Raw genomic sequence first — 57671 nt, 5'->3', positions numbered from 1 at the left:
CACAAATTCAAATCCGATTACAATGCTACTTTTTCTGTTGGAAACGCAAAGTTCGTCGGTACTTCAAGCATCACTCTCGATAACATTCACATTATTCCTTTCGAAAAAGATACGCTACTTTCCGTTGAAAAAATTACGACAGAAATCAGTCTCTTACAAATGGTTACGGGTGATGTACAGTTGAAAAATCTTGAAATGAAAAACGGTTTTATTCAATTGGTGAAAAACGAAAACGGAAGAAATTTTGATGCGTTTTTAAAGAAAGACAAAAACGAACAAACGACTACAGAGAAACGTAATTATGCCCAAATAGCCAATCGCATTTTAAGCAAATTACTTAATCTGATTCCATCAGAAATGAATTTGGATAATCTTTCGCTTCGTGTGAATGACATGGGAAAGAAAGTGAATTTTCACATGAACCATTTGCAATTGGTTGATGAACAACTCAACACCAACATACACGTGACCACCAATACTTTTGCACAAGATTGGAATATAAAAGGCTACGCGAATCCGAGAGATAAAAAGGCTGACATTACTTTTGCATCGGCGGATACTACCAAAATTCAAATCCCTTATATCGATGAAAAATTTGGACTAAAATCGAGTTTTGACAAGATTAGAGTCCAATTGGATCGCATCGAAATGGGATTTAGTGAATTGCATATTGACGGCATCGTATCGGTAGAAAATTTAACGGTAAATCATCCCAAAATCGCCAAAAAAGATGTGGTGGTACAACAAGCCCAATTTGATTATAAATTTTTATTAGGAAGCGATTTTATAGCCCTCGACCACACGTCTTCAGCCCAATTGAATAAAATAAAAATTGAACCTTATTTAGAATACAACACCGAAGAAGACACCCTTTACAAATTGAAGTTAAATATCAACAAAATGAAGGCGCAAGATTTTATCGAATCCTTGCCGAATGGTTTGTTCACTCATTTTGAAGGCATGCAAGCGGAAGGCGAATTTGATTATAATTTGGATTTCGAATTCAACAAAAACAAACCCAACCAACTGATTTTTGAAAGCAAATTCAACAAAAACAACTTGAAAATTTTGAAATACGGCGAGGCCAACTTAGAGAAATTAAACACCGAGTTTAGTTATGCTGCTATCGAAAATGGAAGAGCACAACGTTCTATTTTTGTCGGAAAATCCAATCCAAATTTTACACCGCTAGATTCAATTTCACCCTATTTAAAACATGCCGTTTTAACCAATGAAGATCCTTCTTTTATGCATCATAGAGGTTTTATTTCGGAAGCTTTTAAACAATCGATTGCCAAAAACATCCGAACCAAAAAGTTTGCACGTGGTGCCAGTACCATAAGTATGCAATTGGTTAAAAATGTCTTTCTTACAAGAGAAAAAACTTTGTCTAGAAAATTAGAAGAGATTTTATTGGTGTACATCCTTGAAAACAATCGAATTGCTTCCAAAGAACGTATGCTAGAAGTGTATTTCAATGTCATTGAATTTGGTCCAGATGTGTATGGAATTGGCGAAGCCTCGAAATTTTATTTTCAAAAAACCCCAAGAAATCTAAATCTCAATGAATGCTTATTTTTAGCTTCCATTGTTCCGAAACCTAAAAAATTCATGTACCAGTTTAACGAAGAAGGTTTGCAAAAATCATACGCCGTAAAACAGCAAAAATTCATCAAAAACTTAATGCTTCGTCGTGCTTTAATCACTCCTGAAGACACTATTGGACAATCGGTTCCGATTACTGTTTCGGGAAGAGCCCGTTCATTTTTAAAGTTAAAAGTAGTGCAGGATTCTATTCCCTCTGATACACTTTTAGTGCCAGAAAGCGAATTTTTTAATTAAGCTTTGACCTATCGGGTTTATTATGGCGCGGGATTCGGATGCAACTCCTGAATTCTATCTATAGCAGCAATCACTTCATCGGTTAAGCGAACTTCAAATGCATTGATGTTTTCTTCCAATTGATCTAAAGTAGTGGCGCCAATAATGGTCGAGGTGACAAATGGTTGATGGTGTACGAAAGCAATGGCTAATTCCGTTACTGTCAAACCTAAACTGTGTGCTAATTCTTGGTATAATTGGGTGACTTTGTAGCAATTTTCATTGGTATAGCGCACAAAATTGGGAAACGTTCCCATTCTTGAATTGGGTGGTGTGCTGTTTAGGTATTTCCCAGTTAAAAACCCGAAACCTAAAGGGGAATATGCCAATAAACCCACATTTTCACGCATACAGATTTCTGAAAGTCCTACTTCAAACAAGCGATTTAATAACGAAAATGGATTTTGAATGGTTGCAATTCGTGGTAAATTATGTTTTTCAGCTTCGTTGAGAAACTTCATCACGCCCCATGGATTTTCATTCGAAAGGCCGATATGTTTTATTTTTCCTTCTTTGATCAATCCATCAAAAACAGTCAAAACTTCGAGAACATTGTCTTGCCATTGCGTATCGGTTTCGGTAAGTCCACGTTTACCAAACATATTCATAACGCGTTCTGGCCAGTGCGTTTGGTACAAATCGATATAATCGGTTTGAAGGTTTTTCAAACTTAAATCGACAGCTTCGTGCAAACTTTTCTTTGAAAAATCTAAAGGCTGACGAATATAGCCCATACCGCGATTGGGTCCAGCAATTTTAGTAGCAACCACCAGTTTCTCCCTTTTGTGTTGGTTTTTAGCCAACCAAGTGCCGATATAACGTTCGGTACTTCCAAAAATATGTTCGTTCCCACCAATCGGGTACATTTCGGCGGTATCTATAAAATTGATGCCGCGTTCAAAAGCATAGTCAAGTTGTTGATGTGCTTCGGCTTCTGTATTTTGATTGCCAAAAGTCATGGTGCCCAAGCAAATTTCGCTGACTTCTAGTGATGAATTGGGTAGGAAGTTGTATTTCATTTTTGAAAAATAATTGTACAAAGATAAAAAAGTGCGTTCTGGAATTGCAATAAAAAAGGTCCAGAATTTCTGAACCTTTTTTAAACCTACTATCTTCTTTTACAAATCGTTTAACGCTTTGCTTAATTCGTCTAATTTTGGCGTAAGAATAAATTCAATACGTCTGTTTTTCGCTTTTCCATCAGGAGTATCATTCCCTACCAATGGAAAATATTCGCCACGTCCTGCAGCCGTTAAATTCTCCTTTTTCACTTTTGCATTGGCCGATAAGATATTCACAATGGCTGTAGCTCTTTTGGTCGATAAATCCCAGTTATTTTCAATTCCACCACCAATAGTTCCGGTTATTTTGTCGTTATCGGTATGGCCTTCAATTAATACGGAAATATCAGGATTATCGCCCAGCACTTTACCCACTAAATCCACAGCTTTTTTACCTTCAGCACCAACGGTCCAGCTACCTGATTCGAAAAGTAATTTGTTTTCCATAGAAACGTATACTTTCCCGTCTTTTTGCTGTACGGTAAGCCCTTTTCCTTCGAATGCTTTTAGTGATTTCGAAAGTGTTTCTTTTAGTTTTTTCATCGACGCTTCTTTCGCTGCAATTAAACTTTCCAGTTCATTGACTCTATCCGAACGGTCTTTAAAATCTTTGCTTAGTTTTTCCAAACGTGATTTTTCGGCTGCTAGGGCTTTTTCCTTTGCTTCCAATTGCGCCAAAAGCTCACGGTTTTTATCCATATTCGCTTTTAAGGCTTCGTCGCTGTTTTTTTCTAAAGCACTGTACGAGTTTTGTAAGTTTTTCAAATTATTACTCGATGCCGTATAATCGGCAGCTAACTTATCGCGATCCAAGCGAAGTTTATCCAAATCATTTTTCGCTTTTTCTAATTCTGCTTTTGCCGATGCTAGATCATTTTCCAACTGTGTTTTTCCCGTTTTTAAGGATTCGTTTTCATCCGAAAGGGCATTACGTTCTTTTTTTAATTCGGCAAATTTATTTTCTAAATCGGCGTATATTTTTTTAGAAACACATGAGGTGTTCAAGGCTAAAACCAGTAGGCCTAGTGACATTTTTTTTATCATGATTGTGGTATTTTTGGGTTATTCAATTTCTACTAAAACGGGACAATGGTCAGAATGTTTTGCTTCGGGTAAAATTAAAGCACGTTTCATTCGTTCTTTTAAGGGTTCGGAAACCAAATTATAATCGATTCTCCAACCTTTGTTATTGCCACGAGCACCAGCGCGGTAACTCCACCAACTGTAATGATGTGGTTCTTTGTTAAAATGACGGAAACTATCGACAAATCCAGACTTCATAAAAGCATCTAACCAAGCGCGTTCTTCCGGTAAAAATCCTGATGTTTTGGCATTTTGCGCCGGATTATGAATGTCAATCGCCTCGTGACAAATGTTGTAATCGCCACAAATGATAAGATTGGGCACTTCCTTTTTTAATTCGTTAATGTACGCTTGAAAATCATCCATGTACATGAATTTATGGCTCAATCTATCGTCGTTTGTCCCCGAAGGCAAATACAAACTCATTACAGAAAAGTCGTCAAAATCAACACGAAGATTACGTCCTTCAAAATCCATGTGTGGGATTCCAGTTCCAAAAACGACATTTTTAGGTGCCACTTTAGAAAGAATGGCTACGCCACTGTATCCTTTTTTCTCTGCTGGAAAATAATATTGAAACGGGTAACCTGCCAATTCAATTTCCATCACCGGAATTTGATCTTGTGTGGCTTTGATTTCTTGAAGGCAAATTACGTCTGGATTTGCAGCTTGCAACCAGTCTAAAAAACCTTTAGTTATGGCTGCACGAATGCCGTTAACATTATAGGAAATGATTTTCATTATAAATTCTGAATTTCTTCAAAAATAGCCAAAAAAGCTTCAACAAAAAACAAATTTCACATAGTTTTATAAACAACTTATTATCAGACTTTTCAAGTTAAAATTTTAAAATATTTGGATTTTAAAAAGGGTTTTACTTCCCTTTTACCACAACTTTTGCTATATTTGTAACTTGCATTAATTAGAAAACGTAAATGGGTTTAGTTACCGCCAAAGAAGTTGCCAAAGCAATTAACGCCGATAAATATGGAGTTCTAGGAACTTTTTCGGGTTGGTTATTGATGAAAGTGCTTCAAATTTCTACGCTTAATAAGATTTACGACAGGAATAAACATTTGAAAGATGTAGAATTCCTGAATGCTATATTGGATGAATTTCAAATTAAGTTTGAAATCCACGAAGAAGATTTAAAAAGACTCCCGAAAGAAGGTCCATACATTACCATTTCCAACCATCCGCTTGGAGGAATTGACGGGATTTTATTGTTGAAATTGATGTTGGAACGTGAACCCAATTTCAAAATCATTGCTAATTTTTTATTGCATCGAATCGAACCTTTAAAACCGTATATTATGCCGGTTAATCCTTTTGAAACGCACAAGGATTCCAAATCGAGTGTTATTGGTTTAAAAGAAACGTTTCGTCATTTAAGCGACGGAAAACCTTTGGGAATGTTTCCTGCTGGCGAAGTTTCAACCTACAAAGATGAAAAATTAGTTGTGGATAAAGCTTGGGAAGAAGGCGCGATAAAAGTGATTCGAAAAGCCCAAGTTCCAGTAGTTCCTATTTATTTTCACGCGAATAACAGTAAATTATTTTACTTTTTATCGAAAATAAGCGGCACATTACGCACGGCTAAATTGCCTTCGGAATTACTAACCCAAAAAGACCGAGTTATTAAAGTTCGTATTGGAAAACCGATTTCGGTTGCCGAACAAAACGAACACCAAACCATAGAAGAATACACCGAATTTTTACGCAAAAAAACCTATATGTTGGCTAATGCGTATGAAAAAGATTCGAAGCTCTTAACCACTCCGACTATTTTAAAAGCGCCTGCTAAACCTGCCAAACAAATTGTTACAGGTGCCAATCAGGAAAAAATGATTGCCGAAGTGGAAAAACTTCGCAGCATGGATGCTCGATTACTACAAAGCAAAAATTACGAAGTCTATCTGACCAAAGCGGACGATATTCCGAATATTTTGCATGAAATTGGTCGTTTGCGCGAAATCACGTTTAGAGCTGTAGGAGAAGGTACCAACGAATCCATCGATTTAGATAAATTTGACGATTATTACCACCACATGTTCCTTTGGGATGACGACACCAAAGAAATTGCAGGAGCTTACCGAATGGGATTGGGCTCTCAAATTTTTGCCGAACATGGTATTAATGGTTTTTATCTACAAGATTTATTCCGTTTTGAGCCTGAATTATACGATATGATGAGTAAATCTATCGAAATGGGACGTGCTTTCGTCAAAGCCGAATACCAGCAAAAACCAATGCCTTTGTTCTTATTATGGAAAGGTATTGTTCACACTACTTTACGTTACCCAGAACATAAATTCTTAATTGGAGGAGTAAGTATTAGTAATCAGTTTTCAGAATTCTCAAAATCCTTGATGATTGAATTCATGAAATCGCATTTTTACGATCCGTATGTAGCACAATACATCCATCCTAAAAAAGAATACCGTGTGAAACTGAAAGATGCGGACAAAGATTTCGTTTTTAACGAAGCGGAAGCCGATTTGAATAAGTTTGACAAAATTATTGATGAAGTAGAGCCAGGCAGTTTACGTTTGCCTGTTTTAATCAAAAAGTACATTAAACAAAATGCGCGTGTCGTAGCATTTAATGTCGATCCTTTATTTAATAATGCGGTAGATGGTTTGATGTACATCCGAATTTCCGACTTACCAGACAGCACGGTAAAACCTGTTATGGAAGAATTTCAAGCGGAATTGGAAAGAAAACACTCCGAAAGAGAAGAGAACGAGAAGAATTAAAAATCAAAAAGTTGCTTTACTTCTATTTGAAGAGAGATAGCTATTAATCTAATGTTATCTAAAGAAGTGTTTACCACACCCCTTTCTATTCTACTTATTACCGAAACATCAAAATCACAATCAATTGCTAACTGGGCTTGTGTAACATTCTTAGACTCCCTAATCATTTTCAAGTTAGACCCAAATTTTTCTAAAAATATTTTATCAACTTTTTTTCGCACACACAAAAGTGGCTTTGTTGATAAAATTTACTATAGGAGTTATTGTCCTATATTGATTTGTTTCATTAGTTTTACCACAAACAAACTAAGTTAAATTACATGAAACAAAAACTCAAGACAATCTATTTACTAACAACGATGCTTTTGGTAGGAATAACATTGTTTAGTTGTTCCTTACAAGAAGAAGAACTACAACAATTTGACCATAACAAAGATTTATTAATTACACGTAAAAAGGTTACTAAATTATTTAAAGAAAAACGATTCATTTCAAGTTATCAAAAACTACCTAAAAGAAAATTTACTGTAGTAAATACTTTTGGAAGAACCGTAATGGAAGAACAATATGGGTTTACCATTACAAGTGAATATGCAAATGAAGTATTAAGTGATTCTATCACTTCCTACACGTTATCCATAAAAAGAGACACTATAACTCCAACCAATAACATAGAAAACCTGGTTATTCAAGTAAATAATTATACGGAAGAAACAAAGGCCTTTATTTTAAAATACAAAAGTGAAACACCAATTATCAGCTTTTCTACTTTTACAGGAAAGGCTCAAATCATTCCTATTGTTTACAATAACAGACCATATACATCAGCCACGAGTCGAGTATTGATTTGTTGGAATATTTTAATGCCATGTACAAATCCAAATACCGAATCGCACCAAGCTGGTACAGATAGCTGTGCCGGTGCAACTTCCTCTCAATATTGTTTTGTCTTTTCAGAAGGGACAGGTGGTACGGATAATGACCCCAATACTGATTTAGGAGATGTTATAATGACTCCTACCTCAGAAGAAAACACAGGAAGTAGTGGCTCAACCACAAGTCCTACAGAAACAACTAATACAACCACTGCAACAGAAAATCACAACACAGAGATTCTGACGGTTCCAGCCATGTCTGATGCGGAGCAACCCGATCCTTGTAATTCCTTAAAAAAGAAATTTGCTAACCCTTTACAAGCAGACATAAAAAACAGAACCAATGCATTGAATACGCCTACTATTTTAAATAAAACTCACGAAAGTGGTTTTGGTGTGACTATAGACCCTAATGATCAACTAAATCCGGTTAAATATCCAATATTACTTCCAGATGGACGAAATGCGGTAAATATTCAAGGTGTAGGTGCTTATTTTAGTGTACATGCTCATAATAACGATTACACAGATCCAATAACAGGTGAACTTGTACATACTATTAAAATACCCTCCCCAGGTGATTTTACAGGCCTAATAAAAGATCACGCGAGAAATGCAACAAATTTAGGCTTACCTTTGAGCGAAGTTGGCGTAATAATTGTTACTAGTCAGGGAACTTATGCCTTGATGTTAGAAAATTTTGATACTGCTTCTTTTAATGCAATTTTTGGTCCAAATGCTAGTCCCATAAAGTTAGCTGAATTTAAAAGCAAATATTTGAAAGATGTAGATGAAAAAAAAGAAGATGGTGTTTTAACAGCAACATTTCTTGAAAAAATGCTGTTAAATAATATGAAAAAATCTAATATAACAGGTAGGGTAGGATTATACAAAGCAACAAATGGTGATCATACTGCTTGGGCAAAATTATCCATTGACAATAGAACAAATCAAGTAATTCCAACACCTTGTAACTAAAAAACAACAAAGAATATGAAAAAAAGAATTTTTTTAATTTTAATGTTAATAAATATCCTTGCTTGTAAAGCGCAAGAAGGCAGGATTGAAGAATTAGGCACAGTGTACAGATATGAAATAACCAGTGGTACCTATTTAAAAGATATGAACAATAGGATGTCTTATTATACAGGTATATGGAAAGGTGAATATGAAGGCAAATACATATTTTTATTAATTACAAAATCAACAAAAAACAAGCATACAAATGGTGATGGTAGCTACTGGTATGAAGATGAAATGTTTGGAAGGTATGAGTTGTATAGTGGCAATCCAGAAATGCCAAGTACCACAATTATTGCAAGCTCTATGAATAGCCCACTACCAGCACCTATATTTAGCGTAGGAACTGGCATAAACAATCAATTTAAATTTGCCTATTCAGACCCTCAATTTTGCAATGCTGAAGGGGAATTAATTTTAAGAAGAAACTTAAGTAACCCAAACCAGCTAACTTATCTTTTTTCACCACGTGGTCATTTTGTTTTTGATCCTGATTGCCCCTATAATGGCACCATACCCGTACCTCTACCAAATGCAGTAATTACACTTACAAAGGTAAATTAAAAAACTACAAAAACTTTGTTGATACTTTAAAAACCCTCTATAAAGGGGGTTTTTATTAAGTGTAAATTTAAAAAAACTATTTTTTCAGCTTTTCTTTTATTTCCTTCATTAACTCAGCCCCACCATTTTCTAAAATTTCTTTGGCACAATGAAATCCTAATTTTTTCCATTCGGAAATAGCAAATGAGCGCTTGATTTCAAGTTTTTGTTGTCCGTCAATCGAAAACAAAGCCCCATTAAAATCAATTTCATCCGTCTTTTCATTATAGGTAGCCAAAGCTCCAATAGGCGCAGTACAACCACCTTCTAAGGTTCTTAAAAACTGGCGTTCGATATAGGTGCAAATCTCGGTTTCAATATGATTGAGTTGCGACAACGCATCTAACGCAAAGGTATCTTCTGCCATAGCGACCACCATCATGGCCCCTTGAGCGGGCGCAGGAATCATCCAATCTAAATCAATAAAGGTATTGGGCTTCAAATTCAATCGCTCCAAACCGGCAGCAGCGAAAATGGCTCCTCCCCAAGTGCTTTCGTGTAATTTTTGAAGTCGTGTGTTCACGTTACCGCGCAAATCGACTGTTTGATGCTGTGGGTATTTGTGCAACCATTGCGCTTGACGACGCAAACTTCCGGTGGCGATTGTGCTTTCCGTTTCAAAAAAAGACAAATCCCCTTTGTGCACCAAAATATCATTTACATTGGCACGCTCTAGTACTGCAGCTTGTACGATTCCTTGAGGCAACGCGGTGGGCACATCTTTCATCGAATGCACCGCGATATCCACCTGACCCGAAATCATGGCCACATCTAGTGTTTTGGTAAAAATTCCTGTGATTCCTAATTCGTATAAAGGCTTATCTAGAATAATGTCTCCTTGCGATTTTACGGCAATAATTTCGGTTGTATAACCCAAATCGTTGAGTTGTTTTTCAACCGTATGGGCTTGCCAAAGCGCTAATTCGCTATCGCGAGTTCCTATTTTTATCGTTTTTTGCTTCAAGGTAAAATTTTAAAGTTGAAAAACACGTTGGATCCAATCGACACTTTCGTCTACCGACGTATTTTCGTCTTTCAAATGATTGGCAAAATGATTGGTAATTTTTTGAATGATTTTATCACTAATCAAATCGACTTGTTCTTCATCAAAATTAGCCATCTTCTTGCGATGCGTTTGCATTTCCTTTTCCTTAATCGCATTGAGTTTTGCTTTTAAGGCATGAATGGTTGGCGCATATTTTCTGCCTTTTGTCCAAGTAATGAATTCATTGATGATTTCTTCATTAATTTCCTCGGCTTGTGGGATGAATTTCTTTCTATTTTCAAGCGTTTCATCTGTAATTTGAGACAAATGATCCATGTGCACCAAAGTAACACCCTCGATATCTTGAACGTTTTCGTTTACATTTTTCGGAATCGATAAATCCAAAATAAGTAATGGTCGCTTTAAATTTAAAATGGTCTTATCAACGGTTGGGTTTTGAGCTCCAGTGGCCACCACCAATACATCTGCTTTTTGAATTTCCACTTGCAAATCGATATAATCTTTTACGACTACATTCAATTTTTTAGCCAAACGTTCTGCTTTGTCTTTGGTTCGGTTAATCAAAGTAATTTGATCGTGTTTGGTATGCTTGACCAAATTTTCACAAGTATTTCTTCCAATTTTTCCGGTTCCGAAAAGTAATATGTTTTTTTCCGAAATATCCGGAACTGTTTTAAAAATATACTGCACTGAGGCAAAAGAAACAGAAGTCGCTCCAGAAGAAATTTCTGTTTCATTTTTCACACGCTTGCTGGCTTGAATCACCGCATTCACCAAACGTTCCATATAGGTATTGGCTAAGCCTACTGCTTTGGACTGGGAAAAACTACTCTTGATTTGGGCAATGATTTCAAAATCACCTAAAATCTGACTGTCTAAACCTGTTCCAACGCGGAATAAATGCGTGATGGCTTCTCTACTTTTGTAAACATAAGCCACTTTTTGAAAATCTTCAACGGTTCCCTGGCTGTTGTCGCAAAGCAATTTTATAAGTTGAAAGGGGTGTTGTGCAAAACCATAAATTTCGGTTCTGTTACAAGTAGAGGTAACGATTAGACTTTCTACACCCTCATTTTTAGCCTGCTGTAACAAATTTTCTTTCGCTTTTTCATCCAAGCTAAATTTACCTCTCATCTCGGCATCCGCTTTTAAATAGCTTAGCCCAATTGCATAGAACGAAGTTGTTTTTACAGGTATATTTTGAGTCATGTAATTCTAAACCTTATGATGATACAAAAGTAGCGTTGATATTTTTACAAAAACAACGCTACAAGGACTATTTGTGTCGCTATAAGTTATTTTGATTGTAAAAAGTATTTTTAGCGATATTTATCTTATTTTTACACTAAAATCAAGTCCTCTGAAGTTAATTAAATAGAATGATTCTAAATAAATTAATTCGCTATTGCGATTTGACCCCGTTTCAGCATAAAAAAAGTATCGCTATGAGTGCTATAGAAGAAATAAAAATTGACGATGAATTTATTTTGTTACGCTTTCAAAACAATGAAAATGAACAAGTAAAATATGAACGTCAGGTTAAAACTGGATTGATTCAGTTTCATTTTGGATTAAAAGGAAAAGCCAAATTCATCTTCAATCAAGGGAATTATACTGTAGATTTGGATGAAGAAAAATCATTGTTGTTTTACAATCCAGAAAAAGAATTACCACTTCATTTAGAAATTGAACCGAAAACGTGGATTATTTCCATTTTAATTTCAATAAAAAAATTCCATGGTTTGTTTACTACCGAAGCCGATCACATTCCTTTTTTGAGCGAACAAAACAAAGACAAAAAATACTACGGAGAAGAAAACATCACACCTTCAATGGCGATTGTTTTAAATCAAATGTTTCATTATAACTTAAATCAGAACATCAAAAACCTTTATTACAAAGGCAAAGGATATGAACTTTTGAGTCTGTTTTTTAACAAAAGTGAAGATCCTAATATAGAGCAATGTCCGTTTTTAATCGATGAAGAAAACGTTCAAAAAATCAAAAAAGCCAAAGAACTTATTATTGCCAACATGGCTGAACCACCAGGACTTCAAGAATTATCAGACCAAGTGGGATTGAATTTAAAAAAACTAAAAATTGGGTTCAAGCAAATCTATGGCGATACAGTTTACGGTTTTTTATTCGACTATAAAATGGAATATGCACGTAATCTGCTCGATTCTGGGTCCTATAACGTGAACGAAGCCGGTTTAAAAATTGGCTATAGTACGGGCAGTCATTTTATTGCAGCGTTTAAAAAGAAATTTGGTACAACCCCTAAAAAGTACATCTTAGAAAAAAGTCTATAAAAAAGGGAAGCCTAGTAGGACTTCCCTTTTCACTTTTGTGGAATAACTTCATTAATTATAATAGTGCGCAATTACTTGTACTTCATCATTACCTGTACCCAAAAACATTTGAACAGCACCTGTACCAGAGGTATTTCCTACGGCTAATTGCGCTGCAAACATCGGACGATATCTTCCTGGCCCCAATTTCACATAATCTGTTCCAGTATTATGAAAGCCTTGATAAGCCCCTTCATCCGCCGCACCCCCACCATCAGCACCATTGGTATAAAATTGTCCATTTATACCTAAGGGATAGGTAAACGCAGGATCACCACTAACAGGGTTGCCATCAATGTCAAATTGAACCAAACCTGCACCGGGAGCATCTTCCTTTATCAAATATAAAAAAGTTTGTACAATTCGCGCATGTTGATCGTTTACGGGAATATTGGATTTTTCAATATTCCAAGACACCGAATAATTGATTTCTATAATGGCATTTCGTGTCAACGTAAAATTGGAAGATCCAGCACCTACAACTCTTGGCCAACCCGCTATAGTATACCCCGAACCCGTCCCGGTTTGATTGATTACATTAGCATCAGCACCTCCTGTATCTTCGGCGTCGGAAAGATAATTATCAGGGCTAAAAAGCACTTCAACATCGCTTGTAGCGGTACCTAAAACCAAATCTCCTTCGGCATCCGCATACACTCTAGAAGAACTACCAGTACCCATATTTGAAGGGTTATTAGGGGCGTTTAAACCCTCAATTCGAACTCCTGAAGTGGCACCAGCTACATGCAGTTTTTCCAACGGAGTATTAGTACCAATTCCAATTTGCGCACTTATTAGTGTTGGAATTAAACTGAATATACTAAGAATATACGTTTTCATTTGCTACTGTTTTTAATTAAAAATTCTAATTTTTAAAAAATCTTGCGCTCCACCAAACCCAGCACTAGTATATAAGTTTGTACCATCGTTCGTCTCTGCGAAAAATTTTAGAGAATGATTCCCAGCGGGAATATTCGCATAGCCATGACTGTTCATGTAAGGATATCCAATAATTCCTTGATTAAAAGAGGCATAGCTTTGTCCTTTCACCCCATATTTTTTAGACAACTCGGCAGCATCCAAGCCATCGTTGTTCAAATCTATATGAAAATAAACCTTAAAATTTCGAGCAGAAATATCAGCAAAGGCCGAAGGCCCAACATTGATATCAACATCCGACAACAATACAGTAACCCCATATTTGACTTCAATTAAGGCACTTTGTGGAGCTGTAAAAGGCACTGTTTGAATAAGGCCGCTAGCATTAGTAACTCCTAAACCATTATTAAGTACTACGCCATACCCCAAAGCACCATCTGGAATAAAATTTTGCAAAGTAATTAAGAAATTCAAAGGAGCTCCAGGAACAGCTGGAGGTCCTGCTGTTGTATAATTGGGAGGTGTTAACGTTAAATCTCCATTTTCAGTTACATATACAGGTGCGAGTTTTACACCGTCATTTAAAGTCGGACTATTTACCGCGTCTAATTTTTCAATTCTAATAGTAGACGTTGTGCCAGCAACATGCAACTCTTTTTGAGGATTTGCAGTTCCAATTCCTACTTGTGAAAACACCCCACAAGTAAAAATTAAAAAAGATATATATAGTATTTTTTTCATGTCTATAAATTTTTAGTATAAACGCATAAAAACAGAATCGTTATCTGGTGCAAAAACCACATGGGTGTTTTTTCTAACATCTCCAGTATTTAGCTCCCCATAAAATCGAATAGTATGTGTCCCAGCTGTAAGCGGTATATAGGTGGTACTACTGTTATACATTGTTCCTTCAGCGGCGTTTGCCAACACAATATCTTGATTGTTATTATAATAACATTTTGAAGCTTGCCCGTACCTTCTACTTCCCCCATCAACCGTGTAAAAAGTAGAGATTCTTCTAGCGTATATGTCTTTAATTTTAGTAAGTACGGCAGTGCTGTATACATTAAAACTAATGTTGTACTTAATTTCTAAAACGGCAGCTCTATTAACGGTAATCGTATAAGGCAATATCACAATACTTTGTGTACTAGAGCCAGCTCCCGCAATCATAGTCAGGTTAGTTGTAATCAATGGTGTTGAACTAGTCAATGCGTCTGTCCCATCACTGTTTTGAAAAGTGGCCAGTTGCAAGGTCAAATCGCCATTACTATTCACATATAAAGGATATGTTTTGCCAGCACCACCATTATAAGGATTGTTAGTACTGTTTAGTCCTTCTACTCTAAGGGTACCTGTTGCACCGGCTAAGTGAAGTTGTTGTTGTGGATTTGTGGTTCCAATTCCAACACCTGTCTGAGCAAAAGCATTAAGGCATAATAAGGATGTAAAAAAAAGGTATTTTTTTATCATGGGTGCTTTTTTTGGAAATTACACTTAATAATACCAATTTTTAATCACATGATTTTCAAAACATTAAATTATTCGTTTAAAGTGATAAAAACTTCGACGAAATTGATTGTGTACTCCCCATTATTGGTTATTTCTTTTATCATTTTTTCAATTCAGATTTATGTATTCAATTAATCTAATAATTTGTATTTTTATCAAAATTTAAAACCTTTATGAAAGGAGTATTATTAGTTAATTTAGGATCACCAGAAAGCCCTACACCCAAGGACGTTAAGCCGTATTTAGATGAATTTTTAATGGATAAATATGTGATTGATGTCCCGTATTTGTTAAGAGCTTTTTTGGTTCGCGGGATTATTTTAAGAAAAAGACCCGAAAATGCTGCCGAAGCCTATAGCAAAATTTGGACAAAAGAAGGCTCGCCGCTTGTGGTGATTTCAAAAAATGTACATAAAAAAGTCCAAAACAAAGTGAATGTCCCAGTAGCACTAGCCATGCGCTATGGCACCATGACGATTCAAAAAGGGATGCAAGAATTAAAAGACAAAGGAGTAACAGAAATATTACTTTTGCCAATGTATCCTCAGTATGCCATGGCATCTACCAAAACAATCATTGTTTTAGCAGAAGAATTACGCAAAAAACATTTCCCTGAAATGAAAATTAAGGTAATAAATTCCTTCTATAACAAAAAAGACTATATCCAAAATTTAGCCGATTCGATTAAAAATCATTTAGAAGGATTTGATTACGATCATTTGTTATTCTCGTATCATGGCATTCCTGAAAGACATATTCGCAAGACCGATATTACCAAATCACATTGTAAAATGAACAAAACTTGTTGTGTAACGGCTTCGCCAGCACATGAGTTTTGCTACCGTCATCAATGCCACGAAACTACCCGTCAAGTGGTCGAACTATTAGGAATTCCAAAGGAAAAATACAGTCAGACTTATCAATCGCGTTTGGCGGGAGACAAATGGCTGGATCCATATACCGACGTTGAAATCAACAAGATGCCTTCTAAAGGAATTAAGAATTTAGCGGTGGTTACTCCAGCATTTGTGGCCGATTGTTTAGAAACCTTGGAAGAAATTGGGATGCGAGCTCATGAAGAATTTGTAGAAAACGGAGGAGAAAATTTTAAAGCCATTCCATGTTTAAACGAAGACGAAGCTTGGATGGATACCATTGCCAATTGGATTAACGACTGGTCAAATAACAATTAAATGGACATCTATAACTACCTGAAATCGCTTCACCTCATCTTTGTCATCACATGGTTTTCGGGCTTGTTTTACATGGTACGTCTTTTTGTCTATCATGCAGAAGCCAAACAAAAAGCCGAGCCGGAGCAAAGCATTTTGATTACCCAATATCAAATAATGCAGTACCGCTTGTGGTATATCATTACTTGGCCAAGCGCTATTTTAGCTAGTTTTTTTGCCTATTGGATGTTGTTTTTTACCGAAATTGGTCAAGTATGGCTCACCCAACCTTGGATGCATGTAAAACTAGGCTTCGTGTTTTTGTTGTATTTGTATCATTTGAAATGCCATCAAATCTTTTTACAATTGCAAAAAAACGAGGTCAAACATACTTCCGGTTTTTTCCGTCTCTGGAACGAAGGAGCAACCATTATTTTATTTGCAGTGGTTTTCTTAGTCATACTTAAAAATGCTGTCAATTGGATTTATGGTGTGGTTGGAATTGTTCTTTTTTCAGTACTTTTAATGTTAGGCTATAAATTCTACAAACGAATAAGAGAAAGTAAATCATAAATGAATACCCTTTTTACGATTAAAAATTGGTCATTGCGAGTAAGAATTTTTCTTGCTATGATTCTTGTGACCATTATTTCGTCGGTATTAATTGCACTGGTCTCTATTTTACATTTCCAATTTGAAAGTCAGGAATACCATCAGGAGCGACTTTTACGAAAAGAAATGCAAATCAAACAGCATATTGAATATGTGATGGAAACCACTCCCCATCCGTTAATAACCGCAAATTTGGCTTCCATTTTCGAAGGAAAAATATTTGAAATTGCAGACATTCATAATATAGAAATTGACATCTATGATCTCAACGGACGCTTAATCATAAACTCTAGAGCTCCAAGAATTAAAGGGCAAATCGCTCCCTTAATTTCTGAAAATATCATCCAGCATTTGAAAGGATCTATCTCAAACCGATACGTTAGTTTGGGGGAAGCCAAAGGAGACACCTATCAGTTTTCGTACAGCTATCTTATTGACCACGTCGAAAACAAACCCATCGGAATTATTAGACTTCCATACAAACAAGACGATAGCTATTATAAAAATGAAATTGAAAATTTCTTAAAGATATTTGGTTTGGTTTACCTAGGAATGATAATTATTTCTATTTGGATAGCTTTTTATTTGTCGCGATACATTACCAAATCGTTAGAAACTATTTCTAAAAGATTAACCGAAACGAGTTTGACTCAAAAAAATGAAAAAATCCATTTGGTCACTAATAGTGCTGAGATTGATCGACTGATTGCTTCTTACAACCACATGATTGATGAATTGGAAGAAAGTGCCAATAAACTGGCTATAGGCGAACGTGAAGGCGCTTGGCGCGAAATGGCCAAACAAGTGGCACACGAAATTAAAAACCCATTAACTCCAATGCGATTAACAGTGCAGAGTTTCGAAATGCGTTTTAATCCCGAAGACCCTAATTCCAAAAAAAAATTAAAAGATTTTTCTAAAACGTTAATTCAGCAAATAGACACCATGAGTGCCGTGGCTTCTGCCTTTTCTAATTTTGCTTCGATGCCGGCGCAACAAAACGAGACCTTAAACGTTGTAGATGTCATTAATTTATCCTTAGATATTTTTAACGAAGATTTTATTGTTTTTGAAGCAGAATCGCCTGAAATCATCACTAAAATTGATCGAACGCAATTGGTCAGAATTATTACCAATTTGGTTAAAAATGCCATTCAAGCCATTCCGGAAGAACAAGAACATAAAACCATTAAAGTATTGGTCTCTAAATCGAACAACAATGCAATCATCAAAGTTATCGATAACGGAAAAGGGATTGCTAAGAATGATTTTGATCGTATTTTTGAACCAAAATTTACAACTAAAACCAGCGGAATGGGTCTAGGACTTGCCATTATTAAAAATATTATCGAAAATTATAACGGAAGCATTACATTTAAATCAGAATTAGGAAAAGGAACCACTTTTAAAGTTAAATTACCCATCATAAATCAATAATTATGGAAACAAAAAATATTATAATCGAACACGAAAAAGGAACGGCAACAGTTACCATTAACCGACCAGACAAACTCAATGCCTTAAACAAAGAAACCATCGAGGAATTGCATTTTTGGTTAAAAAAATTAGACGAAAACGAAAATGTAAAAACCGTTATCCTTACCGGTAGTGGCGAAAAAGCATTCGTTGCTGGTGCTGATATTTCTGAATTTGCTCATTTTTCAGATAAAGAAGGCGCTTTATTGGCGGCAAAAGGACAAGACTTGTTGTTCAATTTTGTAGAAAACATGAAAACTCCAGTAATCGCTGCAGTTAACGGATTTGCCTTAGGCGGGGGATTAGAATTAGCCATGTCGTGTCATTTCCGAATTGCTTCTGACAATGCCAAAATGGGATTACCTGAAACCTCTTTAGGCGTTATTCCTGGTTATGGAGGAACACAACGTTTAGCACAACTAATCGGAAAAGGTCGCGCGATGGAAATGATTATGACTGCAGGCATGATTGATGCGCAAACCGCCAAAGATTTCGGGTTGGTTAACCATGTCGTGCCACAAGCCGATTTATTTGCTACGTATATGACGATTGCCGATAAAATTCAACGCAATTCTCCTGTAGCCATTGCTAAGGCCATTGAAGCGGTAAATGCCAATTATAAAGATGGCGTAAACGGATTTGAAGTTGAAATTAGAAAATTCGGGGAGTGTTTTGCTACCGCCGACTTCAGAGAAGGCACTACAGCATTTTTAGAAAAGAGAAAACCGGAATTTGCTGGAAAATAATATTAAAAATTATAAATGAAAAAAACTATTTTAAGCATTATTACTGTAATGCTAACGCTAACTTCTGTAGCACAAGAAATCCCTTTTCAAATTAAAAAAAGTGAATTATTTAAGGATGAATATAAAAATTCATCAATTGTTTTAGCCGAAAATGACGGCCATGACGGCGTCATTATTGTACGCTCCTATGCTGGCGGGTCTTTTTCCAATGGTTTTGGCTATTATTTTGAGCATTACGACGCGAACTTGAAATTAATCAAAGAGTATGAATATGAATTGAAATACTCTAAAGCGGTGAAACAAAGTTCTGTTTTGGGGCTTATATTAGACGGTCAAAACATCCATATTGTTGACTTCATCTACGAAAAAGATCAGAAAGCGTATATCTGTTCTGCGATGACATCAAATATCAATGATTTTAACTTCAAACAAAAAGAATTATTCCGAATTAATAGCGAACAAATAAAACAATTTTCCTTTTTTTCCACATCGGGATTCGACAGTGATTCTGGAGCAGCAATGATTATTAATGAAGATAAAAGTGCATTTGCTATAACTGTTGACATTAAGAACAAAGAAACAGAAACACATAAATTATTCTTGTTTAATAAAAGTCTAGAAAAAAAGATTGATCACACTTTTAAGAGAGAGCTCAAAGACAAGAAATTTAAATATGAAAATATCGAAATAAGCAAAGACGGTACTTTATTTTTATTAGGAAAAGCCTACACAGACGATAAGAAAAAGAAAAAAGAAGGTGGTAAATACCAGTTCGAATTGGCAAGAATTACTTCCGATTCTGAAAAAATTCAAACTTTCGATACCAACGAACATTTTGTAGCTTCCCTAAAAGTAATTGTTAACGAAGGAAATTTATCTTGTCTCGGATTTTATTCGGACAAAAATGACAATCGATTTAAAGGCATTAGTTACTTTCAATTAGACCCAAATAATTTAGAAATATTAAAGTCTAAATTCAATCCTTTTACTGAACAATTCATGATTGACAAGTATGGAAAGTCTAAAGACAAAGAGTTGAAAAATCTTTCGTTTCGCAAAATTATCACCACTAAAAATAATGAAATTCTCTTTAATGCTGAAGAATTCTATATAGTTTCGACCTATGTTGCCACTCAATATGGAGGATATTGGCGTTATACCTATCATTACGACGATATTGTGAGTGCTTTATTAAATTCTTCTGGAGAAATCGTTTGGGCAAGAAACATCAACAAACGCCAATCAACTGGAGGCGATGATTCGTATATATCGTATACTTCAACCGAAAAAGACAGTAATGCTTATTTCTTTATTAATACTGGTGAAAAAGTACGAAAATTAAGCAATGATCGTATTCAATTCGGACAAACCAGTACCAACAAATCAAACTTAAATATCATCCGAATTAATCAGGACGGAAATTTTGATTATCAAGAGGTATTGGACGATAAAGAAAATGAAGTACCATTCATGGTTTCGAATGGTGTGATTTCAGGTAATTCAACTTATTTCTTGGGGCGAAAAGGCAAGAAAAAACAGATTTTAAAAATTACTTTATAACTAAAAAAGAGAACCAAATGGTTCTCTTTTTTATTTTTCTCCTTCCCATTCAGCATAAAACTGCGACAGGAATACTTCCATAAAACGATGGCGTTCTTCTGCAATCTTAAGTCCCGTTTGGGTATTCATTTTATCTTTCAATAATAATAATTTTTCGTAAAAATGATTTAATGTTGGCGAATCACTTTTCTTATACTCTTCCTTACTCATATTTAGTTTAGGTGGAATAGCTGGATTGTAAAGCGTTCGATTCTTGAAACCGCCATAATTGAAGGTTCGGGCAATTCCTATAGCGCCAAGAGCATCCAAACGATCGGCATCTTGTACAATTTCCAATTCTTTAGAGTGGAATTGCTTTTCGAAATTTCCGCCTTTAAATGAAATGTTTTCGATGATATTGATCACGTGTTGGATAATGGTTTCTTCCACGTTTTGACTTTCCAAAAAATCACGAGCAACTTTGGGTCCGACTGTTTCGTCACCATCGTTAAATTTACTATCGGCAATATCATGCAATAAAGCGCCCAATTTAACAACGGTTAAATCACAATTTTCACCTTGGGCAATCAATACCGCATTTTTATACACACGTTCCATATGAAACCAATCGTGTCCACCTTCGGCATCGTGCAATTTTTCTTTTACAAAAAGAATCGTAGCATCAATTAAACCCATCTTATACTACAATTGCTGGTTGTACCCATTTGAATAATTTTTCTTCCGCAGGAACGACTAAACGTTCGGCGATTCTGGTCATTCGGGTTGGTAATTTCATTAGGTAATCACGGGCTTTTTCCGCTTCATCAGATAAATCAGAAATTTTATCAATTTCCCAACGATCAATTAATTTTTGCAAAATCTCTACATAATCCATAGCGGTATACACTCCAATGCGTTGTGCCGATTCGGAAAATTTTTCAAAAGCGGTTCCAATTGCCTCTCCTGATTCACGAATCAAATGCGCTGGCATGGTGATTTTTTGCTTCATCATGTATTGAAAGGCCAACATCATTTCGCTTGGGTCAATTTTGAAAATTCTATCTACAAATTCGGAATAGGCATGGTGGTGACGCATTTCGTCTCCAGCAATTAATCGGCAGATTTTAGACAATTTATGATCACCAAATTTTTTCGCAATTTGTGCCACACGGTTGTGTGAAACATAAGTAGCTAACTCCTGAAAACTCGTAAAGACAAAGTTTTTATACGGATCTCTATCGGTTCCGGGATCGAAACCATCATTAATTAAATGTTGGGTAGTGATTTCAACTTCACGCATGTTCACACGACCTGACAAATACAAATACTTGTTCAGCAAATCGCCATGACGGTTTTCTTCACCTGTCCATTGACGCAACCATTTGGCCCAACCGTTATCACCGCCTTCTCCTTTTTGAGAAACCCCTTCAACATCCATCAACCATGATTCATAGGTTGGTAAAGCTTCTTCGGTAATTGTATCTCCGACTAAAACCACCCAAAAATCATACGGTAATTCTTTTGCAATTTCGCGTAATTCGGTCACCTCTTCTAAAAACGTATCTTTTTCAGAATTGGGTAATAAATCGCTAGGTTGCCAAATTTTTTCAACGGGCATCAAATAGGTATCAACAAAAGAGTCGATATTTTTTTCTAAAAATTGCATCACTTCGCGACGCACATTTTGTATTGACATTTTAAATATATTTTAGACTTTAGATTTTAGATATTAGAATTTAAAGTCTGATTAATTTTTTATTGATTGCGTTACCGCATTTTCTGTTTTAGTAAAAATTTCCTCAAACGAATACTCGGAAACTTTTAAAGGTTCGTGAATTATAAATTCTAATTTATTCCCTAATCCCATCGGAAAGCTGCCAAATTTAACCATTTTCCACGAATTGTTTATGGTAATGGGCACTACATAGGCGGATGGTGCTTTTTTACACAGCATTTTCAATCCGTTTTCAGAGAACTTCTTGGGCACTCCCGTTTTACTTCTTGTTCCTTCTGGAAAAATCACAGCCGAACGCTTATGCTTTTCAATGTAAGCCCCCAATCCCATAATTGTTGGTATCGCTTGCTTTGGGTCTTTTCTATCGATTAAAACGGAACCGCCGTGTCTTAAATTATACGATACACTTGGTATTCCTTTTCCTAATTCTTTTTTACTGACGAATTTTGCATGAAATCGACGCAAGTACCAGATCATGGCTACGATATCATACAAACTCTGATGATTGGCTACAAAAATGATTGGAGCGTTTTCCGGTATCAGTTCTTTGTTTTTAAAAACATATCGTGTTCCTAACAAATTGGTACATCGTGCCAAACAAAAATTCAAATAATCGACACTTTTTTTATGCGCTTGATAGCCAAAAACATTCAAACAAATCCACTGTATGGGATGAAAAACCAACAAACAGCTTAAAAACAATGCGTAATAAATTATAGAAATAGGGTACGAAATAATTTTTTCCATAAAGCAAAAAACAATCAGTTAAAAAAATAAAAACCACGCCGAAACGTGGTTTACTTTACTGTCTTTTTTATTAGCAAAACTCGTTGTAAGCGTCTTTTAAATTTTCTGCGATGATTTCTGCCGGACGACCTTCAATGTGATGGCGTTCTAAAACGTGTACCAACTCGCCATCCTTAAACAACGCAATACTTGGTGATGAAGGAGGAAACGGGAACATATGCTGACGTGCAGCATCTACCGCTTCTTTATCCACTCCTGCAAAAACAGTCACTAATTGACCTGGTTTTTTAGCATTTTCTAAACTCATTTTAGCTCCTGGACGTGCATTTCTTGCTGCACAACCACAAACTGAATTGACCACTACCAAAGTAGTTCCTTTTTGAGCCAAAGCATTTTCTACTGCTTCAGCACTATATAAATCTTGAAAACCGGCTTCCGATAATTCGGCACGCATTGGTTTTACCATTTCTTCTGGATACATAATTCTTTAAGTTAAAATGTTAACGAGTACAAAGGTACGAAGTTTTTAAACTTTAGGATTTATAATTAATAGGATTTTAACGAATGTTTTTTAGGCATTCATTTGGTTTTGGAATTCTTCTAAAAACAAACCAACATGATACCCGTCTACCAATCCGTGATGGACGTGTAAGGACATGGGCATTGATTTTACACCGTTTCCTTCGGTTAATTTTCCGAAAGATATTTTTGGACAGCTATCGGGATAGGAATAGCCTCGTGCATGGGACATCGACGTAAAATCCACCCAAGGTAGTGCAGAAAAATGAATCAAATTGGGATCATTGAATTCTCGAGTTATCAAACCAGAAGTTTCTTGAATTCTAGCTACTTCTGCTTCGAGATTTTGATGGAATTTATGCAAATCTGGATCAAATTCGATTAAAGAAAAACCAAAGGTTTTATCGGCGCGCATCACCGTAGAAGAAACATCAATTCTATCGAAAACATAGGGTTCTTTGTCAATGATTCGGTATCGGAAGTTTTCAATGGCATTAATCGCCACCAACGTTTTGTGTAAGTAATAGGTAAAAAACGGGATTTCCAATTCTTTTGCCTTTTCGTAAGCCTTGGTGCACTCTATTTTAACGGTTAGCCCATAAAAAGGCTCATCCATTGCCGAAAAAAATTCGAAATGTTCCCTTCTGTTCCAAGTATTGAGATCAAGTTTTTGCATCATTATACCAAAGATAAAACTTCTGTGATATTTTCAATCGCTTTAAAGTTAGGATGTTGTACTTCAAAATCGATTTTTTCATATTCCCAAGTGGTGTGGTACGGAATGTGAATCCCGTAACCGCCAATATTTAAAACGGGTAAGACATCCGATTTCAACGAATTCCCAATCATCATAAAATCTTGTGGCAAAATATCCAAACGGCCTAGCATTTTCTGGTAATCCGAATCGGTTTTGTCGCTCATGACTTCAATGTGGTGGAAATAATGTCCTAAACCCGAATCGTGCAATTTGCGGTGTTGGTCTTTTAAATCCCCTTTAGTTGCCACAATAAGTTTGTATTTTCCTTTCAAGGCTTCTAAAACCTCTACCACATTTGGTAATAATTCGACCGGTTTTGCTAATAGTTCCTTTCCTATTTGAATTACTTTTTGAATATCGTTTCCTGAAATTTGGTGATTGGTCAATTCTAACGCCGATTCAATCATAGATAAGGTAAAAGCCTTGATTCCGAAACCGTATAAAGGCAAGTTTCGTACCTGATGCGTTAAGATTAACCTCAATATTTCTTGATGTGAGCCAAAGTCTCGAAAAAGATCACAAAACTTGGCTTGTGCTTCGTCAAAATAAGGTTCATTATGCCAAAGGGTATCATCGGCATCGAAAGCGATTACTTTAGGGTTCATTAGTCTTTAAAGCTATAAAATGAATAGGTATTTAAACCAGTATATCCTGCAAAATATAAACTATTTCCTCTTTTAAAAATGGTTCTATATTGTACATTTTTGTGTTCTTCAACAAAATTTCTCAATTTATCAAATGCTAATTTTTTGGCATCGCCAGCAACATGATTAAAATTTTTATCAAGAATACTATTTATGTAAACGACTTTTCTTTCGTGATAGGAATTAAGATTGTTGGTAGAATAGTTGGAAGTTAACGCAGCACCTATTAATGCTCCTGTCAACCCGCCAAGCATTGCGCCATATAATGCAGCATTGTTGTTCTCTAAAACAGACACAGAACCTATTGTTAAATAATAATTATCATTGTTAATATAACACGATAATGATGGATTAAGATTGTATATTTTACGTATAAACTGATTGGACTTATCTAAAATTCTTACCGATTTAACATTTTTATTTTCCTGTACTATATCCGAATTTTTGAATGAAATTTCTTCTTTAGAGTTTGCTTTAAATGATTTAACCGTTTTGTTTTCAAAGTCTTTGACTGCTATGGTCATGTTATCAGAATTTAAACGTATTTGGATTAAATTCTTTTCCAGAAGAAAGGAATTGGAATCATTTGTCATGTCAACATTTTCAATAATTTCTGGTTGTCCAAATATTTTATAATCGGAAGTAAAATCCTTTAGATTTACAGAAACATACTGCGTAAAAGTTTTATTATTGTCAATCGTTATGATAAATTGATCTCCATAGTTATAACATTTTCTTTTATTCGCTGTAAACACTAAAGAAGCTGGACTATCATTAGATATATTTTGTAATGAATAGGGGTTTTCCATCGCAGTAGCTTCAGAAAAAACACTGGATAATAACGCTTCCTTATCATAGGTATTATAAAATATTTTTGAAGAGAAATCAACCACCTTTTTGGTAAAATTACCATCATTGAAAACGTAAAAATTTAATAGGCTTGAATTTTTACTAACCGTGATTAAATAAAACAAGTTATTAATCGATAATTTTTTAATGATTTTTTCTTTTTCTAAAATCACATCGTAATTATTACTTTCAATTTTCTTGTTTTTAAAATCAAATGCCTTTGAAATATAGTCCTTACCGTTTGTCCAATACGTGTAATATTTATCTCCCGACAAACTATAACCAATAATTTCATCAAATTTTTTATCGATTTGATTGGTTGTTAAGGAATCTATAATTTCAAAATTTTCATTAAATCGTAAACTTGAAATTTGTTTGTTAGTACAAAAAAACAACGAAAGTTGCTTTTTTTCTTCTTCAACAATTTGAAAAATTTCTGATTTTTTTGGAACGGTGTAGTTAATAGTTTTTACTAAATCTTGTGCAAATGATTTAGCTCCTAAAAGACTTAAAACTAGTGCTATAATTATTTTATTCATGGTTTTTGAATTACGCTATCGTCGCCCCATTTTCCACTCCATCCTTCTCGGGAGACATGAAAACCAATTTTCCTTCCGCATTGTTCGTCAACAACAACATGCCTTGACTTTCTACGCCACGTAAGGCTCTTGGTGCTAGGTTGACTAATACAGTCACTCTTTTTCCGATTACTTCTTCTGGAGTAAAATGCTCTGCAATTCCTGAAACAATCGTACGCACATCAATTCCGGTGTCTACTTTTAAGACTAACAATTTGTCGGCTTTGGGCATTTTCTCCGCTTCGATAATGGTTCCAACGCGTAAATCAATTTTAGAAAAATCTTCGAAAGTAGTCGTTTCTTTTTGTGGCATAATCGTATTATTTGTGGCAACTACATTAGCTTTTTTAGTAGCTTCCAGTTTGTCAATTTGTTTTTGAATTTCAGCATCTTCGATTTGAGCGAAAAGTATTTCCGCTTCACCAATTTGATGCCCGGCTGGTAATAAATCGGACGTTTCTGAAACTTTATTCCAATTCAATTCGTCCAATTTTAAAATATTGCTCAATTTTTTGGATGTAAACGGTAAAAAAGGCTCACACAACACTTGTAACGCCGCCGCAATTTGTAACGCGACATACATTTGTGTTTTGACACGTTCCGGATCGGTTTTCACCATTTTCCAAGGCTCTTCATCCGCTAAATATTTATTACCCAAACGCGCTACATTCATCATTTCGCCCAATGCTTCTCTAAAACGATAACGCTCCACAGACGAGGCAATCACCTTTGGATAGGCTTTTAATTCGGTTAAAGTCGCTTGGTCAACTTCATTGAATTCGTTTGGCGTAGGAACAACTCCTTCGTAATATTTATTGGTCAATACCACCACTCGGTTGATAAAGTTTCCGAAAATAGCGGCCAATTCATTATTATTTCTCGCTTGAAAATCCTTCCAAGTAAAGTCGTTGTCTTTGGTTTCGGGTGCATTAGCCGTTAAAGCATAACGTAAAGCATCCTGTTTTTCAGGGAAATCGATTAAATATTCGTGCAACCAAACCGCCCAATTTTTAGACGTTGACAATTTATTGCCTTCCAAATTCAAGAATTCATTGGCAGGAACATTATCTGGTAAAATATAGCTTCCTTCGGCTTTTAGCATCGAAGGGAAAATCACACAATGGAATACAATATTGTCTTTTCCGATGAAGTGTACCAGTTTCGTATCTTCCGATTTCCAGTACGGTTCCCAGTCTTTTCCTTCTCTAGCTGCCCATTCTTTGGTAGAGGAAATATAACCGATAGGCGCATCAAACCATACATAGAGCTTTTTGCCTTCGGCACCTTCTACGGGAACATCAATTCCCCAATCCAAATCACGGGTTACGGCTCGAGGCTCTAAACCGCCGTCAATCCACGATTTTACTTGTCCGTACACGTTCGGTTTCCAATCGTTTTTGTGCCCTTCCACAATCCATTTTTGTAAAAAGTCGGAATATTCATTTAAAGGCAAAAACCAGTGTTTGGTTGATTTTAAAATGGGAGTACTTCCAGTGATGGTTGATTTCGGATTGATTAAATCGGTTGCGTTTAAAGTCGAACCACATTTTTCACATTGGTCGCCATACGCTTCCGGATTGTCACATTTTGGACAAGTTCCGGTTACGAATCGATCGGCCAAAAACTGATCGGCTTTTTCATCGTATAATTGATCGGTCGTTTCTTCGATGAACTTTCCGTCTTCGTATAATTTTTTAAAAAAGGCCGAAGCCGTTTCGTGGTGAATTTTGGAGGATGTTCTTGAATAATTATCAAACGAAATTCCGAAATCGATAAACGACTGACGAATAATTCCATCATATTTGTCAATTACTTCTTGCGGAGTGATACCTTCTTTTTTGGCTTTCATCGAAATCGCCACGCCGTGCTCATCACTTCCACAAATGTAGGCCACATCTCTTCCTTGTAAACGTAAAAAACGCGCATAAATGTCGCCTGGCACATAAACACCTGCTAAATGTCCAATGTGAATAGGGCCATTGGTATAAGGCAATGCTGCCGTAATTGTATATCTTTTCGGATTTTGTAACATAATTCATTAAAATTGACTGCAAAAATAGTTGATTAGCCACGAATTCACGAATTTTAAATATATTTTTATTTATTTTTGAAAAGAATAAATATTACAAATGCTACGCATCCTTTCAATTTTAATATTTCTATCAACATTATCCTATTCACAAAAAAAGATGATTACACCTCCTTATTTACAAAAAGGCGACACCGTGGCTATTGTAGCAACTGCGCGTAAAAATATTGACGACAATTTAAAACCCGCCATTGATTTACTAAAAAGTTGGGGATTGGAAGTTAAAATTGGGAGCACCATTGGTTTAGATCTAAACCAGTTGGCGGGAACCGACGAGCAACGTGCTAAAGATTTTCAAGAACAATTGGATAACCCAAATATTAAGATGATTTGGTGTGTTCGTGGTGGTTATGGTACGGTTCGTATGGTTGATTTATTGGATTTTACGAAATTCAAACAACAGCCAAAATGGATTGTGGGTTTTAGTGATGTAACGGTTTTACACAGTCATTTGAATACGATGGGATTTAAATCAATTCACGGAATAATGCCAGTAACGGTTGCCAGAGCCAGTAAAGACGCTAAAGAATCGATGAAAGTTGCTCTTTTTGGACACGAGCGATTGGAATACGACATTTTACCGCATCCGATGAATAAATTCGGGAAAGCCCAAGGCGAATTAGTAGGTGGAAATTTATCGATCTTATACAGTTTGTTTGGCTCTCCTTCCGCTATAGATTGTGAGAATAAAATTTTATTTATTGAAGATTTAGACGAATACTTGTACCATATCGATCGAATGATGATGAATTTGAAACGCAACGGTTGTTTGGAAAGCATCAAAGGGATTTTAGTGGGCGGTATGACCAAAATGAAAGACAACGATATTCCGTGGGGGAAAGATGCTTTGCAAATCATTGAAGATGTGACCAAAAAATACAACATTCCGATTGTCTATAATTTTCCAGCAGGTCATATCCAAGACAATCGTGCGTTACCATTCGGTAGTCAAGTGACTTTGGATGTAAATAGTGAATGTTCTAAACTTATTTTTGAAAGATAGTGGCTGAACATAACGAATTAGGAAAGCAAGGTGAAGCCAAAGCAGTTGAATACCTTCAAGAAAACGGATACACCATTTTAGAACAAAACTTTGTCTTTCAAAAAGCGGAAATAGACATCATTGCTCGAAAAGGAGATTGGCTTATTGTGGTGGAAGTAAAAACAAGAACCTCAACCGATTATGGCAATCCAGAAGATTTTGTGGATAAAAAGAAAATCAAACTCTTAGTCAAAGCCATCGACGAATATGTACAACAAACCAACTTGGATTTAGACATTCGATTTGATATTATTTCTGTTGTTAAAACTGACAAAAAATTTAACATCGAACACTTAGAAGATGCTTTTTATTACTTTTAAGATTTAAATTTTTAATTTTTGTAACAATTTGTTTTATTTTTATCTTTGCCTCGGATTTAAATCAAAACAATAATGAAAACCATTTCTTCTGTTGTAGAAAATTACATCAAAACCAAACCTTTCTTGCTGAATGCTTTATCGCAAGGCATCATTAATCTCACTTCTTTGGCCAGAATTATGACGGAAGATTTAGAAACCGAATTAGGGAAAGATGTAAAGCAAGGTGCGGTCATTATGGCCTTAAAGCGGCTTTCGGAAGATTTAGATTTTCAAGTCAACCATAAAGTAACCAAAGTGTTAAAAGGAATTGGTGAAATAACAGTCCGTTCTTCTTTAACCGATTTTACCTTTCAAATTTCTGATACTATTTTTTCAAAACAAGCCGACTTGATTGCTGAAATCAATCAGTTACCTGATGTGTTTTTTACCTCATCGCGTGGGGTTCACGAAACCAATATCGTGTTGAGTGATAGTTTGGGACATTTGGTCGAAAAATACTTCAAAGGTGAAAAACAAACCCAAAAACTAGAGAATTTATCTTCGGTAACGGTAAAATTACCCAAAGAAAACACGACGACTTCTGGAATTTATTATTTCATTTTCCAACGTTTGGCTTGGGAAGGCATTATCATTTACGAAGTGATTTCCACTTCCAATGAATTTACAGTATTAGTCAGCGAAGATGTGGTGGACAAAGCCTTTAAGATTATCAAAGATTTAAAATTGACGAAGTAATTACACCATCTCCATCAATTCCAATGCCTTTTTAATCGATTTTACATTTTCAAAAGTCAATAACAAACGGAGACCATTTTTGGTCTCTTTTTCTTTCATTTTGCACAAATTAGAATGCTGCTGTACAAATTGCAAGACTTTATGAAAACGCGACGATTGGTAATATTCGCTTTGTTGGTCGCCTACGAAATAACATAAAAACTTCCCTTGCTTCAAGACTAGTTTTTCAATTCCCAAATGCGTCGCAATCCATTTTAAACGCAAACTGTCTAACAAGGCTACCGCAGGTTTGGGTAATTTCCCGAAGCGATCTTCCAATTGTTGTTGGAATTCTTGCAGCTTTTCTTCGGTTTTGATTAACGCCAAATCGTTGTACAAACTCAAACGTTCGGTCACACTATTGATGTAATCGTCAGGGAAAAGCAATTCAAAATCGGCATCAATTTGCAATTCTTTGACGTATTCTTTGGTTTCTGGCGTATTTTCGTCCGGATACAAATCTTTGAATTCGTTTTCTTTCAATTCTTCGATGGCTTCCTGCATGATTTTTTGATAGGTTTCGAATCCAATTTCGTTGATGAAACCACTTTGTTCGCCACCCAATAAATCACCAGCACCACGAATCTCCAAATCTTTCATCGCAATATTGAAACCGCTTCCCAATTCGCTAAATTGTTCCAAAGCCTGAATACGTTTACGCGCTTCTTCGGTCATCGCCGAATACGGAGGCGTGATAAAATAACAAAACGCTTTTTTATTGCTTCGTCCTACACGACCGCGCATTTGGTGCAAATCGGATAATCCGAAATTGTTGGCATTATTGATAAAAATAGTATTCGCATTCGGTACATCCAAACCACTTTCAATGATAGTGGTAGCCACTAAAACATCGAATTCGCCTTCCATAAACGAAAGCATAACTTCTTCCAGTTTTTTGCCTTCCATTTGACCGTGACCAACTCCTACTTTCGCATTGGGAACCAATCGCTGAATCATTCCCGCTATTTCTTTGATGTTCTCAATTCGGTTATTGATAAAAAATACTTGTCCGCCACGTTCAATTTCATAGGAAACCGCATCACGAATCACTTCTTCATTAAAACCTACCACATGCGTTTCAATTGGATAACGGTTGGGCGGTGGCGTAGTAATCACCGATAAATCGCGCGCCGCCATCAACGAAAACTGCAATGTTCTTGGAATTGGTGTAGCCGTCAATGTTAACGTGTCGACATTGGTCGCAATGGTTTTTAATTTGTCTTTAACGTTCACGCCAAATTTCTGCTCTTCGTCTACTACTAGAAGTCCAAGGTTTTTAAAAATGACATTTTTACTGACCAATTGGTGCGTACCAATTAAAATATCGAGTTTTCCCGACTCCAAATCCTTTAAGATTTCTGCTTTTTGCTTGGCGGTTCGAAAACGGTTGATATAATTTACCGTAACCGGCATTCCTTTCAAACGTTCCTTGAACGTTCGATAATGCTGATAGGCCAAAATGGTCGTAGGCACCAATACCGCCACTTGCTTGCTATTGTCTACCGCTTTAAAAGCAGCACGAATGGCGACTTCTGTTTTTCCAAAGCCCACATCACCACACACTAAGCGGTCCATCGGACGTTCGTTTTCCATGTCGGCTTTAACCTCTTGCGTCGCTTTTAATTGGTCGGGCGTATCTTCATAAATAAAGGAACTTTCCAATTCATGTTGCAAATAACTATCCGGAGCAAAGGCATAGCCTTTGTCTAATCGACGTTTGGCATACAATTGAATTAAATTGAACGCAATATGTTTGACACGTGCTTTGGTTTTTTGTTTTAAGGCTTTCCAAGCGCCCGAACCTAATTTGTATATTTTAGGTGGCACGCCATCTTTCCCATTGTATTTCGAAATTTTATGTAACGAATGAATACTCACGTACACAATATCATTATCGGCGTAAACCAATTTAATTGCCTCTTGGGTTTTCCCTTCCACTTGGATTTTTTGCAATCCTCCAAATTTTCCAATACCGTGATCGATGTGCGTCACATAATCGCCAACCGAAAGTGAATTCAATTCTTTTAACGTGATGGTTTGCTTTTTGGAATAGCCATTTTTGATAGAAAACTTATGATAACGTTCAAAAATTTGATGATCGGTATAGCAGGCAATTCCGTTTTCTTCATCGATAAATCCTTGGTATAATGGCAAAACTATCGTTTCGTAATCTTTGGTGAAATGTTCGTGTTCTTGTTCGTCTAGAGACTCGAAAATATCATGAAAACGCTTGGCTTGTTGCTCGTTAGAACAGAATAAATAATTTTTAATTCCGAGTTGACGGTTTTCCTTCAGATTTTGCAATAACAAATCAAATTGCTTGTTGAAAGACGGTTGTGGTTTGATTAAAAATTCAAAAGTAGCTTCTGATTTAAATAATGGTTTTGAAGCCAATTCCACCACCGAAAAGTTCAAGGCTTGTTTTAAAAAGGTTTTTTGATTGACAAACAATTCTTCTGGAGAAGCGTGTTTGATGTCTTTGGATAATTTCTCGAAACTTTCTTCCGCTTTACTAAACAACTTATCCAGATTTGCACCTAGTAAATCCGTGTTTTGAATGAATAAAGTCGTTTTAGGATGGATATAGTCTAAAAAGCTCTCTCTTTTTTCTTGTAAAAGTTTATTCTCAAAATTGGGAATAATGGTAATCTTATTTTTGGTTTCGACAGACAATTGCGATGCCACATCAAACGTACGAATACTATCGACTTCATTTCCAAAAAACTCGATGCGATAGGGATTGTCATTAGAAAATGAAAACACATCCAAAATACCTCCACGAACCGAAAATTCTCCTGGTTCGGTAATAAAATCGACACGTTTAAACTCGTATTCAAACAAGACTTCATTGATAAAATCGATGGAAACTTTATCCCCAACCGCAATTTTTAAGGTATTTTTTTCCAGTTCTTTTTTGGTCACTACTTTTTCAAAAATAGCTTCCGCATACGACACAATAATGGCTGGTTTTTTGCGAGAATTAATACGATTCAATACTTCCGAACGAAGCAAGACGTTCGCATTATCAGTTTCTTCTATTTGATAGGGTCTCCGGTAGGAACTTGGATAAAACAATACATCTTTATCACCCAATAATTCTTCCAAATCATTTAAAATATACGCCGCTTCTTCCTTTTCGTTGCATAACAATAAAAAAGAATTTTCCGTTTTATGAAAAAGTGCTTCCAACACAAAAGATAAAGAAGAACCCGATAATCCTTTCACTTGAATTTTAGCATCCCCCGAAATAGCAGTAGCCATTTGGATGATTTTGGATTGTTCGGCAAATTTTTGCGTAAGGATTGAAGCGTTCAAGATGGTTGTATTTGAAGTAAAAATGGTTTGAAAATTATTCTTTGTTACTAAGGAAATTTATGTCGGCTAACAGTTTTTCAACTTCTTCACGTTTGGTACCATCGTAAAATCCGCGAACGCGTCTCTTTTCATCTACCAGCACAAAGTTTTCAGTATGCACCATATCGTATAATTCCGAAGGATTTCCTGTTTTAACCGCCAAATACGATTTTCTTGCGATGTAATAAATGTCTTTTTTATCGCCGGTAACCAAATTCCATTTCGAATCTAACACGCCTTTTCTTTTGGCATAGGCTTTTAAAACAGGAACACTATCGATATCGGGCGTCACGGAATGTGACAACAACATTACTTTCGGATTGTTTTTGATTTTTTCTTGTAACCACACCATATTATCAGTCATTAAGGGGCAAATAGATGGACAGGTTGTAAAAAAGAAATCGGCCACATAAATTTTTCCTTCGTATTCTTTTTGAGTAATGGTCTTTCCGTTTTGATTGGTAAAGGCAAAATCGGCAATAAAATGATTGTTTGCAATGTGCTGAACAGTGGTGTCAACCAATTCAGGATTCACAATGGAAGGAGTGTATACAGGTAATGTTTTTTTTGGGTTTAACACAAAGTAAAACAACGAAATAATAACTATTGAAAGGAAGAATAGTACTACTAAAAGCGTTTTAAATCTATTTAAAAATCGCAACATTTTTATTTGCAAAATTAATTGAATTTGAAATGACTTTTGTTAAAAAGCTTCAAAATAATTTTATTTAACACCGTTCCTTCTTATTTTTGATGAAATTTAACTACTATGAACAAATTTTACACCACTGTATTACTCCTTTTTTCCTTTTTTGTCAGCTTTGGACAATATAGCGATGACGCACCATGGATGCAGAACAAAGGAGATTCAAAACAAGCAAGAAACTTTCAAGAAATCACCAATTCGTTTAACGAATACTGGAAAGATAAAGATTTCAGAAAAAAAGGAAGCGGTTTCAAACCATTTAAACGTTGGGAAAATTATTGGCAAAATCTTGTAAAAGAGGATGGCACCGTACTTACTTCTGAAGAGTTTTGGAACGCTTGGAGACAAAAAAATAATGCTAAAAAGAATACTTCAAGAACATTACCAACTAGCAATTGGACGCCAATTGGGCCTTTTACTCATACCAATACTGGGTCTTGGTCTTCGGGTCAAGGTAGGGTTAACTTTGTATATGTAGACCCTTCAAACGCCAATACAATTTATATTGGAGCGCCAGCCGGTGGGATTTGGAAATCTACTAATTCGGGAGCTAACTGGACGCCATTATCAGATCAATTGCCACAAATTGGCGTTTCGGGTATTACCGTAGATCATACTAACTCTAACGTAATTTATATTGCAACGGGTGACAAAGATGGTCAAGACACCTATTCGGTCGGAGTACTAAAATCGACAAATGGCGGACTTACTTGGAACACTACAGGACTTTCATTTGCCGGAACGTCTGATTATGCAGGTGATATCATCATGCATCCTAGTAACAACCAAATTTTATGGTGTGCTACCAATACGGGTATTTTTAAAACTTCCAATGGAGGAACAACTTGGACAAATGTCCGAACTGGGAATTTTTCCAAAGGAAATATTCGATTAAAACCAGGTGACCCTACAACCGTGTATGCGGTGAGTAATACTGGTTTTTACAAATCAACCAATACAGGAGATACTTTTACACAAATAAACACTGGTTTACCAGCTATTTCAGGAAGGTTAAATCTTGATGTTACTGCAGCCGATGCAAATTATGTTTATATTTTAAGCTCAACATCCGCCCAAGCATTTCAAGGGATATATCGATCAACGAATTCGGGTACCAACTGGACCAAAATTTCTACAGCAGCAACACCTGCTATTTTTGATGGTTCAGGTCAAGCCTATTATGACATGGCGCTAGCTGTTTCGTCTTCTAACAGGGATGAAATTTATACCGGTGTATTGAACGTTTGGAAATCGACCAACGGTGGATTAGGATTTACCAAACTTAACGATTGGAGTAACCCAACTGGTGCTGCTTATACCCATGCCGATATTCATTTTTTACGTTATTATGGTTCAAAATTATATGCTGGAACTGATGGAGGTATTTATGTATCTACAGATAACGGAATTAACTTTACCGACTTAACAGCTGGATTGCAAATTAGTCAGTTTTATAAAGTAGCCGTTTCCAAACAATCCGCTGGCAAAATGGTGGGTGGTTTGCAAGACAATGGCGGACATGCTTACAGTAGCAATAATTGGAAAAACTACTATGGAGCCGATGGTATGGATACAGCTGTAGACCCTACCAACAGTAATAATTATTATGGCTTTATTCAATTTGGAGGTGGTTTATACATTAGTAATGATGCTGGAGAAAGCGTTGGAACTGGCGTTAGTGCTCCCGCTACCGAAACGGGTACCAATGACGATGGTGGAAATTGGGTGACTCCTTTAATGATGAATAATTCTGGAGATTTGTTTGCAGGTTATAATCGCCTCTACAAATTAAATACTTGTACCTTCAACTGGGATGTGCAAAGTAATACTACAATTGGTTCAGGAGATGTAGAACAAATTGCAGTCGCTCCAAATAATGATAATATCATGTTTGTTTCAAATGGAAGTCAATTATACAAAAGTGTTGACAAAGGAATAAATTTCAGTTTAGTGTATACCGCAACTGGGACTATAACTTCTATATGTGTAAATCATTCCAATAACAGTATTGTGTATTTAACCACTTCTGGAACGGGAGGATTGGCTTTAAAATCGACAGACGGAGGTGCGACTTTCACTTCTTTTTCTCAAAATTTACCTGCTGTTGGAAAAAATGTAATCAAACACCAAGGCAGACATTCTTTAAATCCGTTGTATTTAGGCACCTCTTTGGGAGTATATTACCGCGATGATTCAATGGCGCAATGGGAGCCATTTGAAATAAACCTACCGAATGTATCAGTTTCCGATTTAGAAGTAAACTTAGAAGACAATATTCTAACAGCGGCTACCTATGGTCGTGGCATTTGGCAAACTCCAATTCCTACTGAAACAGTATCAAACGATGTGAAATTAGTAGAAATTACAAGTCCAACCTCAGAAATTAACTGCGCGGGAAATATTTCACCTGTAGTAACTGTAAAAAATAACGGTTCAACGGCTATTAGTCAAGTTACTTTAAATTATGATTACGGAACAGGTGCACAAAACTATGTTTGGAATGGAACTATTTCACCAAATACTACTCAAAACATTAATATTCCAACGATAACCATTTCAAATAAAGGAGCTTATACTTTAAATATAATTGCTAATGTAGCAGGAGATGCTTATTCCGATAATAATTCTGGAAAAACAGTATTTTATATCAATAATTCAGAAGCATTAGGTGTAATTAATACATTTGAATCGGCAACCGATGACTTATTAACTTCAGCAGCAGGTTGTTCTGGTGTTTGGCAAAAAGGAATTAATACGAATGGTGCTTTAGCCACTCCTGGAAATAATGTGTATACTGTAGGCATTAGTTCTAATTATGCCGACAATAAAAAGGAGTTTTTATATTCAAAATGTTATAATTTAACCAATGCTGTAAACCCAGTTATTCGATTCAAAATGGGATTTGCATTAGAAGAAAACTGGGATGTTGTCTATGTTGAATACTCTACCAATATGGGACAAACATGGTCAGTCTTAGGAACGCAAGGCACTAATTGGTACAATAGTAATCGAACAGTAGCTACTGCGGGAAATGATTGCTATAATTGTCCTGGAGCGCAATGGACAGGTGGAACAGGTGGAAGCAATGGATCGGGTGCCGTACCTGCATTAACAACTTATTTTTATGGATTAAACAGTTTAATAGGGCAATCGAATGTGATTTTTAGAATTGTTTTCCATTCCGATGGTGCACAAACCGATTTAGGAGTAACCGTTGACGATTTTGTAATTGAAGGCACACTTTCTAACCAAGAATTTGAGTTAAAAAACATCGCGATTTATCCTAACCCTTCAAAAGATATTTTTACCATTTCTTTGGGTGATAAACCAATCGATAAATTACAAGTATATGATGTTGCTGGAAAAATTATTTTTGAAACCGGAAAAATAATACAAAATCAATACCAACTGGATTTGTCGAATACCGCAACTGGAATTTATTTTGTTAAAATAATCTCTGACAAACAAAACATCGTAAAAAGAATTATTAAAAATTAATTATAATACATTATACTTCAAAGCGGTAAGAATTTCTTGCCGCTTTTTTATTTTCTCTTAAAGAATGTTAAATTCTATTGTCCTTTTTTGATTTTGTATAAATTTGGCATCATTGTAACTTTTTGAAAAAAAAGGGACTAATGCTAAAATCCAAAACAAATTCAATTATGAAAAAAAACCTACTAACTGTTGGAAGTATTACGGTATTTTCATTGTTTGGGCATACTACATTTGCTCAAATGACCAAACCAAACCCTGGAATCAACCTGGAGTTTATGGATAGAACCGTTAAACCCGGTGACGATTTTTTTCGTTTCGTAAACGGAACCTGGTATGATAAAACTGAAATCCCAGCCGATAAAACCCGTTGGGGAAGTTTTGACGAACTTCGTCAAAATACCGACAAAGATGCTTTAGCCATCTTGAAAGAAGCGGCTTCAAAAAAATTAGACCCTAAATCAGATCAGGCAAAAGCCGTAAATGTATACCGTACTTTTATGGATACTGTGGCCAGAAACAAACAAGGAATAAAACCTTTAAAACCTTATCTAGCGAAAATAAACGCTATCAAATCAGTTGCAGAAGTTAACCAATTAATCACAGAGATGACTCCTGAAGGTGGACTTGGATTTTACAGCGCTGGAATCGGTCCAGATGCTAAAAATTCCAACCGAAATGTCGTTTACATCAGTTTAGGAAGTGTCGGATTACCTGATCGTGATTATTATGTTTCTGATGATAAGGATTCTAAAGAAAAAAGAGAAAAATATGTGGCTCACGTAGCTAGAATGCTTCAATTTTTAGGTGAAAAACCTGAAATAGCAAAGCAAAATGCCGAAAAAGTATTAGCACTAGAAACTGAAATGGCTCGTCCACGTCTGGATCGTGTGGAACGTCGCGATAGAAGAAAAACATACAACCCAATGACAGTTGCCGATTTGCAAAAAATGACTCCATCAGTTAACTGGAATGGGTATTTACAAGGAATTGGAATTGGAAAAATAGATTCTTTAGTAGTGTCACAACCGAAATATATGGCCGCTTTAGAAGACATTTTCAAAGCAAATAAAGTAGAAGATTGGAAAGCGTATTTACGTTGGACATTGATTAATAAATCAACCGGTGTTTTAACTACCGATATCGAAAATGCCAATTGGGATTTTTACAGCAAAACATTGACCGGCGCTTTAAAACAACGTCCCCGTGAAGAAAGAGCATTGCAAGTGGTAAACGGAGTGGTTGGAGAAGCTCTTGGAAAATTATACGTAGAGAAAAAATTCCCTGCTGAAGCTAAAGAAAAAGCAAAAGCCATGATTGAAAATGTGTTTTTAGCTTTTGAAAACAGAATTAACAACCTTCCATGGATGACACCTGAAACCCGCAAAGGTGCAATCGAAAAATTAAGAAAATCGACTGTAAAAATTGGTTATCCGGACAAGTGGAAAGATTATTCTAAACTTGTAATCGAATCGAAAGAAGAAGGTGGAAACTACTACGATAACATGAAAAATGTAGCGCGTTGGGGCTTTATCGAAAACCTAGCCGATTTACAAAAACCAGTAGACAAAACCCGTTGGGGTATGTCACCACAAACGGTAAACGCCTATTTTAATCCATCTTATAACGAAATTGTTTTCCCTGCAGCTATTTTACAACCTCCTTTCTACGATTACAAAGCAGATGAAGCGGTAAATTATGGTGGAATTGGCGCTGTAATTGGTCACGAAATCTCTCATGGTTTCGATGATTCGGGTTCTCGATATGATGCCGATGGAAACCTAAAAAACTGGTGGACAGAAGATGATTTAAAACAATTTACTGGTCTTGGAGGTGCTTTGGCTGCACAATACAGTGCGTTAGAACCCCTTCCTGGGACATTTGTAGATGGTAAATTTACACTTGGCGAAAATATTGGAGATCTTGGAGGCGTAAATGCAGCTTATGATGGTTTACAATTATTCTTAAAGAAAAATGGAAATCCAGGTTTAATCGATGATTTTACACCAGAACAACGTTTTTATATCTCTTGGGGAACCATTTGGCGTTCTAAAATGAGAGATGAAGCCATCAAAAATCAAGTAAAAACCGATCCGCATTCACCAGGAATGTATCGTGCTTACGTACCACTTCAAAATGTAGATGCTTTTTATCAAGCGTTTGATATTAAAGAAGGAGACAAACTGTATTTAAAACCAGAAAATCGAGTGAAAATTTGGTAATAAAATAATGCAAGAGCCTCGCAAATGTGAGGCTCTTTTTTTTGAAAAAAATCCAAAACATCAGGCAACCAAAAATCACTTTTTATTTTTCAAATCAAATTAGTACATTTGATAAATTAGAATTCTATTTTGAAACCAAACGATATCAAAATTCTTCATTTAGATAGTAATCATGCTTTGTTGTGGAAACAATTGCAAGAAGCTGGCTTTCAAAATTTTGAAGATTTTACATCTTCCAAAGAAGCTGTTGAGTCCAAAATTTCCGATTATCATGGGATTGTGATTCGCAGTCGGTTCAAAATTGACAAAACATTTTTAGACAAAGCCACCAACTTACAATTTATAGCACGAGTGGGTGCTGGTTTAGAAAGCATTGATTGTGATTATGCAAGTGCAAAAAGAATTCACCTCATCGCAGCGCCGGAAGGCAATAGAAATGCAGTTGGCGAACACGCCCTTGGAATGTTACTTTCCCTTTTCAACAATCTCAATACAGCCGATAGTGAAGTGCGATCGGGTCAATGGAACCGGGAATCGAATCGTGGACATGAATTGGATGGAAAAACCGTAGGCATTATTGGTTATGGCAACATGGGAAAAGCGTTTGCCAAAAAACTTCGTGGTTTTGATGTCAAAGTGTTATGCCATGATATTTTAGAAAATGTTGGAGATGAAAATGCGACTCAAGTCAGCTTGACAGAATTACAAGAACAAGCAGACGTTTTGAGTTTACACATCCCTTGGACACCTCAAACCGATAAAATGGTCGATGCTTCTTTTATAAATGCGTTTGCAAAACCATTTTGGCTTATCAATACCGCTCGTGGTAAAAGTGTCGTGACCGCCGATTTAGTGGAAGCTTTGCAATCGGGTAAAATATTAGGCGCAGGATTAGATGTTTTAGAATATGAAAAACTATCGTTTGAAACCCTTTTTGAAGGCGAAAAACCAGCCGCATTTGACACTCTTTTAAAAGCAAAAAACACACTGTTAACTCCGCACATTGCGGGTTGGACACAGGAAAGCAAGATCAAATTAGCACAAGTGATCGTTGATAAAATCATTAAATTGTATCCAAATGAATAAAGTAAGTTATTACATGGTTATGACGATCGGGATTATTACCTGTTTGAGTTTTTTTCCTCATGCTTTTCTCGGTATGCAAGCTGTTTTAGAACACATCGCCAAAGGAGAAATCCAAGAACCTGCCGCTAATGGCATGCGAATGATATGGCTCTATTCTTCCATTATGATGTTGGTATCGGGCATATGGCTTTTAAGTGTTACCCCTCATATTTTAATCGGCAGTCACATTGCTAGAATTCAAGTACTGGTTTTGGGAATTGGCCTTTCCGTATTTGGCTTCGGCTGTACGTATATTTCAGGCAATATAGATGCGATGTTTGCCTTTACCATTGAAGGTATCATTTTAATCATTGCAACCACTTTTTTCTATAAAAAAATTCATCATATAAATAATCATAACTCAAACTAAAAAATGGAAACATCAAAACCAACAGAAACCTGGAACAATCCAGCACAACCTAGACAAGAAAACAAAAAAGTCCTAGCTGGAGTCATGGGCATTTTATTCGGAGGATTAGGAATTCACAAATTCATATTAGGGTATACCACTGAAGGAATTATTCAGCTAGTAATTACTGTTGTGACTTGCGGAATTGGAAGTCTTGTAGGATTTATAGAAGGCATTATTTACCTTACCAAATCAGACGAAGAATTTTATCAAACATATCAAGCCAACAAAAAAGCCTGGTTCTAATAAAATACAAAGCGGTAATCTTAAAGTTACCGCTTTTTTATTACTTCTGCCAAAATACAATTGGTTTCCTTATCTTTGCAAAAGTTTTCAAAAAAATGGCAGAGACACGAATTTTATCGACCAAAAAACTTCAGATCAATCAGAAACAGTTCTTATTGAATGCTGGTTTTTCGGTTATTGAAGCTGATTTTATTCAAATTATGCACCAACCATTCGAATTAAAAAACACGAATGAAACCTTGATTTTTACCAGTCAAAATGCCGTTTATGCCATTCTAGAAAATAAAGAGGTAGAAAAATTAAAAAACAAATCCGTTTTTTGTGTGGGTTTAAAAACCAAAGCACTACTGGAAGAAAAGGGTTTTAAAGTGGAAGCATACACAGGTTATGCAGCCGATTTAGCTGAAATCATCAGTTTGGTTTATGCAGACACTACCTATACTTTTTTTAGTGGCAATTTACGTCGGGACACCTTGCCGGAATTGTTAACCGAAAACGGAATTACATTCAATGAAATTGAAGTCTACCAAACCCTTTTAACTCCTCAAAAAATAAATTCAAAGTCGGATGCCCTCTTGTTTTTCAGTCCATCGGGAGTAGAAAGTTACACTAAAGACAATAAAATTACTACTGAAGTTTGTTTTTGTATTGGAGACACCACCGCAGAAGCAGTCGAAAAGTATAGTCAAAATATCGTAATCGCCAATCAACCTTCTGTTGAGAATGTGATTATCCAATGTATCAATTATTATAAAGCTGATTGCTAAATGCTATTGGCTAAAAGCTAAAAAAAATATGTTAAAAAACGATTTATTCCTACGTGCCTTAAATAACGAATCGGTAGAACGTCCACCCGTTTGGATGATGCGTCAAGCCGGAAGATATTTACCAGAATTTAGAGCATTACGCGATAAGTATGATTTCTTTACGCGTTGTGAAACACCAGAATTAGCCGCAGAAATTACGGTACAACCCATTCGAATTGTACAACCAGATGCGGCCATTTTGTTTTCCGATATTTTGGTAGTGCCACGTGCCATGGGAATTCACGTAGAATTAAAAGACAATTTAGGACCTATTATACCAGATCCAATTCGTACAATGGAACAAGTCAATCAGGTTTTTGTTCCAGATGTTCATGAAACCTTAGGTTATGTTTTCGATGCGATTAAATTAACCAAAGAAATGCTGAACGACGAAGTGCCATTAATTGGTTTCGCAGGTTCGCCTTGGACGATTTTCTGTTATGCAGTAGAAGGAAAAGGTTCCAAAAGTTTTGACACAGCGAAAGGATTTTGTTTCTCCAATCCAGTAGCAGCGCATACGTTATTGCAAAAAATTACCGATACGACTATCTTATACTTGAAAGAAAAAGTAAAAGCAGGTTGTAATGCCATCCAGATTTTTGATTCTTGGGGCGGTATGTTGTCTCCAGTAGATTATAATGAGTTTTCATGGCCATACATCAACCAAATTGTAGATGCCTTGGCAGAAGACACGAAAGTTATCGTTTTCGGAAAAGGTTGTTGGTTTGCTTTGAACGAAATGTCGAAATCAAAAGCATCAGCTTTAGGAGTAGATTGGACTTGTTCACCAAGAAATGCCCGTTATTTATCAGGTGGAAAAATCACTTTACAAGGAAATTTTGATCCAAGTAGATTGTTATCGCCAATTCCAACCATCAAAAAAATGGTACACGAAATGATTGACGAATTCGGAAAAGACAATTACATCGTGAACTTAGGTCACGGGATTTTACCAAATATTCCTGTAGATCATGCGAAAGCATTCATTGAAGCGGTAAAAGAATACCAAAAATAACATCCAAGCACTTAATCCTATGAAAAAAGGGCATTTTATACTTTTGTTTTTCTTAGGTGGTTTTTATTTACAGGCACAAACTGTAGTAAAAGCTAATATCACAACGGCTCTTGGTTTTCCACAAATAGGTGTAGAAACCAGTTTGGGAAAAAATACCAGTTTTCAAGTAGATGCCTTGGCTTCGCTATGGAAATCAATTAATGGCGGTCCACAACAAATGTATATGTTGGTTCCAGAATTCAGATACTATCCCAAAAAAGCATTGGAAGGATTTTATTTTGGTTTACATGTAGGAGGTTCTGCTTATAAACTTCAAAAATGGAATTACATAAATACCGACCATTATCAAAAAGGATACAATGTGATGTATGGTGGCACTTTAGGCTATCAAGTAAAAATTAACGATAAATTTGCCCTTGATGTCTTTTTAGGAGGTGGATCACAACAAGGGTATTACCGAGGCTATTTATTAAGTAGCGGTGAACGTTATGAATCGGCCAAAAAATTTAATAAAAGTGGCGAATGGCTGCCTTACCGTGGTGGCATTATGATTGTTTATAAGTTAAACAGTAAGAATGAAAAATAAATTTTATCAATACATACAAAACTTACAAGACCAAATCTGTAAAGGCCTGGAAGATAGTGACGGAACGGCAAAATTCCGTGAAGATTTATGGCACAGACCAGAAGGCGGTGGCGGAAGAACACGCGTTATCGAAAATGGTGCCGTTTTTGAAAAAGGCGGTGTCAACATTTCGGCAGTTCATGGTAAATTACCGGATTCGATGCAGCAATTATTCAATGTTGGGGAAGCCGATTTTTTTGCTTGTGGTTTGAGCTTGGTAATTCATCCGAAAAACCCAATGGTACCCACGGTTCATGCCAACTGGCGCTATTTTGAAATGTATGATGATAACGGGAAGGTAATCAATAGTTGGTTTGGTGGCGGACAGGATTTAACGCCTTATTATTTGTTTGAAGAAGACGGAAAGCATTTTCATCAAACGTGTAAAACTGCTTGCGACAAACACAATCCGGAATTTTATCCAAAATATAAAAAACAATGTGATGCTTATTTTTGGAATGCTCACCGAAATGAAGCGCGTGGTTTAGGCGGTTTGTTTTTTGATTATTTGAAAGAAACAGAAGACATGAAAATGGAAGATTGGTACAATTTTGTGACAGAAGTTGGCAATTCTTTCTTACAAGCCTATGTTCCGATTGTGGAAAGAAGAAAAGATTTACCATTTACACCTGAACAACGTACTTGGCAAGAAATTCGTCGTGGCCGTTATGTAGAATTCAATTTGGTGCACGATAAAGGCACCCTTTTCGGACTTAAAACCAACGGAAGAATCGAAAGTATCTTGATGAGTTTGCCGCCACATGTGCAATGGCATTACGATCATCATCCTGAAGCGGGTAGCGAAGAAGAAAAGCTGATTAAAGTATTAGAGAATCCAATCGAATGGTTGAATTAGTTTACAGTTAACGGTTAACACTCGATGATTGATTATAGAAAATACAATGTTTGGCAAAAAGGGCATCAATTGGTTTTAGATGTTTATAAATTAACTTCTACTTTTCCGAAAAGTGAACAATTCAATTTAATTTCGCAAATTAATAGAGCTTCACTTTCAATTCCAACAAATATCGCGGAAGGATATGGAAGACAAACACAAAAAGAACTAATTCGATTTTTGTATATTTCTTCAGGTTCAGCACATGAGTTAGAATATTTACTTTTTGTGTCAACCGAATTAAATTTTGTTGAAAAGGAAAAATCAGAAGAACTTCTTTCTGAACTATCTGAAATTAAAAAAATGTTAGCATCACTAATAAATAAAATAAGTGCAACACTATAACTGTTAACTGTAAACCGTTAACTTAAAACTTATAAACTATGTTCCCATTACACAGAGGCAGAAGATTAAGAACTAACGAATCCATCAGAAGTTTAGTTCGTGAAACCACATTAAGTCCAAGTGATTTTATGTTTCCAATGTTTATTACGGAAGGTGAAAACGTGCAGGTCGAGATTCCTTCTATGGTTGGAATTTACCGTCGATCGATTGATTTAACAGTCAAAGAAGTCAAAGAAATATACGATTTAGGAATTCGTGCGGTAAACATTTACGTAAAAGTAAGCGAAGACCTAAAAGACAATACCGGCAAAGAAGCCTGGAATCCCAACGGATTGATGCAACAAGCCATTAAAGCCATTAAATCTGCTTGTCCCAAAATGATTGTAATGCCCGATGTGGCTTTAGACCCGTATTCAATTTACGGTCATGATGGTATAATTGAAAATGGAGATGTAGCCAACGATGCCACGAATGCAGCTTTAGTAAAAATGGCTGTTTCTCATGCGCAAGCGGGAGCCGATTTTGTAGCACCTAGTGATATGATGGACGGAAGAGTGTTGCGTTTACGTGAAGGTTTGGATGCGGCAGGATTTCATAATGTGGGTATCATGAGTTATTCGGCGAAATATGCTTCAGCGTTTTACGGTCCGTTTCGTGATGCCTTAGACAGCGCGCCTAAAGAAGCAGATGTCGAAGTGCCAAAAGATAAAAAAACCTACCAAATGGATTATGCGAATCGCATCGAAGCCGTAAAAGAAGCGTTGTGGGATGTAGAAGAAGGTGCCGATATGGTCATGGTCAAACCGGGAATTGCGTATTTGGACATTGTCCGCGAAGTGAAAAATGCCGTTGATGTGCCTGTAACAGTTTTCCATGTTTCGGGTGAATATGCGATGATTAAAGCGGCTTCAGAAAGAGGCTGGTTGGATCACGACAAAATCATGATGGAACAGTTAATGTGTATTAAAAGAGCCGGTGCGAGTTTGATTTCGACGTATTTTGCGAAAGAAGCCGCTATTTTATTGAATCAGAAATAATTCTTTTAACTACAAATACAAGAATGTTTTGACAAAAGCACACTTAATTATTCGTGAATTCGTGGCAAATTTATAAAATCAATGAAAAAACTAGTATATATCATTTTAATTGGATTGCTGATCTCTTGTAAAAATAAAGAAGAGTATAAAGAACCAACAGAAGTAAACGAAACTTCAGCCCAAAATCCAGAAAATTTAGGAAAAGAAATTTTTGAAGGAAAAGGCGTTTGTTATACCTGTCACAAACCTGAAATCAAAACTGTGGGACCATCCATAAAAGATATCGCCAAATTGTATAAAGAAAAAGGGGGAAGTATTGTCAATTTTCTACAAGAAAAAAGCGAGCCAATCGTCGATCCGAGTCAATATGCTACGATGAAAACGAATTTTGCCATCACCAAAAACCTTCCAAAAGAAGAGCTAAAAGCATTGGAAGCTTATATGCTTAGTTTTTCAAAATAATACAAAAATCAAGTCATCTTCGGATGGCTTTTTATTTAGAATCCTTACTTTTATCAGATGGAAACAGCATTTATCAATTCACCACTAGGCATCACCAAAATTGAAGGGGACGAAAATGGTATTGCGGTAATTTCTGTACTTTCAGAAGGAGAACCCTCAAAAAAGATCCCTCAAGCATTACAAGAAGCAGTCTCGCAATTGCAAGATTATTTCGAAGGTAAGCGTACCGAATTTACGTTCAAACTCAACCCAAAAGGGACTGAATTTCAACAAAAAGTCTGGCAAGAATTACTTACTATTCCTTTCGGAAAAACAACTTCCTATCTCGATTTATCTAAAAAACTAGGGGACGTCAAAGCGATTCGGGCGGTAGCTTCCGCCAATGGCAAAAACCCACTTTGGATTGTAGTACCTTGTCATCGAGTGATTGGTTCCGATGGTTCGTTAACAGGTTATGCGGGTGGATTGTGGCGTAAAAAATGGTTATTAGACCATGAAAATCCATTAAAACAACAAAGTTTATTCTAAAATTGATTATTTTCGTCGTATAAACGCCAAAATAACGATACTATGCTTGACAAAATCCAACTCGAGAACATTCTATTCCTCGACATCGAAACGGTTCCTGAATTCGAAAATTATTCCGATTTAAACACGACCACCCAACAACTTTTTGGTACTAAAACACAATACCAACGTAAAGACGATTTTACCCCTGAAGAATTTTACGAACGTGCCGGCATTTGGGCCGAGTTTGGCAAAATTATTTGCATATCGGTGGGCTATTTTACCTTCAAAAGTGATATTCGCCATTTTAGAGTTACTTCTTTTTTTGGAGAAGAGGCTAAAATTCTAAAGGATTTTTCCAATTTATTGGACAATCATTTCGGTCAGCCACAACACATTTTATGTGGTCATAATGCCAAAGAATTTGATTTTCCTTTTATTGCACGACGAATGATCATTAACAGTATTCCAATTCCGCAAAAATTGAATTTGTTTGGCAAAAAACCTTGGGAAGTGCCTCATTTAGACACCATGGAATTGTGGAAGTTTGGCGATTATAAAACGTTCACTTCTTTAAAATTATTGACATCGGTGTTGGGAATACCATCCCCCAAAGACGACATTGACGGCAGCGAAGTGGCTAAAGTATATTATGAAGAAAAAAATATGGATCGGATTATTATCTATTGCGAAAAAGATGTCATTGCAGTAGCACAAGTCTTGCTTCGATTTAGAAGAGAGGATTTATTAATTGAAGAAGAAATTATTCATGTATAATAAAAAGAGGGGTGATATTTCACCCCTCTTTTATGTTTTCTTCTATTATTATTTATTCAAAACAATTTTCTTAACGGTTTTATGCTTTCCGTTTTCAAGCGTCAATACATACAACCCATCGGCAAAGTTTCCAATGTTTAATGTTTCTATTGATTCGCTTGATTTTTTAGAAGCGATTAACCTCCCTTGAAAATCATAAATCGAATAGATTGTTTCACCTGTAACCATAGCATTCAAATTAATATTCAATAGCCCTTTGGTTGGATTAGGATAAACGGTCATGTTGTTGAAAACAGAATCGTTTAAGCCCAACGATTGTTCTACTTTACAAAAGTTTAAGGCAAAAGTATTGATAGATCCTCCATCCCCAGGACCTACATCAAGCACATGTAAAGTCCACGTTCCTTGTGCATTTAATCCATTCAAATCATAAAGACTTTGGTTTGGTTTTACCGTTCCAGAAACAACCGGTGCAGTAGCTGAACATGAATGATTTACACCCGAATCGTCTAATATCGCTTGAATATTTGGATACGTTGAGTTCGATCCCGCACAAGGTTGATCGAATAAAATAATTTCAGGACTTCCGATAGCGGCAGGCCCTTTTAAGGTAATGATCATATCTCCAATCCAGGTGTGGGTAATATCTACCGTTACATTTAAGTCTCCGATTTTAAAATTATCGGCTACTACAATAGGCACACTTGCAGTAACGTCTTGAGTAGTGGCAATGGTGGCATTACTAAAATCGGTTGCGGTATAAGTATTGGCACCACAAATATATTTTCCTGTCACAAAAGATCGTGTTGCTGAACTCGGACCTGTCGCACAACGATTTGAAGGTATCACTCTCCAATAATACGTGGTTTCTTCAGCTAATCCTGAAACGGCATACGCACCACTTTTAATTCCAGTTACATTTAAAAAGGTAGTCGCAAAAGTATTCGATGTAGAAATCTGTAAATTATAATCTTCTGAATTGTCATCTTCTGCCCATTTAAAAATATAACTGGTTGGAAGGTCTGGATAATTGTTAGTTGGTGCAATTTGATTTACAGCAACAACTGTTGTTGAAAATACTTTTAAAGATTTAAAACGGGTTTCAGTTTCCGAACCATTATTAGCGCTTATCCCTATTGAATAGTTTCCATAAGGAACTGCATTTAAATTGCTAACGGTCATTGTCACTGTTCCATTTGCGCTTAAACTGGTTGGTGAAAAAGAAGCTGTAGCGCCACTTGGTAAATTAATTGCAGAAAAAGTGGAAGTCCCTCCACCAGTTTGCTTGTAATTAAATGTAAAAACAGCATTTTGATTGCTACATACCGTTAAGTCGTCGGAAGTAGATTCTAAAGCAATATTAGACGTAATACCGGTGATTACTAATGCAAATTTTTGATTGCCTCCTACTAAGTTTCCTTTATGGGTTATTGTAACCACATAATCATCCGCTGTAGGAGCATCAATCTTAACTGCTTCTACATTATCAATATTGTTATCTCCAGTTCGGATGGCATTACTAGAAGGCAACGCATCTAATTTCCAAGGAAAATATGTAGTGCTTAATCTTGTAATACGGATATCTAAGTCATTCACCAAAGCTGGAACATTATAGTTGTCACCATGAGTACCATCATTTATAGCGCCTGGCAAATCTGTCCAAGTAGCAGAAGCAATCAGTGGTGTCGCTCCACCTACTGCTCTAACAGTGGTTGTGTAAGTTTGTCCTTGATTTAACGTGATTTCTGATAGTATAGAAGTTAAACCATCTCCCGTAATTGTTTCAGCAGCTTTCTTTGCATTTAACAATCCCCAACCAAAATTTACGTCGGGACCTGGTCTTCCAGTATCATCAGCGGTATGACAGGCCAATCCTTTTAACATAGCCGATCTCATGAAATGGCCGTGTATGTTTCTATAATGTTGTTGCAATAACGTCAAAGTTCCAGTAACATTTGGTGCCGACATCGAGGTACCCGACATAGATGTAGTAGCCGTATTTGAAGTACTGTTAGTTGACGTCAATCCTGCACCATTTCCCGCAATATCTGGCTTAATTCTTCTGTCATCCGTTGGTCCTTGGCTACTGAATGAACTTATAGTTACACTTCCTAAGCTTCCGTCTGCATTGATTGTAGCATCATTGGCACTAGCAACGGTTAGTACGTTTTTCGAAACTTTATTGCCAATTAACTTATCATATCCCGCTTGAATCGGATTGGTATTATTATCGGTTCCGTTATTTCCGGCTGAAAAAACTGGTAAATAATACGTAGACAAATTGGTAATTTCATCCCAAGCTCTAGCGTCTTCCGTGTAGGCACCTACCAACCACGCCGGTGCAACGGCACCATTAGTGGGACTAATTAATGGGACACCATAAGAATGATTTGACAAGATCATCCCTTGTGGTAATTCAGAAATCGCTTCCGACTCATCACCATCAAAACTAAACGTTCTTGCAGTTGCTGCTGTAGCCATCCCTTTTGTAGGTAAAGCAGTTGTAGTATTCCATGGCAAGGCTAAAATAGTACCGGTTACGTGTGTCGGATGAGAGCCATATGTAGTTCCCGTTGGATCATCAATCGTATTTACTCTTCCACCAAAACCACTATGTGTTCTTCGAACTGTCCCACCGTCCCATACACGAGGAACCATTCCTTGGCCATCAAGTGTCAAGCCTAATCCTCCTCCTGTATTCAAATAATTGGTTCGGGTTGAACGGGCTGCTACTACATTATCGGTGCTGTAATAAATAGGATAACCATCACTAGTAACATACATTAATTCTTGGTAAGAGCCGTCTTCATTTAACTTTGATAAGGGCCATCCATTTATTTTTGCCAAAGCCACCGCTTTACTTTTTCGGGCCTCATGCTTGGCTTTAAATTCTATTTCTTTGGTACGGATTTTATCTAAATCATATTCGCTTACCATTTTAGACACATCCTCTTTGGTCTGTGCATAAATGGAAGAAAACATCAAAGAAATAATCCCCAAAATTAATTTTGTTTTCATGAATTAATTTTTAGTTTTTTAATAAATTTTTGCGAATATACTAAGACTTCTCCTTGTTTTGAAATAAATTCAATTATATATCCAATAATTATACGAATACTACTATTTTTACAAAAAATACTTTTATGGTTTTAAGCAGATTTTGGTTAGTAATATTTATTTCATCGATTTTATTTATCGTAGTCGCACTGTTTTCAGGAAATAATTATGCGATTGATTATGTTTTAAATGGGAAGAAAGATGATCCTATTTTAGTATCTGAGAAGTATTTGAATGATATTCCAAAATTTGTCAAAGACAGTATCGAAAAAGCCCCTGAAATGACTCTGGTTGTCAATCGTGATACTTTAAATAGCGATACTACTTATGTTTTCAAAAATAAAACGGTTAAAATATACAGTGGCATTCAGAAATCTGACGGATTATTGCCAACTTGTAAAAACAGTTTGTTGGATTTAATCATCCCGTTGATTGCCTATTTGGCCTTCTTCTGTGGCATCATGGAATTGCTAATCATTTCTGGTGCTTCGGAAAAATTAGCTAAAAAATTAAGTCCGATGTTTGCAAAAGTCTTTCCTTCGGTACCCAAAAACCATGAATCCATTTCGTACATGACTTTAAATTTTGCCGCCAATTTTCTTGGATTGGATTCGGCTGCCACTCCTTTCGGACTAAAAGCCATGCAAAGTTTACAAGAAATCAACCCCGATAAAGACAAAGCCAGTGATGCTCAAATTATGTTCATGTGTTTGCATGCCGCAGGTTTGACCTTAATCCCAACTTCGATTATTGGCTATCGTGCTGCCGAAAATGCCGCCAATCCCGCCGATGTTATGTTGCCTTGTGTGATAACGTCTTTTATCGGAACTATCGCGGCCTTTTTAATTGTAGGAATTCGTCAAAAAGTAAATTTCAAAAGCGCTGGATTATTAGCCGCGCTTATGGGAGTTATTGGAGGAATTGTAGGTTTGCTTTTCTATATCAATAGTTTGGATTTAATCGGGAAAAACCATTTTACAGGAAATTTATCAGGATTAATGCTAATTGCAATTATTGCCTTTACATTAATTTTCTCTTTCATTCACGAGAAAAAATTTACGGCACACGCGACCACGATTTTTGACACTTTTGTGGACGGCGCTAAAAACGGCTTGAATACTGGAGTTAAAATTTTCCCTTATGTTATGGGGATGTTGGTAGCGATTTCACTTTTTAGAAATAGTGGTTTGTTTGAAATCATTAGTAACGGCATTTCGTTTGCTTTTTCGAACATTGGAGTAGCCAAGGATATTACTGATGCCTTACCAGTTGCCATGTTACGTCCATTCAGTTCGGGAGGATCACGTGGCTTCATGATTGACGCGATGCGAAACTTCGGGCCGGATTCTTTTACCGGTCGATTAACCTGTATTTTTCAATGTAGTGCCGAAACCACATTTTATGTCATTGCGGTGTATTTTGGATCGGTAAATATCAAAAACACACGTTATACGTTAAGCACTATGTTGCTGGTAGATTTGATTTGTGTGATTGCTGCCATTTTTGTGGCTGGATGGTTTTTTTAAGCGATGAGAACTTTAGGTTTTTTAATTGTAATATTCTTTTTTTTTAGTTGTAAAAAACAGGAATCATTAGCCACGTCTACTGCAACAAAATCGGATTCCCTTATTCTCGTTTCTGATTCGGCTACTAATGGAAATGCAAAAAAACTAAAAATAGATACTGTTTTCTTTAGTTATGATGAGAAGACGAAACTAAATGATTATGCTTTAATTTCTGTTTTAGATAAAAAGTATACTGAAGACAGCATTGCTTCGGCTACTTTTAAAATCGATTTTATGTTTAAAAAACAATTGGTGTATTCGCATCAATTAAAAGTAAAAAACATTGATAATGGTTCCGAGTGGTATGGAAATCTAGAATTAGATTCTATTTCTTCTACCTTAAAGACCATCACCTTAGGTTATCCTGCTTGTGGATATTTACAACGGGAATTTTTATTTTATATCAACCCTAAGACTAAGTCAGCTTTAGTAAACCAATGGGAATCTATGAGTGATAGTGGTTGGGGAACTTGGAGTCGAGTAATTTCAGGAAAACAAGAAAATTTTATTTTTAGAACAACGTCTTTTTCTCCAAAAGATGATGAAATTGAAGAGATTGGTAGGGCAGAATATTCCGATTCCATTGAATTTAAACTAGTACATAATAGATGGATTCGAATTTATAAAACCCCAAAAGGAAAAGTATATCGAAATGAAATCAAATCTTTTGATGCGTTTCATAAAATAGATGGCTAATTTTTAAAATATTCTATAAATATTTCTACTTTTATCCCGCCCTAAATAATTAATATAATGAAGAATAACTTTACCAAATACCTACTGGTAGCGCTTACACTTTGTGCCTCTTTTTCGCTATTTGCACAAGAACCGGATAGTCGATCGACATTCGATATCATGAATGCTCCCGATCCAGAAAAATACAAAGAACTCAACCTAAACAATCGAAGTTTAACCAAATTGCCTTTAGAAATCGGTCGTTTTGTTAATTTGGAAAGATTATGGTTGAATTATAACAATTTACAATCGCTTCCCATAGAAATTAGTAAACTGACCAAATTGCGTGAATTGTATATCAACAACAATCAGTTTATGCGTTTTCCAATCGAAATTGGAAAAGTACCTAGTTTAGAAAAATTAGAAATGCAGAAAAATAAGCTGGAAAATGTTTCGATGCATATTGGTAAACTGAGCCGATTGCGAAAAATGAATTTCAACTACAATAAAATTGAAGCCATTCCTGTCGAAATCGGTCAATTAACCAGTTTAACGGAAATGTCTTTTTTTGACAATAAAATCAAAGTGATTCCGGTCGAAATAGGTTTCTTAACGAAACTAAAAGTCATCAATGTTGAAAAAAACGCCATTGCTGAAATTCCAGTAGAATTTGGAAATATTACCTCCTTAACCGATTTGAATTTTAAAAACAATCTAATTCAAGTTGCTCCTGTAGAATTGAGCAACCTTATCAATTTGAAAAGTTTGATATTGGATAAAAATCAAATTAAAAAGATTCCAGTCGACTATAGCAAACTGACGAACCTTACAGTGTTAGATTTAGACGACAACTTGCTGAGAACCATCCCGCAGGAGTTTATCAATTTGGTCAATTTAAAAGAATTGTATTTGGGCGGCAATGTTTGGGTGAGTTTTCCTGAAAATTTAAACGAAATGATCACCAAACTCGAATTTGGACAATCCCAAATCGTTAAAAAAATGATTTTAAAATTATAACAATTTCTAAAGGCCGATTTTCATCGGCTTTTTTTATTTGTATCTTTACGCAACAAAATTTTGCTACATGGACTTTTTATACCAAGACCCGTATCCAATTCTTAAAGACGATACCCAATACAAAAAATTAACTTCCGATTATGTACAAATAACACAATTGGGAGAAAGAGAAATCCTAACCGTTGACCCAAAAGGTTTAGAATTGTTAGCCGAAGAAGCTATGAAAGACGTTTCTTTTATGTTACGTTCTTCCCACTTGCAAAAGCTAAAAAATATTATTGATGACCCAGAAGCGACCGATAATGATCGTTTTGTGGCGTATAATTTATTGCAAAATGCAGTAGTAGCCGTTGATGGGGAATTACCCTCTTGTCAGGATACTGGAACGGCCATTGTCATGGGGAAAAAAGGAGAAAACGTATACACCGGTGTAGACGATGGCGAATGGCTATCAAAAGGCATTTTCAATACCTACCAAAATAAAAACCTTCGTTACTCGCAAATTGTTCCGATTTCAATGTTTGAAGAAAAGAACTCAGGTTCTAATCTTCCAGCACAGATTGATATTTATGCCAAAAAAGGAAGTTCCTACGAGTTTTTATTTTTGACCAAAGGAGGAGGCTCTGCCAATAAAACCTTCTTATACCAAAAAACAAAATCATTATTGAATGAAAAATCAATGGATGAGTTTGTTCGTGAGAAAATCAAAGATTTAGGTACTTCCGCTTGCCCACCTTACCATTTGGCTTTGGTAATTGGTGGTACTTCTGCAGAAGCGAATTTGGCTGCCGTTAAAAAAGCCTCGGCAGGCTATTATGACAACCTTCCTACTTCTGGAAACATGTCGGGGCAAGCGTTTCGCGATTTAGAATGGGAAGCTAAAGTCCAAAAGATCTGTCAAGAAAGTCATATTGGAGCGCAATTCGGTGGAAAATATTTAACCCATGATGTTCGTGTGATTCGATTACCACGTCACGCCGCTTCTTGTCCGGTGGGAATGGGTGTTTCTTGTTCGGCCGACAGAAATATTAAAGGAAAAATTACCAAAGAAGGTATTTTCTTAGAGCAATTGGAAACCAATCCGAAACAATTTTTACCGGAAACGGCACCACATTTAGAACCAGCTGTTGAAATTGACTTGAACCGACCAATGCAAGAAGTATTGGCAGAATTGTCGAAATATCCTATCAAAACGCGATTAAAACTAAACGGAACGTTGATTGTAGCCCGTGATATTGCACACGCAAAAATCAAAGAATTGTTAGATGCTGGGCAACCAATGCCAGAGTATTTCAAAAACCATCCTGTGTATTATGCCGGTCCTGCAAAAACTCCAGAGGGAATGCCTTCAGGAAGTTTTGGACCAACTACAGCAGGTCGTATGGACGTCTATGTGGAAGAATTTCAAGCCGCAGGTGGAAGTATGATCATGTTGGCCAAAGGAAACCGTAGCAAAGATGTGATGAATGCCTGTCATAAATATGGCGGATTCTATTTGGGTTCTATTGGTGGTCCAGCAGCGATTTTAGCCAAAGAAAACATTCTTTCGGTAGAAGTGGTCGATTTTGAAGAATTAGGCATGGAAGCCGTTCGTAAAATCGAAGTCAAAGACTTTCCCGCTTTTATCATTACCGATGATAAAGGAAATGATTTCTTCGCGAATTTATAATTTTCAATACTGATTCAAAGTTTACATATCGTTAAATAAAAAGGTCCCGCAATTGCGGGACCTTTTTATATCTATTTGCTTGGATTATTTAGAAATAATCAAGAATTCTGAACGACGGTTCGTAGCGTGTTGCTCTTCCGAACAAGGATCACAAACCACTTTCGGAGAGGTTTCTCCCATACCTTGTCCTGAAATTCGTTCGGCAGCAATTCCTTTAGAAATTACATACTGAACCGTAGATTTTGCTCTTCTCTCTGAAAGATTAAGATTGTACTTGTCATTTCCACGTGAATCGGTGTGTGATTTAGCCGAAATAACCATTTTAGGGTACTTGCTCATTACATCCACTAATTTATCCAATTCAGAGGCTCCTAATTGCGTTATATTGCTTCTGTTAAACTCGAAATAAACATCATTAAGAATAACTTCCGTTTCGGTAACGATGGCTTCCGTAGGATTTAATAAAATTTCAAGAGGTGTTTCCCCTTTTGATTTTTGTAATGTAACCGAACTACTGATGAAACCATAACGATCAGCATTAACCGTATAAACTTTATCACAATCTAAATTTAAAGAAGCTGTTCCGTTATCAGAAGTAGTCCCGTTCGCAGCCACAACACCTTTATCATCAACAAAAGCCAAGGTTGCTTGTGATAATACTTCGCCTGTTTTAGCATTTTTTACCGTTGCCAATAAATCTACATTACATACTGGAATGGCTTGATAAATATCATCATCACCTTTTCCTCCTTCTCTATTACTAGAAAAGAAAGCAAGGTTTTTAGCTTGATTAAATGAAAATCCGAAATCATCTTTTTCAGTATTCACTGGAGCTCCAAGATTGACTATTTTTTTAGTATTCATATTGTATGAGAATACATCCAATCCTCCAAAACTCGTATTTCCATTAGAAGAAAAATACAAGGTGTTATCGTCTGCAATAAAAGGAAATTGCTCTGAACCTTCTGTATTAATTGGTCCACCTAGATTTTCTGGAGTTCCAAAAGTTCCGTCGCTATTCACCGAAATTTTCCAA

Annotated in this window: 52 protein-coding genes (2 of these 52 running past the window's edge); 31 read left to right on the top strand and 21 right to left on the bottom strand. The window is 36.1% G+C overall.

All coding sequences use genetic code 11. The annotated features are described in order from the left end of the window. On the top strand, positions 1-1842 hold the 3' portion of the coding sequence (locus EQG63_RS03865) for a transglycosylase domain-containing protein (RefSeq protein WP_129434614.1). The gene continues 126 nt to the left of window position 1, outside the view; the window shows 1842 of its 1968 coding nt (coding positions 127-1968); its start codon lies off the left edge, out of view; its stop codon occupies positions 1840-1842. A 20-nt stretch (positions 1843-1862) separates the two neighbouring features. On the opposite strand, the gene EQG63_RS03860 is transcribed toward EQG63_RS03865, so the two are convergent. The 3 genes from EQG63_RS03860 to EQG63_RS03850 all read right to left on the bottom strand — a co-directional run bounded on the left by EQG63_RS03860 (position 1863) and on the right by EQG63_RS03850 (position 4766). After that, positions 1863-2900 (bottom strand): aldo/keto reductase, encoded by a 1038-nt coding sequence (locus EQG63_RS03860; RefSeq protein ID WP_129434612.1) that lies wholly within the window; start codon positions 2898-2900, stop codon positions 1863-1865. A 99-nt stretch (positions 2901-2999) separates the two neighbouring features. Further along, positions 3000-3986, bottom strand: a complete 987-nt coding sequence (locus EQG63_RS03855) for an OmpA family protein (RefSeq protein WP_129434610.1) — start codon at positions 3984-3986, stop codon at positions 3000-3002. An 18-nt stretch (positions 3987-4004) separates the two neighbouring features. After that, complete coding sequence (locus tag EQG63_RS03850; protein ID WP_129434608.1) at positions 4005-4766, bottom strand: exodeoxyribonuclease III; 762 nt, start codon at positions 4764-4766, stop codon at positions 4005-4007. Between the two features lie 194 nt (positions 4767-4960). Between EQG63_RS03850 and EQG63_RS03845 the strand changes: the two genes are divergently transcribed. After that, positions 4961-6781, top strand: a complete 1821-nt coding sequence (locus EQG63_RS03845) for a GNAT family N-acyltransferase (protein WP_129434606.1) — start codon at positions 4961-4963, stop codon at positions 6779-6781. Here the strand turns inward: EQG63_RS03845 and EQG63_RS12410 are convergent. Next, the gene (locus tag EQG63_RS12410; RefSeq protein WP_129434604.1) at positions 6778-7002 is read right to left on the bottom strand and encodes a helix-turn-helix domain-containing protein; all 225 of its coding nucleotides are present in this window, start codon (positions 7000-7002) and stop codon (positions 6778-6780) included. The two genes, EQG63_RS03845 and EQG63_RS12410, sit on opposite strands and share 4 nt — an antisense overlap. 99 nt (positions 7003-7101) lie before the next feature. Between EQG63_RS12410 and EQG63_RS03835 the strand changes: the two genes are divergently transcribed. Then, positions 7102-8634, top strand: coding sequence for a hypothetical protein (locus tag EQG63_RS03835; RefSeq protein WP_129434602.1), 1533 nt, complete (start codon positions 7102-7104; stop codon positions 8632-8634). Between the two features lie 15 nt (positions 8635-8649). After that, entirely contained in the window at positions 8650-9240 is a 591-nt protein-coding gene (locus EQG63_RS03830; protein WP_129434600.1) for a DUF6705 family protein, read from the top strand. 76 nt (positions 9241-9316) lie between these two features. On the opposite strand, the gene hemC is transcribed toward EQG63_RS03830, so the two are convergent. Together hemC and hemA are read right to left on the bottom strand one after the other, a co-directional pair. Further along, entirely contained in the window at positions 9317-10243 is a 927-nt protein-coding gene (gene hemC / locus EQG63_RS03825; protein ID WP_129434598.1) for a hydroxymethylbilane synthase, read from the bottom strand. Positions 10244-10252: 9 nt separating this feature from the next. Then, positions 10253-11494, bottom strand: coding sequence for a glutamyl-tRNA reductase (gene hemA / locus EQG63_RS03820; protein WP_129434596.1), 1242 nt, complete (start codon positions 11492-11494; stop codon positions 10253-10255). Positions 11495-11730: 236 nt separating this feature from the next. Here hemA and EQG63_RS03815 point away from each other — a divergent pair, with 236 nt between their 5' ends. Next, complete coding sequence (locus EQG63_RS03815) at positions 11731-12597, top strand: helix-turn-helix domain-containing protein (protein WP_129434594.1); 867 nt, start codon at positions 11731-11733, stop codon at positions 12595-12597. A gap of 51 nt (positions 12598-12648) precedes the next feature. Here the strand turns inward: EQG63_RS03815 and EQG63_RS03810 are convergent, their stop codons facing one another. Genes EQG63_RS03810 through EQG63_RS03800 form a run of 3 tightly spaced genes read right to left on the bottom strand, consistent with a single transcriptional unit; the run spans position 12649 to position 14988 of the window. Then, positions 12649-13476: a hypothetical protein gene (locus EQG63_RS03810; protein ID WP_129434592.1), complete on the bottom strand. Its 828-nt coding sequence runs from the start codon at positions 13474-13476 to the stop codon at positions 12649-12651. Positions 13477-13488: 12 nt separating this feature from the next. Further along, entirely contained in the window at positions 13489-14256 is a 768-nt protein-coding gene (locus EQG63_RS03805) for a hypothetical protein (protein ID WP_129434590.1), read from the bottom strand. 12 nt (positions 14257-14268) lie between these two features. Further along, positions 14269-14988, bottom strand: coding sequence for a hypothetical protein (locus EQG63_RS03800; RefSeq protein WP_129434588.1), 720 nt, complete (start codon positions 14986-14988; stop codon positions 14269-14271). Between the two features lie 212 nt (positions 14989-15200). Between EQG63_RS03800 and hemH the strand changes: the two genes are divergently transcribed. From hemH to EQG63_RS03775, 5 genes are read left to right on the top strand one after another with little or no spacing between them, the layout of a single operon-like run. After that, the gene (hemH, locus tag EQG63_RS03795) at positions 15201-16220 is read left to right on the top strand and encodes a ferrochelatase (protein WP_129434586.1); all 1020 of its coding nucleotides are present in this window, start codon (positions 15201-15203) and stop codon (positions 16218-16220) included. Continuing rightward, complete coding sequence (locus EQG63_RS03790; protein ID WP_129434584.1) at positions 16221-16772, top strand: CopD family protein; 552 nt, start codon at positions 16221-16223, stop codon at positions 16770-16772. Continuing rightward, on the top strand, positions 16773-18248 hold the full coding sequence (locus EQG63_RS03785) for a sensor histidine kinase (protein WP_129434583.1): 1476 nt from the start codon (positions 16773-16775) through the stop codon (positions 18246-18248). Between the two features lie 2 nt (positions 18249-18250). Continuing rightward, the gene (locus EQG63_RS03780) at positions 18251-19033 is read left to right on the top strand and encodes an enoyl-CoA hydratase/isomerase family protein (RefSeq protein WP_129434581.1); all 783 of its coding nucleotides are present in this window, start codon (positions 18251-18253) and stop codon (positions 19031-19033) included. Between the two features lie 15 nt (positions 19034-19048). Further along, entirely contained in the window at positions 19049-20593 is a 1545-nt protein-coding gene (locus EQG63_RS03775) for a hypothetical protein (protein ID WP_129434579.1), read from the top strand. A 30-nt stretch (positions 20594-20623) separates the two neighbouring features. On the opposite strand, the gene EQG63_RS03770 is transcribed toward EQG63_RS03775, so the two are convergent. The 8 genes from EQG63_RS03770 to metG form a co-directional block, all read right to left on the bottom strand. Then, a complete protein-coding gene (locus EQG63_RS03770; RefSeq protein WP_129434577.1) occupies positions 20624-21268 on the bottom strand; it encodes an HD domain-containing protein in 645 nt (214 codons plus the stop codon). A 1-nt stretch (position 21269) separates the two neighbouring features. After that, positions 21270-22268 (bottom strand): acyl-ACP desaturase, encoded by a 999-nt coding sequence (locus EQG63_RS03765; RefSeq protein ID WP_129434575.1) that lies wholly within the window; start codon positions 22266-22268, stop codon positions 21270-21272. Positions 22269-22319: 51 nt separating this feature from the next. Continuing rightward, the gene (locus EQG63_RS03760; protein ID WP_129434573.1) at positions 22320-23054 is read right to left on the bottom strand and encodes a lysophospholipid acyltransferase family protein; all 735 of its coding nucleotides are present in this window, start codon (positions 23052-23054) and stop codon (positions 22320-22322) included. A gap of 70 nt (positions 23055-23124) precedes the next feature. After that, a complete protein-coding gene (locus EQG63_RS03755) occupies positions 23125-23535 on the bottom strand; it encodes a BrxA/BrxB family bacilliredoxin (protein WP_129434571.1) in 411 nt (136 codons plus the stop codon). Positions 23536-23625: 90 nt separating this feature from the next. Beyond that, complete coding sequence (locus EQG63_RS03750) at positions 23626-24252, bottom strand: chloramphenicol acetyltransferase (RefSeq protein WP_129434569.1); 627 nt, start codon at positions 24250-24252, stop codon at positions 23626-23628. Next, entirely contained in the window at positions 24252-24935 is a 684-nt protein-coding gene (locus EQG63_RS03745; protein WP_129434567.1) for an HAD family hydrolase, read from the bottom strand. The genes EQG63_RS03750 and EQG63_RS03745 overlap by 1 nt, the downstream gene beginning before the upstream one ends. Further along, on the bottom strand, positions 24935-26362 hold the full coding sequence (locus EQG63_RS03740; RefSeq protein WP_129434565.1) for a hypothetical protein: 1428 nt from the start codon (positions 26360-26362) through the stop codon (positions 24935-24937). Before EQG63_RS03740 ends, EQG63_RS03745 begins: the two co-directional genes overlap by 1 nt. A gap of 10 nt (positions 26363-26372) precedes the next feature. Next, the gene (gene metG, locus EQG63_RS03735) at positions 26373-28433 is read right to left on the bottom strand and encodes a methionine--tRNA ligase (protein ID WP_129434563.1); all 2061 of its coding nucleotides are present in this window, start codon (positions 28431-28433) and stop codon (positions 26373-26375) included. 157 nt (positions 28434-28590) lie between these two features. On the opposite strand from metG, the gene EQG63_RS03730 reads away from it, so the two are divergent. From EQG63_RS03730 to EQG63_RS03720, 3 genes are all read left to right on the top strand, one after another. After that, positions 28591-29493 (top strand): S66 peptidase family protein, encoded by a 903-nt coding sequence (locus tag EQG63_RS03730; RefSeq protein ID WP_164974450.1) that lies wholly within the window; start codon positions 28591-28593, stop codon positions 29491-29493. After that, entirely contained in the window at positions 29493-29852 is a 360-nt protein-coding gene (locus tag EQG63_RS03725; RefSeq protein WP_129434560.1) for a YraN family protein, read from the top strand. The genes EQG63_RS03730 and EQG63_RS03725 overlap by 1 nt, the downstream gene beginning before the upstream one ends. A gap of 72 nt (positions 29853-29924) precedes the next feature. Next, positions 29925-30587 carry an aspartate kinase gene (locus tag EQG63_RS03720; protein ID WP_129434558.1) on the top strand — a complete coding sequence of 221 codons (663 nt, stop codon included), beginning with the start codon at positions 29925-29927 and terminating at the stop codon, positions 30585-30587. Here the strand turns inward: EQG63_RS03720 and mfd are convergent, their stop codons facing one another. Together mfd and EQG63_RS03710 are read right to left on the bottom strand one after the other, a co-directional pair. Next, positions 30588-33887 carry a transcription-repair coupling factor gene (gene mfd, locus EQG63_RS03715; RefSeq protein ID WP_164974462.1) on the bottom strand — a complete coding sequence of 1100 codons (3300 nt, stop codon included), beginning with the start codon at positions 33885-33887 and terminating at the stop codon, positions 30588-30590. A gap of 88 nt (positions 33888-33975) precedes the next feature. Beyond that, on the bottom strand, positions 33976-34644 hold the full coding sequence (locus EQG63_RS03710; RefSeq protein ID WP_129434555.1) for an SCO family protein: 669 nt from the start codon (positions 34642-34644) through the stop codon (positions 33976-33978). 105 nt (positions 34645-34749) lie between these two features. Between EQG63_RS03710 and EQG63_RS03705 the strand changes: the two genes are divergently transcribed. The 14 genes from EQG63_RS03705 to EQG63_RS03640 all read left to right on the top strand — a co-directional run bounded on the left by EQG63_RS03705 (position 34750) and on the right by EQG63_RS03640 (position 48652). Beyond that, a complete protein-coding gene (locus EQG63_RS03705; protein ID WP_129434553.1) occupies positions 34750-38184 on the top strand; it encodes a T9SS type A sorting domain-containing protein in 3435 nt (1144 codons plus the stop codon). A 167-nt stretch (positions 38185-38351) separates the two neighbouring features. After that, complete coding sequence (locus EQG63_RS03700; protein ID WP_129434551.1) at positions 38352-40403, top strand: M13 family metallopeptidase; 2052 nt, start codon at positions 38352-38354, stop codon at positions 40401-40403. 129 nt (positions 40404-40532) lie between these two features. Next, positions 40533-41489: a 2-hydroxyacid dehydrogenase gene (locus EQG63_RS03695; protein ID WP_129434549.1), complete on the top strand. Its 957-nt coding sequence runs from the start codon at positions 40533-40535 to the stop codon at positions 41487-41489. Continuing rightward, a complete protein-coding gene (locus EQG63_RS03690; RefSeq protein WP_129434547.1) occupies positions 41482-41898 on the top strand; it encodes a hypothetical protein in 417 nt (138 codons plus the stop codon). Before EQG63_RS03695 ends, EQG63_RS03690 begins: the two co-directional genes overlap by 8 nt. Positions 41899-41901: 3 nt before the next feature. Next, on the top strand, positions 41902-42183 hold the full coding sequence (locus EQG63_RS03685) for a TM2 domain-containing protein (protein ID WP_129434545.1): 282 nt from the start codon (positions 41902-41904) through the stop codon (positions 42181-42183). 95 nt (positions 42184-42278) lie between these two features. Beyond that, a complete protein-coding gene (locus EQG63_RS03680; protein ID WP_129434543.1) occupies positions 42279-42950 on the top strand; it encodes a uroporphyrinogen-III synthase in 672 nt (223 codons plus the stop codon). Positions 42951-42978: 28 nt separating this feature from the next. Then, positions 42979-44004, top strand: coding sequence for a uroporphyrinogen decarboxylase (hemE, locus tag EQG63_RS03675; RefSeq protein WP_129434541.1), 1026 nt, complete (start codon positions 42979-42981; stop codon positions 44002-44004). Positions 44005-44023: 19 nt separating this feature from the next. Further along, positions 44024-44590 carry a DUF3575 domain-containing protein gene (locus tag EQG63_RS03670; protein WP_129434539.1) on the top strand — a complete coding sequence of 189 codons (567 nt, stop codon included), beginning with the start codon at positions 44024-44026 and terminating at the stop codon, positions 44588-44590. Beyond that, positions 44580-45485 (top strand): oxygen-dependent coproporphyrinogen oxidase, encoded by a 906-nt coding sequence (hemF, locus tag EQG63_RS03665; RefSeq protein ID WP_129434537.1) that lies wholly within the window; start codon positions 44580-44582, stop codon positions 45483-45485. The genes EQG63_RS03670 and hemF overlap by 11 nt, the downstream gene beginning before the upstream one ends. Before the next feature lie 24 nt (positions 45486-45509). After that, on the top strand, positions 45510-45869 hold the full coding sequence (locus EQG63_RS03660; RefSeq protein WP_129434535.1) for a four helix bundle protein: 360 nt from the start codon (positions 45510-45512) through the stop codon (positions 45867-45869). Positions 45870-45907: 38 nt separating this feature from the next. Continuing rightward, positions 45908-46906: a porphobilinogen synthase gene (gene hemB, locus EQG63_RS03655; RefSeq protein ID WP_129434533.1), complete on the top strand. Its 999-nt coding sequence runs from the start codon at positions 45908-45910 to the stop codon at positions 46904-46906. Positions 46907-46987: 81 nt separating this feature from the next. After that, positions 46988-47368 (top strand): c-type cytochrome, encoded by a 381-nt coding sequence (locus tag EQG63_RS03650; protein ID WP_129434531.1) that lies wholly within the window; start codon positions 46988-46990, stop codon positions 47366-47368. 57 nt (positions 47369-47425) lie between these two features. Then, entirely contained in the window at positions 47426-47896 is a 471-nt protein-coding gene (locus EQG63_RS03645) for a methylated-DNA--[protein]-cysteine S-methyltransferase (RefSeq protein ID WP_129434529.1), read from the top strand. 42 nt (positions 47897-47938) lie between these two features. Next, positions 47939-48652 (top strand): 3'-5' exonuclease, encoded by a 714-nt coding sequence (locus EQG63_RS03640; protein ID WP_129434527.1) that lies wholly within the window; start codon positions 47939-47941, stop codon positions 48650-48652. A 48-nt stretch (positions 48653-48700) separates the two neighbouring features. On the opposite strand, the gene EQG63_RS03635 is transcribed toward EQG63_RS03640, so the two are convergent. Next, positions 48701-51670: a S8 family serine peptidase gene (locus tag EQG63_RS03635; RefSeq protein WP_129434526.1), complete on the bottom strand. Its 2970-nt coding sequence runs from the start codon at positions 51668-51670 to the stop codon at positions 48701-48703. 125 nt (positions 51671-51795) lie between these two features. Between EQG63_RS03635 and EQG63_RS03630 the strand changes: the two genes are divergently transcribed. The 4 genes from EQG63_RS03630 (at position 51796) to EQG63_RS03615 (ending at position 56635) form a co-directional block, all read left to right on the top strand. Continuing rightward, positions 51796-53235: a nucleoside recognition domain-containing protein gene (locus EQG63_RS03630; protein ID WP_129434524.1), complete on the top strand. Its 1440-nt coding sequence runs from the start codon at positions 51796-51798 to the stop codon at positions 53233-53235. 3 nt (positions 53236-53238) lie between these two features. Beyond that, positions 53239-53970: a hypothetical protein gene (locus EQG63_RS03625; RefSeq protein WP_129434522.1), complete on the top strand. Its 732-nt coding sequence runs from the start codon at positions 53239-53241 to the stop codon at positions 53968-53970. 57 nt (positions 53971-54027) lie between these two features. Next, the gene (locus EQG63_RS03620) at positions 54028-54966 is read left to right on the top strand and encodes a leucine-rich repeat domain-containing protein (protein ID WP_129434520.1); all 939 of its coding nucleotides are present in this window, start codon (positions 54028-54030) and stop codon (positions 54964-54966) included. A gap of 67 nt (positions 54967-55033) precedes the next feature. Continuing rightward, the gene (locus tag EQG63_RS03615) at positions 55034-56635 is read left to right on the top strand and encodes a fumarate hydratase (RefSeq protein ID WP_129434518.1); all 1602 of its coding nucleotides are present in this window, start codon (positions 55034-55036) and stop codon (positions 56633-56635) included. An 84-nt stretch (positions 56636-56719) separates the two neighbouring features. Here EQG63_RS03615 and EQG63_RS03610 read toward each other — a convergent pair whose 3' ends face one another. After that, positions 56720-57671: the 3' portion of an OmpA family protein gene (locus EQG63_RS03610; RefSeq protein ID WP_129434516.1), read on the bottom strand. The gene runs 917 nt beyond the window's last position; only the last 952 of its 1869 coding nucleotides appear in the window; its start codon lies off the right edge, out of view; the stop codon is at positions 56720-56722.

Source organism: Flavobacterium amnicola, from assembly GCF_004122165.1.
Classification (GTDB): Bacteria; Bacteroidota; Bacteroidia; order Flavobacteriales; family Flavobacteriaceae; genus Flavobacterium; species Flavobacterium amnicola.
Note: the sequence above shows the minus strand (reverse complement) of the source record. Positions and strands in the feature narration are given on the sequence as shown.

Coding starts and splice junctions, on each gene's coding strand:
- EQG63_RS03860 (WP_129434612.1), bottom strand. CDS start 2,900: ATGAAATACAACTTCCTACCCAATTCATCACTAGAAGTCAGCGAAATT.
- EQG63_RS03855 (WP_129434610.1), bottom strand. CDS start 3,986: ATGATAAAAAAAATGTCACTAGGCCTACTGGTTTTAGCCTTGAACACC.
- EQG63_RS03850 (WP_129434608.1), bottom strand. CDS start 4,766: ATGAAAATCATTTCCTATAATGTTAACGGCATTCGTGCAGCCATAACT.
- EQG63_RS03845 (WP_129434606.1), top strand. CDS start 4,961: ATGGGTTTAGTTACCGCCAAAGAAGTTGCCAAAGCAATTAACGCCGAT.
- EQG63_RS03835 (WP_129434602.1), top strand. CDS start 7,102: ATGAAACAAAAACTCAAGACAATCTATTTACTAACAACGATGCTTTTG.
- EQG63_RS03830 (WP_129434600.1), top strand. CDS start 8,650: ATGAAAAAAAGAATTTTTTTAATTTTAATGTTAATAAATATCCTTGCT.
- hemA (WP_129434596.1), bottom strand. CDS start 11,494: ATGACTCAAAATATACCTGTAAAAACAACTTCGTTCTATGCAATTGGG.
- EQG63_RS03815 (WP_129434594.1), top strand. CDS start 11,731: ATGAGTGCTATAGAAGAAATAAAAATTGACGATGAATTTATTTTGTTA.
- EQG63_RS03810 (WP_129434592.1), bottom strand. CDS start 13,476: ATGAAAACGTATATTCTTAGTATATTCAGTTTAATTCCAACACTAATA.
- EQG63_RS03805 (WP_129434590.1), bottom strand. CDS start 14,256: ATGAAAAAAATACTATATATATCTTTTTTAATTTTTACTTGTGGGGTG.
- EQG63_RS03800 (WP_129434588.1), bottom strand. CDS start 14,988: ATGATAAAAAAATACCTTTTTTTTACATCCTTATTATGCCTTAATGCT.
- hemH (WP_129434586.1), top strand. CDS start 15,201: ATGAAAGGAGTATTATTAGTTAATTTAGGATCACCAGAAAGCCCTACA.
- EQG63_RS03790 (WP_129434584.1), top strand. CDS start 16,221: ATGGACATCTATAACTACCTGAAATCGCTTCACCTCATCTTTGTCATC.
- EQG63_RS03785 (WP_129434583.1), top strand. CDS start 16,773: ATGAATACCCTTTTTACGATTAAAAATTGGTCATTGCGAGTAAGAATT.
- EQG63_RS03780 (WP_129434581.1), top strand. CDS start 18,251: ATGGAAACAAAAAATATTATAATCGAACACGAAAAAGGAACGGCAACA.
- EQG63_RS03775 (WP_129434579.1), top strand. CDS start 19,049: ATGAAAAAAACTATTTTAAGCATTATTACTGTAATGCTAACGCTAACT.
- EQG63_RS03770 (WP_129434577.1), bottom strand. CDS start 21,268: ATGGGTTTAATTGATGCTACGATTCTTTTTGTAAAAGAAAAATTGCAC.
- EQG63_RS03765 (WP_129434575.1), bottom strand. CDS start 22,268: ATGTCAATACAAAATGTGCGTCGCGAAGTGATGCAATTTTTAGAAAAA.
- EQG63_RS03760 (WP_129434573.1), bottom strand. CDS start 23,054: ATGGAAAAAATTATTTCGTACCCTATTTCTATAATTTATTACGCATTG.
- EQG63_RS03755 (WP_129434571.1), bottom strand. CDS start 23,535: ATGTATCCAGAAGAAATGGTAAAACCAATGCGTGCCGAATTATCGGAA.
- EQG63_RS03750 (WP_129434569.1), bottom strand. CDS start 24,252: ATGATGCAAAAACTTGATCTCAATACTTGGAACAGAAGGGAACATTTC.
- EQG63_RS03745 (WP_129434567.1), bottom strand. CDS start 24,935: ATGAACCCTAAAGTAATCGCTTTCGATGCCGATGATACCCTTTGGCAT.
- EQG63_RS03740 (WP_129434565.1), bottom strand. CDS start 26,362: ATGAATAAAATAATTATAGCACTAGTTTTAAGTCTTTTAGGAGCTAAA.
- metG (WP_129434563.1), bottom strand. CDS start 28,433: ATGTTACAAAATCCGAAAAGATATACAATTACGGCAGCATTGCCTTAT.
- EQG63_RS03730 (WP_164974450.1), top strand. CDS start 28,591: ATGATTACACCTCCTTATTTACAAAAAGGCGACACCGTGGCTATTGTA.
- EQG63_RS03720 (WP_129434558.1), top strand. CDS start 29,925: ATGAAAACCATTTCTTCTGTTGTAGAAAATTACATCAAAACCAAACCT.
- mfd (WP_164974462.1), bottom strand. CDS start 33,887: ATGGCTACTGCTATTTCGGGGGATGCTAAAATTCAAGTGAAAGGATTA.
- EQG63_RS03710 (WP_129434555.1), bottom strand. CDS start 34,644: ATGTTGCGATTTTTAAATAGATTTAAAACGCTTTTAGTAGTACTATTC.
- EQG63_RS03705 (WP_129434553.1), top strand. CDS start 34,750: ATGAACAAATTTTACACCACTGTATTACTCCTTTTTTCCTTTTTTGTC.
- EQG63_RS03700 (WP_129434551.1), top strand. CDS start 38,352: ATGAAAAAAAACCTACTAACTGTTGGAAGTATTACGGTATTTTCATTG.
- EQG63_RS03690 (WP_129434547.1), top strand. CDS start 41,482: ATGAATAAAGTAAGTTATTACATGGTTATGACGATCGGGATTATTACC.
- EQG63_RS03685 (WP_129434545.1), top strand. CDS start 41,902: ATGGAAACATCAAAACCAACAGAAACCTGGAACAATCCAGCACAACCT.
- EQG63_RS03680 (WP_129434543.1), top strand. CDS start 42,279: ATGGCAGAGACACGAATTTTATCGACCAAAAAACTTCAGATCAATCAG.
- hemE (WP_129434541.1), top strand. CDS start 42,979: ATGTTAAAAAACGATTTATTCCTACGTGCCTTAAATAACGAATCGGTA.
- EQG63_RS03670 (WP_129434539.1), top strand. CDS start 44,024: ATGAAAAAAGGGCATTTTATACTTTTGTTTTTCTTAGGTGGTTTTTAT.
- hemF (WP_129434537.1), top strand. CDS start 44,580: ATGAAAAATAAATTTTATCAATACATACAAAACTTACAAGACCAAATC.
- EQG63_RS03660 (WP_129434535.1), top strand. CDS start 45,510: ATGATTGATTATAGAAAATACAATGTTTGGCAAAAAGGGCATCAATTG.
- hemB (WP_129434533.1), top strand. CDS start 45,908: ATGTTCCCATTACACAGAGGCAGAAGATTAAGAACTAACGAATCCATC.
- EQG63_RS03650 (WP_129434531.1), top strand. CDS start 46,988: ATGAAAAAACTAGTATATATCATTTTAATTGGATTGCTGATCTCTTGT.
- EQG63_RS03645 (WP_129434529.1), top strand. CDS start 47,426: ATGGAAACAGCATTTATCAATTCACCACTAGGCATCACCAAAATTGAA.
- EQG63_RS03640 (WP_129434527.1), top strand. CDS start 47,939: ATGCTTGACAAAATCCAACTCGAGAACATTCTATTCCTCGACATCGAA.
- EQG63_RS03635 (WP_129434526.1), bottom strand. CDS start 51,670: ATGAAAACAAAATTAATTTTGGGGATTATTTCTTTGATGTTTTCTTCC.
- EQG63_RS03630 (WP_129434524.1), top strand. CDS start 51,796: ATGGTTTTAAGCAGATTTTGGTTAGTAATATTTATTTCATCGATTTTA.
- EQG63_RS03625 (WP_129434522.1), top strand. CDS start 53,239: ATGAGAACTTTAGGTTTTTTAATTGTAATATTCTTTTTTTTTAGTTGT.
- EQG63_RS03620 (WP_129434520.1), top strand. CDS start 54,028: ATGAAGAATAACTTTACCAAATACCTACTGGTAGCGCTTACACTTTGT.
- EQG63_RS03615 (WP_129434518.1), top strand. CDS start 55,034: ATGGACTTTTTATACCAAGACCCGTATCCAATTCTTAAAGACGATACC.